Source organism: Sphingomonas sp. SRS2 (assembly GCF_000971055.1).
Taxonomy (GTDB): Bacteria; Pseudomonadota; Alphaproteobacteria; order Sphingomonadales; family Sphingomonadaceae; genus Rhizorhabdus.
Genome location: NZ_LARW01000040.1, coordinates 113143 through 165686, shown reverse-complemented (window position 1 = coordinate 165686; position 52544 = coordinate 113143). Strand labels below are relative to the sequence as shown.

Here is a 52544-nt window from a genome sequence, read left to right as displayed (position 1 = left end):
ACATGCCGGGCATTGAGCGTCTGTAAATAGGTCAGGCCGTCGGTGCCGGGCATATCGATATCCAGGGTGACGACATCGACCTGCCGTTCCCTCAGGATAGCGGTGGCCTCTTCGGCGGACGCCGCGACGCCGACGACATTGAGCCTGCGGTCCTTTTCAAACAGGCCGGCGAGCATCGCCCTTATGACAAGGGAGTCGTCGATCACGAGCACGTTTATCTCTGGTTCGATCATCGCAACATCCTCGGCTCACTACGCTATGCAACCAATACTCAGCACCGTTTCCGGGCTGTCTTTCCTATAGCGCGGCGGAGAGTACGCGCCGGTTAAGGCGAGCGGCCGAAAAGGTCCGAATATATTATACTTTAGCTGCAAGATGCCGCTTGCGGGCTGTTTCGGCGCGGGCTGCTTGTTACTCGATTCGTGTCATGATCGACATTTCCGCAGGATTGTGATGATTTGCGAATCGTTCGCATTCTGGTCAACCGGGAAAAGGTCGGAAAACCGCATATCGTCGGCGATGGCGATCGTTACGATACTGTGCTATAGTCGGCAGATCGGCTGCTGTCGGGGAGCGCCGGTCTGTGGGGGTGTATTATGCGTAAAATGAAAGCTTTGGCATTGTCCGCGATGATGGCTGCCGCGCTGGCGGCTCCAGCGTTCGGCGCCGTGATCGTCAATTCCAGCAATAGCGGCTACAGCTTCCAGGTCGATTATGTCGGCCAGGTCAACAGCGTCACGACGCCGAGCGTATCCGCGCTGGGCACCTTCACCTTCAACGGCGTCACCAACAACGGGAAGACCTATAATTTCGGTTATTCGCTGGCGAATGACTCCACAACGACGGCCCGGCTCAGCGGCTTCGCCTTCAACACCAACCCCAATCCCATGGGTGCGGTGGTGACGGGGGCGTTCGACAACGCCAACCTCAGCGGCAACTATCCGGAGGGCTACAGCACGGTTGACGTCTGCTTCAATTCGGGCGGCGGATCGTGCGCGGGCGGCGGCGGCGGCGGCTTTTATCAGGGCAACACCGGGACCGGCACCTTCGCGCTGACCTTCGCGCAGGCGATGGCCTCGGTATCCTTCGACAGCTTCGTGACCCGCTTCCAGTCGATCAACGGCGTCAGCGGCGGCACATCGGGCATCGGTATCGGCTCGGTCGTTCAGCCCGGTGGTCCGATCACCGCGCCCGAACCCGGCACCTGGCTGATGATGCTGGGTGGTTTCGGGCTGGTCGGCATGACGCTGCGCGGCAAGCGCCGCCAAATCCCGACGCTTCAGGCGGCCTGACCTCTTCCATATTGCACGACCGGCGTTATGCCTTGGGCATGACGCTGACCCCGCTCGTCCTGCTGATCTGCTCGAACATCTTCATGACGGTCGCCTGGTACGGCCATCTCAAATTCACCGACACGCGGCTGTGGATCGTGATCCTTGCGTCCTGGGGTATCGCGCTGGTCGAATATTGCTTCGCGGTGCCGGCCAATCGGATCGGCTATCTTCAGGGCTGGAGCGCGGGGCAGCTCAAGATCACGCAGGAGATCGTGACCTTGCTGGTCTTCGCCGTCTTCGCGGTGGTGGTGCTGGGCGAGCCGATTGGATGGCGGCACGCCGGCGCTTTCGCCTGCATGATCGGCGCGGCGTGCTTCATGTTTGCGGGGCGGGGCTGACCGAGTTGCACTGACGAAACCGACTCCCCATATCCGGCCTCGGCAGAGCATTTTAGGACGGATATGAGCGAACTTCCCAAATGGCATGGCACCACGATCCTGTCGGTGCGCAAAGGCGGCAAGGTCGTCGTGATTGGCGACGGCCAGGTATCGATGGGCAATACGGTCATGAAGCCGAACGCCCGTAAGGTCCGGACGCTGGGCGACGGATTGGTGATCGGCGGTTTCGCAGGCGCGACGGCCGACGCTTTCACCCTGTTCGACCGCCTTGAGCGTAAGCTGGAGCAGCATGGCGGGCAGCTGCTGCGCGCCGCTGTCGAGCTCGCCAAGGACTGGCGGACCGACAAATATCTGCGCAACCTGGAGGCGATGATGATCGTCGTCGACAAGGAGGTGACGCTGATCCTGACCGGCAATGGCGATGTGCTCGAACCGATCGGCGGGGTTGCCGCGATCGGCTCGGGTGGGAATTTCGCATTGTCAGCAGCGCGCGCGCTGGTCGATTACGAGGCGGATGCCGAAACGATCTGTCGTAAGGCGATGGCGATCGCCGCCGAGCTGTGCGTCTACACCAATGACAGCCTGACCGTCGAAACGCTCGATAGCGCGTCCTGATCCAGCGCCGTGCAGCGGCCATCATCCATCGAAAGCATATTAGAATGAACGACAATCTGACTCCCAAGGCGATCGTCGCCGCGCTCGACGCACATATCGTCGGCCAGGCCGACGCCAAGCGCGCGGTCGCCGTAGCGCTGCGCAACCGCTGGCGGCGGCAACGCCTGCCCGAGAATCTGCGCGACGAGGTGACGCCGAAGAATATATTGATGATCGGCCCGACCGGCTGCGGCAAGACCGAGATTAGCCGGCGGCTGGCCAAGCTGGCCGATGCGCCCTTCGTCAAGGTCGAGGCGACCAAGTTCACCGAGGTCGGCTATGTCGGCCGCGATGTCGAGCAGATTGCCCGCGATCTGGTCGAGGAGGCGGTGCGGCTGGAAAAGGACCGCCGCCGCGCCGCGGTGAAGGACAAGGCCGAGGAAGCGGCGATGGCGCGTTTGCTCGACGCGCTGGTCGGCAAGGATGCGAGCGAAGCGACCCGACTGAGTTTCCGCCAGCGCTTCGAGGAGCATCAGCTCGACGACAAGGAGATCGAGATCGAGGTCGAGGATTCGGGCGGCATGCCGTTCGAGATGCCGGGCATGGGCGGTCAGGTCGGCATGATCAATCTCACCGAGATGATGAGCAAGATGGGCGGCAACCGCACCAAGCGCCGCAAGATGACGGTCCGCGCTGCGTGGGGCAAGCTGGTCGACGAGGAGGCCGATAAGCGGCTCGACCAGGATGAGGTCAGCCGGGTGGCATTGCAGGATGCCGAACAGAACGGAATCGTGTTCCTCGACGAGATCGACAAGATTGCGGTCAGCGATGTTCGCGGTGGTTCGGTGAGCCGTGAAGGCGTGCAGCGCGATCTGTTGCCGCTGATCGAGGGGACGACGGTCGCGACCAAATATGGGCCGCTCAAGACCGACCACATCCTGTTCATCGCGTCGGGCGCTTTCCATGTCGCCAAGCCATCGGATCTTTTGCCCGAGTTGCAGGGACGGCTGCCGATCCGGGTCGAGCTAAAGGCGCTGACCGAGGCCGATTTCGTCCGCATCCTGTCGGACACCCGGGCGAGCCTGACCGAGCAATATCGCGCGCTGATCGGCACAGAAGGCGTCGGGATCTCCTTCACCGATGACGGTATCGCCGCGATTGCGAAGATCGCCGCCGAGGTGAACGGGCAGATCGAGAATATCGGTGCGCGGCGGCTGTCGACAGTGATGGAGAAGCTACTCGAGGAGGTCAGCTTCGAAGCTGAGGACCGCAAGGGCAGCAACGTCACGGTCGACGCGGCCTATGTGAACGGCCAGCTCAGCGAAATTGCGCGGAACACCGACCTGTCGAAATATGTGCTGTAGTTCCTCAGTTCGTCATGCCAGCGCAGGCGGGCATCTCAAGAGGCAGGGTGCGCTATAGCCTCCTGAGATCCCCAGCCTGCGCTGGATGACGTGAGGGGAGAGGGGACAAAGATGACGATCACGATGTACGGCATCAAGAATTGCGACACGATCAAGAAGGCGCGGACCTGGCTGGAGGATCGCAGTCTCGGCTACGATTTCCACGATTATAAGGCTGTGGGGATCGATCGCGCGCGGTTGCAGGGCTGGGTCGATCGGCTGGGCTGGGAAGTGCTGCTCAATCGGGCCGGAACTACCTTCCGCAAGCTGCCCGATGCCGACCGCGCCGATATCGATGCGGCCAAGGCGATCGCTCTGATGGAGGCCCAGCCGTCGATGATCAAGCGACCGGTGCTCGATGTGAATGGCGAACTGCTGGTCGGGTTCAAGCCGGATGCCTACCAACAGAAACTTGGCTGAACCGAAGGATCAGAGCGCGGGTTCGAATTGCGGATCAACCGTCGTGCGGTTTCGGCCGGCCTCCTTCGAGGCATAGAGCGCCTGGTCCGCGCGCTTGAGAAGGTCGGCGAGGATCTGGTCACCCGCCGTCATGCTCGCGATCCCGAAGCTAGCTGTCAGGGCGTCCGGCCGGTCCCCGATCGGCATCGCCATGATCCGCTTGCGGAGCTGCTCGACCTCACGCTGGGCGGCTTCGCTGTCCTGTCCGGGGAAGAACAGCACGAACTCTTCCCCGCCAAAGCGGCCGAAATGGTCGTTGGCCGCCAACCGTTCCTGGAATAGCGCGCTCAGCCGGCACAGCACCTCGTCGCCGCAGTCGTGGCCATATTCGTCGTTGATGTGCTTGAAATGATCGACGTCGCATATCGCGATCGTCAGTGATCGGCGAAGGGTACGGGCCTCGGCCATCATGCGCGTACCGGCGGCTTCGAGCGCGCGACGGTTGGGAGCGCCGGTGAGGGAGTCGGTGTCGGCGGCAATCCGAAGCCGTTCGGCGAGGTCCCCGGCGAGCAGATAGAGCGAGAAAACGCCACCGGCGACCGTCATCGCCGGCAGGCCGAGGAAGACGATGATCGTATAGGCCTGATCGAGCACCGCCGACTTGCCATTGCCCATAGCCGCCAGCACCAGCCCGCCGGCAATCTCGATCGACGCCATCGCGAACCCGGTGACGATTATCGGCCGCTCGCCCAGCCGGAGCTTGCGCCCTGGCCGCCACAGCGCGGTTACGCCGAAAAGCAGGACCGCCGCGGCATAAAGCGGCACCACCGCGCCGGACAGGCCGCGATTGGGAATAGCGAAAGTGAACAGAGCGATGGTGAGCAGCGCCGCCGCCTGGCTGACGAACAGCGGCCGCGTGCGCAGCGGCAGGCCGGATCGCAGGCGATAGGCGAGTGTGGCGAGGATCGGCGGGGTCAGGGCAAGCGCGCTGACGAACAGATCGAGCCAGACATTTTCCGGGAAGAGGAAGGTGTAGATCGCATTGGAGAGGTACATCAGCACGTTGAGGCCGAAGGCGCCGGCGAGGAAATGCGCCATGCGCCGCTGGCCCAAAGTGCGAGCGGCGAGCAGCAGGGCCAGCGCCATCAAGGCATTGACCAGCAGCAGCACCATGAAAATGAACAGATCTACCGGCACCCGGCCGTATGCTCCCCGAAACCCCGCACCTTCATAGGCTTAGTCGCGGTGGACGTAAAATGAACTTGTGGACCTTGACCGAAATCGCCGCGTCCGCCGCTTCACCTCGGCGGCATTCCTGTCTATCCGCTCTGACCAAGGAGATGCCCTATGACCCCCACCGCGAAGATATTGCTGCTTGGCTCGGGCGAATTGGGGCGCGAGTTCGTGATCGCAGCCAAGCGCCTCGGGGCGCATGTCATCGCATGTGATTCCTATGCGGGCGCCCCGGCGATGCAGGTCGCGGACGAGGCCGAGATATTCTCGATGCTCGACGGCGATGCGCTCGCCGCGGTGATCGAAAAGCACAAGCCCGATCATGTCGTTCCCGAGGTCGAGGCGATCCGCACCGAGGTGCTCAAGGATTATGAGGATCGCGGCTTCTCGATCGTGCCATCGGCGCGCGCGACGATGCTGACGATGAACCGCGATCGGATCCGGGATGTCGCGGCGAGTGAGTTGGGGCTCACCACATCCAAATTCCTCTACGCCGAGAGCCTCGACGACATGCGCGCGGCGGTCGACAAGGTCGGCATTCCCTGTGTGGTGAAGCCGGTGATGTCGTCGTCGGGCAAGGGCCAGAGCATCGTCACCGCCGAGGGTGCGGTCGATGCCGCGTGGGACTATGCGGTGTCGGGAATGCGCGGCGACCGGCAGCGGGTGATCGTCGAGGCGTTCGTCGCCTTCGACTATGAGATCACGCTGCTGACGATCCGGACGCGCGAGGGAGTGCTGTTCTGCGAACCGATCGGCCACCGTCAGGAGCGGGGCGATTATATGGAAAGCTGGCAACCGACGCCGATGTCGAAGAAGGCGCTGACCGCCGCGCAGGACATGGCGCGCAAGGTGGTCGATAATCTCGGCGGGTACGGGCTGTTCGGGGTCGAGTTCTTCGTCGCAGGCGAGAAGGTGATCTTCTCGGAACTGTCGCCCCGGCCGCACGATACCGGCATGGTTACGCTGCTGTCGCAGAACCTGACCGAGTTCGACCTGCACGCCCGCGCGATCCTCGGCTTGCCGATACCGCATATTCAGTTGCTCGGAGCGACCGCGTCCGCGGTGATCCTGGCGGATCGCAACGCCGAGGATTTCCGCTTCGAGGGTTTAGCCGAGGCGTTGATGCCGGTTCGCGGTGTCGAAACCGACATACGCCTGTTCAGCAAGCCGGTGACGCGTCCCAACCGGCGGATGGGTGTCGCGCTGGCGCTGGCCCGAAACGGCACTGCCGAACAGGCGCGCGAGGCGGCGCGGCAGGCCGCATCGAAGATTTCGATACGCTATGAAGAGGACGACTGATGGCCCGCACGCTGATCTCTTCAGGCTCACCCTTCGAAAAGCAGGTTGGGTACAGCCGGGCCCTGGTCGACGGCGACTGGGCCTTTGTCGCGGGCACCACCGGCTATGATCCCGAGACACGGGTCATGCCCGAGAGCGCGGCGGAGCAGGCGCGCAATGCGCTGGCCTTGATCGGCCGCACATTGGAGGGCGCTGGCTTTGCAATGACCGATGTCGTGCGCGCCACCTATTATTTCACCGATGCCGCTTATTGGGATGAGGTCGGCCCCGTGCTAGACGAAGCCTTTGGCGAGATACGGCCCGCGGCGACCGCGCTGGTGGTGGGATTGATCAAAGCGGAGATGAAGATCGAGATCGAAGTTACCGCACTAAAGCGGCGGTGATTGGAAAATCCGCCATCATTGAGTATATTTTACGGATAAGTGGTGTTTCTTGTTCGGCGAATTGAACGAAAGTCACATATTTTTAGGGCTTACGGCATTTGGCACGGTTCCTGCTGAGGTGTGTGTATCGACAACGCACACGTGAAAGGGAACTTAAAATGCAGAGCTTCAAGAACATGATCGCCGGTAGCGCCGCCCTGGCCGCCACCTTCGTCACCGTCGCAGCCGCGACCCCCCTGCGCGCAGAACCGGTCCGGGTTGCGGTCGCTTATGGCGACCTCGACATCGCCAGCGACGCCGGCGCTTCCGAACTGCTGGTCCGCATCGCCCGCGCCGCCCGCGTTGCCTGTGGTCATGATGATGCCGGCAGCCGCATTCAGGTCGCGAACTGCCGTCTCCAGGCGGTGAAATCGGCCAAAGGCCAGGTCGCAATGGCGCAGAGCAACGAGATCAAGCTCGCTTCGCGCTGAAGCCTGAACATGAAGGCCAAGACGGGCCGCCGGTAGGAGGGACTCCAGCCCTTCTCCGGCGGCTCAGTCTTTTTGTAAATCCCGGGTCAGAATGAGAAGCTGTAAGGCTGTCCCGCACGCCTGCCGGAGCCGACCCCATGCTTCATTCTTTTCAGTGTGAGGCCGAGCGGCCCCATGCGGTGACCGTCGCATACTGATGCGCCACAGCCGGCGGTGGGCAGGCTGCCATTCCGCTTACAAGCAAAATCCTGTGCAATGGGCTACCGGATATTGGCGGGGCCGGGCGACCGGCAGGCGGGCCGCACATTTGCTTATCGCTTTCCAACATTTAATTTGGGGCGTGCGGCCCAGGGCTTGGCTACTGCCGCATGATGGCAAATCACCTGACCCACCTACAGCGGCTGGAAGCCGAGAGCATTCACATCCTTCGCGAGGTGGTGGCGGAGTGCGAGCGTCCGGTGATGCTGTATTCGGTCGGCAAGGATTCGGCGGTGATGCTGCATCTGGCGCGCAAGGCCTTTTATCCGTCGCCGCCGCCGTTCCCGTTGCTGCATGTCGACACGACCTGGAAGTTCCAGGCGATGTACGATCTGCGCGACCGGATGGCGCGCGAGAGCGGCATGGAGTTGCTGGTCTATCACAATCCTGAGGCGCAGGCGCGCGGGATCAACCCGTTTGACCATGGCGCGCTGCATACCGATCTGTGGAAGACGGAAGGGTTGAAGCAGGCGCTCGACAAGTACGGCTTCGACGCGGCGTTTGGCGGCGCGCGGCGCGACGAGGAGAAGAGCCGCGCCAAGGAGCGGATATTCTCCTTCCGCACCGCCAGCCATGGCTGGGACCCGAAGAACCAGCGGCCCGAGCTCTGGAACCTCTACAATGCGAAGAAGGCGAAGGGCGAGAGCATCCGCATCTTCCCGATCTCGAACTGGACCGAGCTCGACATCTGGCAATATATCCAGCTGAACGACGTGCCGATCGTGCCGCTCTACTTTGCGGCCAAGCGACCGACAGTCGAGCGCGACGGCATGCTGCTGATGGTCGATGACGATCGCTTCCCGCTGAAGCCGGGCGAAGTGCCGGTCGACCGCTCGATCCGGTTCAGGACGCTGGGCTGCTACCCGCTGACCGGTGCGGTCGAGAGCGAGGCCGCGACCTTGAGCGAGGTCATTCAGGAGATGCTGCTCACCACCACCTCGGAACGGCAGGGCAGGGCGATTGACAAGGATGCCGGCGGCGCCGGCATGGAGAAGAAGAAGCAGGAGGGCTATTTCTGATGACCGACACCCTCCAGCACAACGAGAGCGCCTATCAGGTCGATAAGCTGATCGCCCAGGATATCGACGCCTATCTCAACCAGCATCAGCACAAGACGCTGCTGCGTTTCATCACCTGTGGATCGGTCGATGACGGCAAGTCGACCTTGATCGGCCGTCTGCTTTATGATTCGAAGATGATCTTCGAGGATCAGCTGGCGGCGCTGGAGGCGGACAGCAAGCGCGTCGGCACGCAGGGGCAGGAGATCGACTTCGCGCTGCTGGTCGACGGTCTCGCCGCCGAGCGCGAGCAGGGCATCACGATCGACGTCGCCTATCGCTTCTTTTCGACCGAGAAACGCAAGTTCATCGTCGCCGATACGCCGGGGCATGAGCAATATCCCCGCAACATGGTGACGGGGGCGTCCACCGCCGATCTCGCCGTGATCCTGATCGATGCGCGCAAGGGCGTACTGACCCAGACGCGGCGGCACAGCTATCTGGCGCACTTGATCGGGATCAGGAATCTGGTGCTCGCGGTCAACAAGATGGACCTGATCGGTTATGATCAGGCCAGCTATGACGAGATCGTCGCGGATTATACGGCCTTTGCGAACTCGATCGGCATCACCGCCTTCACTCCGATGCCGATCTCCGGCTTCAAGGGCGACAACATCACCGCGCTCAGCGAGAATACGCCCTGGTATACGGGGCCCACGCTGATGGAGCATCTGGAGACGGTCGAAGTCGACCAGATTTCGGATCAGGCGAAGCCTTTCCTTATGCCGGTGCAGTGGGTCAACCGCCCCAATCTCGACTTCCGGGGCTTTTCCGGCCTGATCGCGGCGGGCACCGTGCGTCCGGGCGACAGCATTCGCGTCCTGCCGTCGGGCAAGACCAGCACGGTCAGCCAGATCGTCACCCTCGGCGGCGATCTGAATCAAGCGGTTGCCGGCCAGTCGGTGACGTTGACCTTCGCCGACGAGATCGACTGCTCGCGCGGCGATGTGATCGCGCTGGCCGACAGTCCGCCGCAGGTCGCCGACCAGTTCGAGACGACGATCGTGTGGATGTCCGACGAAGCGATGCTGCCGGGGCGGCCCTATTGGCTGAAGCTCGGTGCGCAGACCGTCACCGCCTCGGTCCAGGCGCCCAAATATCAGGTTAATGTCAACACGATGGAGCATCTGGCGGCGAAGACGCTGGAGTTGAACGCCATCGGGGTCGCTAATCTGTCGACCGACCGGCCGCTGGTGTTCGAAAGCTATGCAGACAATCGCACGCTGGGTGGCTTCATCCTGATCGACAAGATCACCAACGCCACCGTGGCGGCGGGGATGATCCACTTCAGCCTGCGCCGTTCGCAGAATGTCCATTGGCAGGCGATGGACACGACCCGTGAGAAGCGCGCCGACCTCAAGAACCAGAAAGCCGCCGTGCTGTGGCTGACCGGACTGTCGGGCGCGGGCAAGTCGACCATTGCCAACATCGTCGAGAAGAAGCTGACGCGGATGAACCGCCACGCCTTCCTGCTCGACGGCGACAATGTCCGCCACGGGCTCAACAAGGATCTTGGCTTTACCGATGCCGACCGGGTGGAGAATATCCGCCGGGTGGGTGAGGTGGCCAAGCTGATGACCGACGCCGGCCTGATCGTGATCACCGCCTTCATTTCGCCGTTCCGCGCCGAGCGCGACATGGTCCGCGCGATGATGGCGCCGGGTGAGTTCATCGAGGTCCATATCGACACCAGCCTAGCCGAGGCCGAGAAGCGCGACGTTAAGGGTCTCTACAAGAAGGCTCGCGCTGGCGAGCTCAAGAACTTTACCGGGATCGACAGCCCTTATGAGGCTCCCGAACATCCCGAGATCTGCATCGACACCACCAAGATGACGCCCGAACAAGCCGCCGACATCATCATCGAACAGTTGCTGGGCGAAGGTTGATGAACGACGCCGAACTGGCGATCCACATCGCCGATGCCGCCGGGCGGATGTTGCTCGATCTGCGGGAGCGCGGAGAGTTCGATGGCAAGGCGCTGGGCGGCGAGGGCGATCGGATCGCCAACGCCTTCATCATGGAGACGCTGCGCCGCGAGCGGCCCGCCGACGCGATCCTCTCTGAAGAGGAGATCAACGACGTGGCCCGCTGTCAGGTCGAGCGCGTCTGGATCGTCGATCCGCTCGACGGGACCCGTGAATATGGCGAAGGCCGCAGCGACTGGGCGGTGCATGTCGCGCTGGCGGTGGGTGGCAAGGCCAGCATCGGCGCGGTGGCGCTGCCGGGGCTCGGACTGACGCTCAACTCCGCCAATCCGATCAGCCTGTCGCCGCCGCCCGCGACGTTGCGGATGCTGGTCAGCCGCACACGGCCAGCCGCCGAGGCCGTCGCGGTCGCGGCGAAATTGAGCGCCGAACTGGTGCCGATGGGATCGGCGGGCGCCAAGGCGATGGCGGTGGTGCGCGGTGAGGCCGACATCTATCTGCATTCGGGTGGGCAATATGAATGGGACAATTGCGCGCCGGTCGCGGTCGCGCAGGCGGCAGGGCTGCACTGCTCCCGCATCGACGGCTCACCGCTTCGCTATAATTGCCCTAATCCATGGCTGCCCGATGTGCTGATCTGTCCGGTTGCGCTGGCCGATGAGGTGCTGCGGCTCGTCCGGGATGTGACGCCGGCCTGAGCGAACGGATCACCGCCTTATAGCGCGGCGCGCTCGATCATGGACCAGCAGACGCCCGGAAAAGCGCTTTCGATCAGGACAAGGGCGGCGCGGCGTCCGGCTTCGGCCAGTTCATCGGCATGCTGGGCTGCTTCGGCATGGTGTTCCCGATCGGCGCGGGCCCGGTCGTGGTTCTGCGCCAGCGCGTCGGCCCGCGCTATTCCGTCCAATAGCTCCCTGAGCAGGATTGCGGCGTCCGCGTGCTCGCTCATGCCGAACGTCCGTTCATTTCGATCCAGGCGTGGTGGATCGCGTCAATCTCAAACAGGCGATAGGCGGCGTCGAGGCTGTCGGCCCATGCCTCCTCGCGCAGTTGTGCGGCGGTCGCGTAGAGCCGGCAGCCCTGATCCCCGGAATAGGCACAGCGGGTCGCGGTGGTGTCGCCCCAGTGTCGCAGATTGCCGAGCGCGCGCATCAACGCGTCGATCTCCCTAACCTGGCGGCATCGGCCGACGGATGGCTGATAAGCGGTCATCGCTACTCCCTGAATGACCGGAGCATATACAAGAAAGTTGTATAAATGTCAATCAGAATCTTGGTTAAGCAGAGGTTGCCATTTGCGCTTGTGACAAAATGTAACAAGAAAATTCGGGAGTTATGCCGCTGCGTGTCAACAATTGTAACTTCCGAGTGAGTCCTATTTTCTTGGTCGTCATATCGGCGCAGAGAGGCGGGGCAGGCGGGATGGTCCGCTGATTCGGTGGACGGGCATCATGGCGAACGCAATGTTGAACATGGCGGACTATCCTGAGGTCGAGGCGCAGCAGCGCCCGGTTCTCCGGCTCGTCGATGCCGCCCCAAAGCCGAAGATGGCGCCGCCGTCATGGATGCTTGCGCCGCCGATCCCGGCCGAAATCAGAACGGTCAGCGTTAATGAGCCGCAGCAGCCCTATTTGCCGCTGCACGCACCACAGACCACCGCCGCCATTCCGGCAGCCCCAGCCCTTTCCGACGCCCCCTATCGCAACATTCGCGAAGTCCCGCGTCTGGGCTGACCCAAGCGCACGGCAAATGCGCCGCGCAAATCGCCGATAGGAAAAATCCTAGACTTGTAGGATATGCTCGTTAGAACATAACGAGAACATCTAGCCGAGTCGGATCATGGGAAAACCAGCCTACCGAACCTCTCCGGGGTGCGACATCGCATGCCCGGCCTGTGACATCAGATGCGCGATTCTGGCGGGCGAGGCGGACGACGCCTGGCGCGCGGTCGAGCATCTGCGCCGGGAAGTGGCGCTGTATCCCGCACTGGAACGGGCGGCGAGACTGATGCACGCTGAAGCGCGGCTGGCAGGCGCAGAGCAAGATTTCGCGCAAGCGCGTCTCGCTGACCAGCCGGCACATCCTTCTCCAACATGGTTTCGAACATGCGCGTCAACGCGTCTGCATTAGGGAGGGCGACATCCAGACGGACATATTGGAACGCGGGGATGATCGCCGACAGCTCGCTGTCCCGCTCCTCGGCGGTCAAGCCCGCAAGGGCGAGTACTTCCGCCGGCTCGACGCCGAAGGGCTGGAGCGCGGTTGCGATCTGACGTGCGGCGTCGATGGGGAGCGGCCCGGTGAAGCGCTTCTCCTCATAATAGGCATAGCGGGTGTCGAGAGGACTGCCGAGCCCGCTGGCGAAGCTGCGCATCGACAGCCCCGAACGGGCGCGCAGCATGCGCATGCGTTCATACGGAAGGGTCATGCCGTATCCGTAAATCTTGTCTATAATTGTGCAACTAAATTGTGAAAGCGAGGTGGCGACATGGCGAGGGCGGGCAGGAAGCGCAAGGCGGGAGCGCGGGACAAATCGGGACGGCTGATCGCAACCCCGCGGCAGCGCGTCGACAGGGGCACTGCCGAGTTGAGGCTGCACCGGGCGCGGCGGGCGGGTGCGCTGGACCCTCAGGCGGCGCGGCTCTGGCAACAGGGCAAGGCCGAGGAGGCGATCGAGGCGATCGGAAGTGGCGATCACGGCCAGGCGGTCGATGCGATCGGCCGCGCCTGGCTAGCCGGCCTGCTCGCCCATCCGGCGCGCAGCGCGGAGGCTATGCGCGATGCCGGCCGCGTCCTCTTCAAGCTCTACTGGTCGCATTACGCCGAGCTTGCGCCGAGCGGCGGGCTTTATCGTGAGATGCTGGGGCGGGGCATCGTCCGGTCGACAACGGAGCATGATATCGAGCGCGCCGCGCAACTCGAGGGTGCGCTTAACCGGCGGTTCGCGATTCTCGACGATTGCGGACGCGATGTCCGCAAGGCGGTCGAGAGCCTGTGCATCGATCATCATTTCGAGTTCGGACCGTTATGGCTCGACCGGCTGATCGCCGCGCGGCGGCAGAAAATAGCTGCCGATACAGAGGCTTCGCTGCGGATCGAGGCAGCGGTTTTGGGCCTCGCCGCGCTGACCTGACCGACCGATGAAATCCTCACATTCTCAGGCGGCCTTTACCATAACGTAATGAACGCCGTGTTAGCCATTAGTCTGAATTGAGGGACCGCCGATGATTTCGTCCGAAGTTTCCGTAGTAACGCGCTCGCGCCGCAGTGAAGAGCGGCTCCCGGCAGACATCCGCAGCCGTTACGGCACGGGTGGCATGCCGGAGCGGGCGCTGTGCCGCATTCTCGACATGACCACGCGCGGCGCGCGGCTGGAAGTCTATTGCGATCTTCCGCCATCGACCGTGATCACGCTGAAGCTACCCAATACCGGGACGGTCCGGGCGAAGATCATGTGGTCGAAGGATTTCGAGGCGGGCTGCCAATTTCTCGAACCGATAAAGGAGAGCGATCTCTCCACCATCTTCGAGAGGGGACACGCCTGAGTTGATCGTCCTGACACGTTGGGACGATCAGGCCGCCGGCTCCACAACCAGTGTATTTCCCTCCACCGCGATCACGGTGCTGATTGCGCCTGCCGCCATGTCGGGACCCTTGGCGGACCAGAAGCTGTCGCCATCGGTAGCGCGGCCCTGGCCCGCGACAATCGCTTGGCAGATCGTGACGCGCATGCCGATCATCCGCGCTGCGCGATTGTTGAGCAGAGGTTCGGGCGTCGCGGCGTTGCGGCGATAGATATTGCCACCGACATAGATCGAAGCCACCGCGACGACCGCGAAGATGGCAAGGTCAACCGCGAGCGGCGGATCGAACAACAAGGCGACGCCGCCGGTGACGAGCGCCGCCAGCGCTAGCCAGATCAGGAAGACGCCGGGGACGAATATCTCGGCGGCCGCCAGTATCACGGCGGCGATCCACCAGCCCCAGCGCAAATCGATCAGGTCGGCGATCTCGCTCATGCCGGATCGTCCGGGCGCTGGGTTGGCACGCTAACGCTGGCGCGCGGCGCCGCCTTCGTACGGGCTGGCGGTTGCGCTACAGGGAAGCCGTCATCGCCCAATGCAGCCTTCGCCAGCGCGCCGATGCCGCCGAGCGTGCCGATCAGCTGGGTCGCCTCGACCGGGAAGAGGATCGTCTTGGCATTTGGCGAGGTGGCGAACTTGCCGACCGCCTCGACATATTTCTGCGCTACGAAATAGTTGATCGCCAGCGCCTCGCCGCCCGTGATCGCATCGGACACGACACGGGTGGCGGTCGCCTCGGCCTCGGCGGCGCGCTCGCGCGCCTCGGCGTCGCGGAAGGCGCTTTCGCGGCGGCCTTCGGCCTGCAGGATCTGGCTTTGCTTCTGGCCCTCGGCCTTGAGGATCTCGGAGGCGCGCTGGCCCTCAGATTCGAGGATCAGCGCCCGCTTCTCGCGCTCGGCCTTCATCTGACGGCCCATCGCGTTGACGATGTCGGCGGGCGGACGAATGTCCTTCAGCTCCACACGGGTAAGCTTGACGCCCCAGGCGACGGTCGCGTGATCGACCACGCTGAGCAGCCGGGCGTTGATCTCGTCACGCTTCGACAAGGTCTCGTCGAGATCCATCGAGCCCATCACGGTACGCAGGTTGGTGGTGGTGAGCTGAAGCAGCGCGCGGTAGAGATCGGACACCTCATAGGCGGCCTTCGCCGGGTCGAGCACCTGGAAGAAGACGACGCCGTCCACCGCGACCATCGCGTTGTCCTTGGTGATGATCTCCTGCCCGGGGATATCGAGCACCTGTTCCATCATGTTGATCCGCCGGCCGACGCGATCGATGAAGGGCAGGATCAGTGTGAAGCCGGGCTGCGCGGTCTTGATGAAGCGACCAAAGCGCTCAATGGTATATTCGAAGCCCTGCCGGACGACGAGAACCGCCGAGAAGACGAACATGATCGCCAGTATCGCGATCGCTGCGAACAAGATGGCTGCAATGGTCATGCTTCGCTCTCCCGGTTTCCGCGGGATGATAGCGTGTCGTGCGCATCATGACAGCAAAACCCGCTATACGGGTCTTTCTTTGTGCGCAGGGATTCGGTCATGGACACCAAATGCCCGCGGACCGTTACCGATAGCCACGCCAGCGGGGATGAAGACGATATGCGCCTGAAGATCGACACGAGCCTGCGATACCGGATGGCGGAACCTGTCGACGTATTGTTGACGATCGAGGTCGCGCAATTGCCGGACCAGGCGCTGGTCAGCGATCTGCTGACCGTTGACGGCGTCGGGCCGATGCGCGCGATCGACGGCGAGGACGGCATCGGGCGGCGCACATGGATGCACGCCAGCGGCGAATTCGTCGCGCGGTACGAGGCGGTGGTCGACGTTGATCGCCGGACAACGTCGATCGACGAATTGACCATCACTCCCCGTCGCGAATTGCCACCTGAGGTGATCCCATATCTCTGGCCGAGCCGCTATTGCGAGGCGGACCGCTTCGAAGCTTTTGTCGAGCGCGAGTTTCCCGGCGACAATCATGGCGCGAAGATCATGGCGATGTCGCGCTGGATCCATGAGCATCTCGACTATTGCTCGGGATCGAGCGACGCGTCGACGACCGCGGTCGACGTGTTCGTATCGCGGCAGGGCGTGTGCCGCGATTTCGCCCACCTGCTCGCGAGTTTCGCGCGCGCGGCGGGCGTGCCGGCGCGGCTGGTGTCGGCCTATGCCTGGCAGCTCGACCCGCCGGATTTTCATGCGGTAGTGGAAGTGTGGCTGGCGGGCGATTGGTATCTTGTCGATCCGACCGAGCTCGCACCGCTCGATGGGCTGGTGCGGATCGCCGTGGGGCGCGACGCGACCGACATAGCCTTCATGACGGTGTTCGGCACCGCGGAGATGGTCGAGCAGGCTATATCGGTCAGCCGTATCGCCTAGTCGCCCGATCGATGCGCGGGCTCTGGCGGAAGCGATCATGAAGCGCTTACAGTCATGTCATCAGACACGCTCGACCCGAAAGGGAACATCATGGATCGCCGTACCTTCATCGCTTCCGCCGGCACCGCCGCGCTGATGGCTGGCCTGCAGGCCGCGCCGGGCAGCGCCGAGCCAGCGGCTCCGCTCTCCAGAGACGACGCTGCGCTCAACCTCTTGTTCGATCGCATCTTCGCCGACACGCTGGACAACAGTCCGCAATTCTGCACGCAGCTCGGCTATGACAAGGGCGATCGCGCCGCGGCCAAGAGCAAGCTCGATAGCCGGGGGCTTGCCGACACGGCCAAGGATCTCGCCCGCACGAAGGCATGGCTCGCGCAGCTCGAAGCCTTCCCGGCGGCCAAGCTCTCCCCGTCCGCAGCGCTGAATCGGGAGATCGTCCTTTATTCGCTGCGCAACCAGGCGGTCGCGCCCGAGAGTTTCGACATCGACAGCGTGATCCGGCCCTATCGCATCTTTCAGCAGGGCGGGTCCTATTTCAGCACTCCCGATTTTCTGAACGATGCGCATGTCATCGCCACTCTCGAGGATTGCGACGCCTATCTCGCGCGTCTCGACGCCTTCGCGACGCAGCTCGATCAGGATAGCGAGGTGCAACGGGCGCGATCCGCCCGGGGGTTCACCGCGCCCGATTTCTCGATCGACCTGACGATCGGACAACTCGAAAAACTTCGCAACGCGCCGGCCGGTAATAGCGGGCTGGTCGGATCGCTGGTGCGCCGCGCGCGCGACAAGGGGATCGAGGGCGATTTCGCCTCGCCCGCCGCCGAGACGGTCGCGACCAAGGTCTATCCAGCGCTCGACCGGCAGATCGCGCTGATGAAGGAGTTGCGCGGCAAGACGCAGGCCGGCGCGGGCGTGTGGCGCTTGCCGCAGGGCGATGCGATCTATGCGGCGGCGCTCGCCCAGGCGACGACGACGAGCTTCACCCCCGACGAGGTCCACAAGATGGGTCTCGACCAGGTCGCCGAGATTTCAGCCGAGCTCGATATGATCCTGAAGGGGCAGGGCTTCACCAAGGGCGGCATCGGCGAGCGGCTGACCGCGCTGAACGCCGATGCGCGGCAACTCTATCCGAACAGTGCGGAGGGGCGGGCACAGCTTATCGCCTCGCTCAACGAGGGCGTGAAGGCGATGTATGCCAGACTGCCCGCCGCCTTTTCGCACATTCCTACAGCGCCGCTCGAAATCCGCGCGGTGCCGGTGGACATCCAGGACGGCGCGTCGAACGGCTATTATAAGCGCGCGACGCTCGATGGCTCACGGCCAGCTATCTATTATATCAACCTGAAGGATGTTGCCGACTGGCCGAAATATACGCTGCCATCGCTGACCTATCATGAGGGCGTGCCGGGCCATCATCTCCAGATCAGTCTTGCGCAGGAATCGAAGGATATTCCGACGTTGCGGAAGATCAGCTTCTTCGGCGCATACAGCGAAGGCTGGGCGCTCTATGCCGAGCAACTGTCCGACGAACTGAAGGGCTATGCCGATCCGCTGGAGCGGGCCGGCTTCCTCCAGTCCTTCCTGTTCCGCGCTGCGCGGCTCGTCGTCGACACGGGCATCCACACCCGCAAATGGGACCGGGAAAAGGCCACCAGCTATCTGGTCGATACAACAGGTTTCGCCCGGCCGCGCTCGCAACGCGAGGTTGAGCGCTATTGCACGCAGCCGGGGCAGGCCTGCTCATATAAAGTTGGGCATATGGCGTGGGTCCGCGCGCGCGCCAACGCCCGGAAGGAGTTGGGCACGCGGTTCGACCTGCGCTATTTCCATGACGTGCTAAAAAGCGGCGCGATGCCGCTGACCGTTATGGAGCGGCTGGTCGAGGCGCGGACGAAAGCGGTGTCAGGCTAGAGCGAAGGCGGGGCGTCCGGCGATCTGCCCGGCGCTCCGCTTGCGCAGGCTCCATCCGATTGCGCCGAAACCGAGCATCATCATCGCCCAGGTCGCCGGCTCCGGCGCGGCGCTGACCACCGAAGTGCCGATCGTCAGATTGTCGAACTCGAAACCGCCGCCGCCATTCTGGACGAGCTGGACGCGGTTGAAGGCGCTGTCGCTGCGGAAGTTGAAGAAGGCGTACATCTCGCCGCTATTCCCGCTGGCGAACGGATTGCCGTAATAGCCGCTGTTGAAGCCCGAGGAGGACTGCAGCACCGACTGAAGTGCGAAGGTCCCGAGCAGGGTGTTGTCGTTATACAGCGCGACCGCATTGTTGCCGTCGAGCGCGGAGCCCCACAGGCCGAAATAGTTGACGCTCTGCGAGAGCTGGATCGTTGCCGGGTCACCGTTGACGGAACCGTAATTGCCGGTGCCGCCGACGCCGCCATAGATGTTGGCGCCCGCGATGTTGACGAAGCCGCTGGTGGTCGTGCCAGTGATGGGCGATCCGGCGAAGCTGACGGTCGGCAGGCCATTGGTAGCGCCGTTGAGGTTGGCGATTGAAAAATTATAGCCCGACACCGTCGGCGCGGTGGCGCCAGCGGATTCGACGGAGACAAGCACGGCCGCGGCGGCAGGCATGGCGACAACGCCGCATAGCGCGGATAGCGCGAAGATGAGTGATCTGAACATACGCTACAACCCCGTTACACGACCAGGCGCGCGCGCCCAGATGGCGAAGCTAGCAAATTTCACGCCGAAGGGAAGGGCGCGCCGATGCCGAGGCCGGTGGAGTTAGACGAAACTACTGCTATATCGCCATCGATGAGCATGACCAATATCGACGTCTGGGTGGGAAAGACGCTGTTTATCCCGCCGATCGTCAAACTTTGCCAGATCACCAAGCAGAGCCAATATGCCGTTTCGCGGCTGTTCTGGTTCATTACTGCGCTCGACCAGCTGCGCATCGCGACGTCGCTGACGTCGCAGATCATCGCCGGCCTGTTCAGCATCTTCATGATGTTCACGGCGTCGATGCGCGCCGACATGCCCGCCTTCAGCATGATGTGGTTCCGCATGGTGGCGCTGGCGTTCCTGGTGCTCGATGTCTTTTCGGGCGTCGTCAGCGGGACGTGGCGCGGCGTGGAGATCTGGGTGCTGGTGCTCTTCGCGGAATATGCCGCGACGATCACCACGATACCACCGAAAGAGGACAAGAAGGCCGCCAGAAACCTGCGCGCGAGCGAGGCCGGTCGCTGACCGGCGATCGACCGCCTTCGCTTGTGAATATCGTACCAATAATACAGATGGGCTGCGATCTACGTGCGGGCTTCACGGACAGGCAGATCGCGCTCTCGCCAGATCGTGAATGGCGATCATCGTTCTGCCCGGCGAAAAACCAGCGACTACGAGGCTGAGCGGGCTCAAGCCGCTCTGAGAAGCCGCCCGGCTGCGGCGCGCGGAAACCTTTTGGGTCATGCTCGGTTAGCCAAAGAATCAGGAGACGATTGCCATGCACCGCATCAATGCTCTTTGTGCGTTCCTTGCCCTGTCCGGCGCGGCGGTAGCACCGGCGGCGCAGGCCCCGATCACCGGCTCGCGCCCTGCTGCGCCGCAACCCTTCGAGATCAGCGCGCTCGCCGCCTTCGACAGCCCATGGGCGCTGGCCTTTCTGCCCGATGGCCGGATGCTTGTGACCGAGAAAGCAGGGCGGATGCTGTTGCTGTCGGCTGATGGCAAGCAGCGCGTGGCCATCGGGGGTATCCCCGAAGTCGATTCGAGCGGGCAGGGTGCGCTGGGCGAAGTCGTCGCGCATCCCGATTTCGCGGCGAACCGGCTGGTCTATTTCAGCTATTCGGCGCCGGGCTCGCCCAATGGCGTCGTGCTGGCGCGCGGCAAGCTGATCGGCAACCTGAAGGGCGCGCGCCTCGACGAGGTGACGACGATCTACAAGGCGCATCCGTTGGTCAGCGGCGGACATTATGCCGGCCGGATCGCCTTCGCGCCGGATGGGCATCTTTTCTTTTCGCTGGGCGAGCGGCAGAAATTCACGCCGGCGCAGGAACTTGACGGCGTGCTCGGAAAGGTCGTCAGGCTTACCGCCGATGGCAAGCCCGCGCCGGGCAATCCGCTGGCCGCCAAGGGCGGAGACCCGGCGATCTGGAGCTATGGCCATCGTAATCCGCTCGGCCTCGCCTTCGATCTGAAAGGTCGGCTGTGGGATGCCGAGATGGGGCCGAAGGGCGGCGACGAGGTCAACCTGATCCTGCCCGCGCGCAACTATGGCTGGCCGATCGTGTCGAACGGCAGTCATTATGACGGCCGGGATATCCCGGATCATCCGACAAAAGCCGAATATGAAGCGCCGAAGGTGAGCTGGAATCCAGCGATCTCGCCGTCGAGCCTGCTAATCTATTCAGGCAAGCTGTTCCCCAACTGGCATGGCAAGGCGCTGATTGGTGCGCTGTCGGGCGAGGCGCTGATCCTCGTCGATCTTGGTGGCGGCGGTGCTCAGGAAGAGGCGCGATATGCCATGGGCAAGCGCATCCGCGCGGTCGACCAGGGGCCGGACGGGGCGGTTTATCTGCTCGAGGACAAGGAAGGCGGACGGCTGCTCAAGCTCACGCCCAAGTGATTAAGCACCCCGCAGGACGAGCACCGTGACATCGCAGCGGATGGCGAAGCCGAGCGATTCGTAAAGTCGGATCGCGCCGGTATTATCGGCATAGGCGTGGAGAAAGGGCGTCTCGCCACGCGCCTCGATCCGGGTAGCGACAATGCGCGACAGCAGCCCCGCATAGCCTTTGCCGCGAAAATCGGGATGGGTGCACACCCCGCTTACCTCGGTGAAGCCATCGGGCTTGATCCGTTCGCCCGCCATCGCGGCTAGCCGGCCATTTTCACGGATGCCGATGAAGCCGCCGAAGCGATGCGTACTGGCAAGAAAGGGGCCGGGTTCGGTCAGCGTGGCGAGCGCCAGCATATCCGGCGCGTCGGCGTCGCCGAGTGGCCGGACGCGCTCGTCGATCTCCGCCGGCTGGAGATTTCGGGCAACCATCTGAACACCCGTCGCACGCTTCTCCAGCACGGTTCCCTCAGGTATCGCGATTTCGCCCGCCTCAAGCAGCGCCACGATGCAATCTGGGGAGATGAGTTGGGCTAGGGCGGCCTGGCTCTCCGGGCTGGCATCGCAGGCGGCCGCGAAGGGGCTGATGTCGGGCAGGTAACGGCACGCCAACGGCCCGCCGTGCGCAAGATCGCGATGGCGGCCGTTGAGCGCATTCCAGATCGGGCGATCGAGCGGGTGAGAAGCCATGGCCGCGGCATAGCATGATTGCCGCCACCGCACATGGCGCTCACGGATCAGGCGATGAAATTGACCAGGCCGCCCTCGGCCCGCAGCGCAGCGCCATTCGTCGCCGAAGACCGGGGGCTGGCGACATAGGTGACGAGATTGGCCACCTCTTCGGCCTCAAGCATGCGCTGGACCAGGGACGAGGCGCGGGCTGTGGCGAAGAATTCGGCTTCAATCTGCTCGATCGGCGCTTCGGGGTCGCTCGCCTGGCCGCGCAGGAAATCGACGATTCCAGCGGCGCGGGTCGGGCCGGGTAGCACCGAGTTGACGGTGACGTTGGTTCCACGCGTCAATTGGGCCAGTCCACGCGCGACCGACAGCTGCGCGCTCTTGGTCATGCCATAATGGATCATGTCGGATGGGATCATCAGGCCGGATTCGCTGGAGATGAAGATGATCCGGCCCCAGTTGCGATCGAGCATCCCCGGCAGATAGGCTCGCGACAGGCGAACGCCGCTCATGACGTTGACGTCGAACAGACGAGCCCAGTCGGCATCGGCGATGTCGCCGAACGCCTTGCTTTCATAGACGCCGAGATTGTTGACTAGGATGTCGATCACAGGCGCGGCGGCGGCGATGGCGGCGGCGCCTTCGGCGGCCGCCGCATCGGCGAGCAACCCACTTGCCGCGCCGCCGACCTCGGAAACGGCGGCATCGAGTTTCGCCTTGTCGCGGCCGGTGATGATGACGGTCGCACCCTCGGCGGCAAGGCCGCGGGCGATTTCGAGACCGATGCCGGCGGTGCCACCGGTGACGAGTGCAGTCTTATCGTTCAGGTGCAGGTTCATGATGTCCTCCTTGGCTGGGGGCTGATTTAGCGCTTGCGCGGCGACGAAACTATTTCCACAAAATCACAAAAAGCTGTGAATGGAGTTCATCAATGGCCCGCATCCTGATGGAACGTTCAGGCGAAATGGCCGTGTTCGCGCGCGTGGTTCAGGAGGGTGGTTTCTCCGTCATCGCTTTGAGGCGAGCGAGCTTCTCCTCGTCGCCGGTCACGAGTCGGGCGGTGCCGAACAGCATTGCCGATCGATAATTGGCCGAATGGTGGAAAGCCGAACGCGCGAGGACGAGGCCGTCGAGATGGGTGACGGTTAGGCACACGTCGAGTCCTGGCTGGCGCGCAACGCGCGGCTCGCGCTTGAGCCGTGCCAGTAGACCGCATCGCCTTCACGCCAGTAGGGGGTCGGTGTCACCACCGGATAGCCATTGAACATATAGCCTACGTGGCACAGCATCCCAGCATCCCAGCATCCCAGCATCCCAGCATCCCGGCATCCCGGCATCCAGCACGGCATCGAGCGTCGCGCGGTCGTAGGCGGCGCGTTCGTTGACGCGCTTGACCCGTGTCCGCGCGCTGGGCGGTGATCCTGTCACTATGACCCCCCTGGTCGATGCTGGCTTCTGGAAGGGAGCGTGACGCCCCGCCCTGGAGGACGGCGGGGCGGGGCACGCTCAAGCACAGACCGCCCCCGATATGCGCGGCGGTGTGCCCTTTTAGCTATCTAGCGGATTTGGATGGGAATTGCCAGTTGGCGCGAAGACCCGCCGGCCACGGTCCGGCGGGTCCGCACACTCTCCTGAGCCGAGGGTAGAGGGGGGCTCGTTCGGCTCGGATCAGAAAACCATCGAGGTGAAGCTAAGTTCCTGAATCGGACGACGAGCCGCGCCGCTCAGGGCATTGCCAGGCTGCTCAATTCGCGGATGCTGATGCCGTAGACGTCGCAGATGTGATCGCGCAGCGCGCGCTTCGCCAGCGCCATCTCAACATAGGCTTCCTCCTCGGCCGCCTCGGCATCGAGGTTCACCTCGAACGACGATGGCACGAGCGCTTCCCAACTGCTGCTGTGCCGCGCCGCGGCTTCGCGGACCTGCGCCACCAGATGCCGGCCGTCCGTCATTGCGGTTGCCTGGTAAAGTGGCGAAAGGCGGTGGCGATCGCGACGTGATCCAGCGGCTTGGACAGTATGATGTCTTCAGGATCGCAGGGATCGCATTCCTCGGGCGTGCCGGTGATGAAGATGACCGGGATCGGGCCCAGCTTGTCATGAATTGTCCGCACTGCGATCGGACCGCGCCCGTCGGCCAGGCAAACGTCCGAGGTTATCAGGTCGGGACGATGGGCAAGCGCGGCATCGACCGCTTCAGACTGCGAAGCGGCGATGTCCACGGTGCATGCGCCTTGGGCGCGCAGCACATCCTCAATGAGCATGGCGACAAACGGTTCGTCTTCGATAATCAATACATGCGACACGACACACCACTCGAACAATGATGTGGCCTAACGTCCGGAATGGCGATGCGGGTCCGTGCTTTCGAGCTTTGCGATCAAGCGCTCAGCCGGTCGATCTCAGCGATGAGAGTGCCGGCGCGATACGGCTTCTGGAGAAAAGGTATCGTGGCAGGCATGCTCGCGTCGCCCTGATATAGATGGCCTGAGGTCAGCAGGATTGGCAGTGCGGGCCAGCGCTCCCGGACGCGTTCCGCAAGTTCGAGGCCATCGACCTTGCCCGGCATCTTGATGTCGGTGAACAACAGCCTGATGTCGTCGCGGCTGTCGAGCAGGGTGAGCGCCTCATCGCCGGTCTCGACGCCCACCACGTCATAGCCCGCATCCTCGATCGCATCGATCGCCATCAGCCGGACGAATAGCTCATCTTCTACAACGAGGACGACCGCCTTGGGATCGTGATCTTCGAATTCATGGCGAATTTCCGACAAAAAATCCCCCCTTTCAAGGAGCAAGGCCAAGTAGCAGTGCCCGATTCACTCGATAGAATCCAGTCAGGAAGCGCATCGTGTGAACTGCCGAAGGAACAGGGCGCCTGTCAGACCGTTACGCCCTCAGTACAACAAGGAGGCCAGGATGCTTGGGACTATTCTTCTTATCTTGCTCATATTGCTGCTGGTCGGCGCGCTGCCGACCTGGGGGCACAGCGCCAATTGGGGCTATGGCCCGTCGGGTCTGCTCGGCGTTGTCGTCGTCATCCTGCTGATCCTCGTCCTGACCGGACGCCTCTGATCGAAGGCGGCGGCGGACTTTTTCGCCGCCGCCTTTCTCCCGATCTGCCTTATGCTTCACCGCGCGATCGAGTAGGTTCGTCGAGCCTGCGTTGCTACGATGGTGAAATAATTTTCAGGCAGTGTAACCTCGCCGCTCGCCACTCCGTATTTTCGGAAGCCAAGACCGGCGAACATGAGGGAGAGTTTTACATGATCACCGTAAAGACCGGCGTCAGCGCCGCTTCGGCCGCCGCGCTGCTCGCGCTTGCTGCCGTATCAACGCCCGCATTCGCGGATCATCATGGCGAGGCCAAGAAGGTCAATTGCTATGGCGTCAACAGCTGCAAGGGTGCGTCGGACTGCAAGACCGCAGACCATGGCTGCAAGGGTCAGAATACGTGCAAGGGGACCGGCGTCAACGCAATGACCGCCGAAGCCTGCACCGCCGCCGGTGGCACCACCACCGAACCCAAGAAGAAGTAGTCGACAGGCCCGTCCGCGCGCCCGTCTGGCGCGTGGACGGGCATTTTCGCGAGACGTCCATGTCCGTTCACAGCTTCGGCCTCGGCCTGCGCAAGCCGCATTATAAGGACTTCCTCGATGGCGATACGCTGGTCGCGGTCGATTTCGTAGAGGTCATCTCGGAAAATTTCATGGTCGATGGCGGCCGCCCGCGCCACATCCTCCGCCAGGTGCGCGAGCGGCATCCCGTGGCGCTCCATGGCGTATCGATGTCGATCGGATCGGCCGACGGCATCGACCGCGACTATCTCCGCCGCCTGCGCGCGCTGGTCGACGAAGTCGATCCGATCCTCGTTTCCGATCATCTGTGCTGGACGCGGGTCGAAGGATTCAATTCACACGATCTGCTACCGCTTCCCTATACAGAGGAAGCGCTGGACGTGGTCTGCGCCAATATCGCCATCGCGCAGGATATGCTCGGCCGCGAAATGCTGATCGAGAATCCGTCGAGCTATGTCGCCTTTGCCGACGCGCCGATGACCGAATGGCAATTTCTCGATGCGATGTGCGCGCGCACCGGCTGCGCGCTGCTGCTCGATGTCAACAACATCTACGTTAGCGCCACCAACCATGGCTTCGACGCGCAGGACTATCTGGCGGGGATCCCCGCCGACCGGGTGCGTCAGATCCATCTCGCCGGGCATAGCCAGGGCCGGCAGCTGCTGATCGACACGCATGATAAGCCGGTGCCGCCCCGGGTCTGGGCGCTTTACGAAGCCGCACTGGCGCGGGTCGGGCCGGTCGCGACGATGATCGAGCGCGACGACGACATACCGCCGCTCGCCGAACTGCTCGAGGAACTCACCATCGCGCGTGACATGGCGCGGCCTGACGCGCGGAGGGCTGCATGACCCTGCTTGCGCTGCAACGCGATTTCCGCGCCTGGATCGCCGAGGAGTCGCGGGATGCGGCGGCGCGGATCGGGCCGGGCGCCGGGCCGGGGCTCGACGTTTACCAGAATAATTACCGTGCCTCGCTGATCGCCTGCCTGAGCGAGGCGTTCGAGCGGGTGCGGCTGTGGATCGGCGAAGAGCGTTTCGTGGCGACCGCCTCGGCGCATATCGACGTCACCCCGCCTCATGCCTGGACGCTCGACGCCTATGCCGGCGGCTTTCCCGAGACGCTGGAGCTGCTGTTCGGCGACGAACCGGAGATCGCCGAGCTTGGCTGGCTCGATCTCGCGCTGTCGGAAGCCTTTGTCGGGCCTGACGCCGATTCCATCGATCCGGCATCGCTCGGCGCAGTCGACTGGGACAATGCCGTATTGCGGCTCGCGCCGACGCTGACGACCCGCATGTTAAGGACCAACGCAGCCGCGATCTGGTCCGCGCTGTCGGCGGAAGAGAAGCCGCCGGTGGCCGAGCGCCTCCCCGCGCCCGGGCTCATGATCGTGTGGCGCAAGGCGTTGACCCCCTGTTACCGGACCGGCGAACCCGGCGAGGGGCTGGCGCTCGATCTGGTGGCTCAGCGGACGGCCTTCGCCGGGATCTGCGCTGCGCTGATCGATGCACATGGCGAGGAGCAGGGCGTTGCCATGGCGGGCGGGCTGCTCGGCCGGTGGATCGCGGACGGGATGCTTGTCGCGGTCGAGTAATCGTTTCGACGGGGGCTACGATCGATTCGTCATACCCCGCTCGCCTGACAGCGGCGCGGACAGGGAAGGACGATCATGCGGTAGCGGGCATCTCTAATGCTTCTTGCCGACTAAGGACCCCGCGACATGGACCAGCGGCACGATCGCGCCGCCCACGACCAGTCCGACGATCCCCGAGCATAGCGCCGTGACCAGCCACGACACCGCGCCGGAGGCGACTGGCGCGGCATGACCCGCCGCTTCGGCGAGATGGTGGATTGTCTCTGCCGGCGCGTGGATGCCGAAGGCTTCGAGGCCGTGAACGAGGATGCCGCCGCCGACCCAGATCATCGCGGCGGTGCCGATGATCGACAGCCAACGCATCACGATCGGCATGCCCTGCACCAGTGCGCGGCCGACCGCGCGGGTCGCGGCGATGCTGCGTTGGGCGAGGTGGAGGCCGATATCGTCCATTTTCACGATCAGGGCGACGACGCCGTAGACGCCGATCGTGATCGCGATCCCCACCGCCGCAAGCACGCCAGCGCGCAACGCGACAGGCTCGCTCGCGACCTCGGCGAGCGCGATCGCCATGATTTCCGCCGACAGGATCAGGTCGGTGCGGATCGCGCCCGAGATCTGCTGCTTCTCGAGCGTCGCCGCGTCGAGGGTGACGAGGTCCTCCTCGACATGGCTTTCGCCCTTTATCGCCTCGATCACCTTCTCCGCGCCTTCGAAGCAGAGATAGGCGCCGCCGAGCATCAGCAGCGGCGTCACGGCCCATGGCGCGAAACTGCTGAGCAAGAGCGCCGCCGGCAGCAGGATGATCAGCTTGTTGCGCAGCGAGCCCATCGCGATCTTAGCGATGATCGGCAGTTCGCGGTCCGGGGTCAGGCCGGTGACGTAGCGCGGCGTCACCGCCGCATCGTCGACGACCACGCCGGCGGCCTTCGCGCCGGCCTTGCCCGCGGCCGCGCCGACATCGTCGAGCGAGGCGGCGGCGAGCTTTGTCAGCCCCGCGATGTCATCCAGCAGTGCGACCAGTCCAGACGCCATTCGCTATTCCTCTTGAAAGTCTGACCGTTCTCTAGAGAGCTTGGCGAACGGATCAAAGCGCAACTGTTTCCGTTGAGCGCCGAAGGGGATAGACCATCAGCGTGCGCCGCTTCATTCCCACCCCCGAAAGCCTTCTGACCCTGCGCCGCAAAAGCGGGACGCCGGTATGGCTGTCGCTGTTCTGGCGGGTGTTGCTGGCGCTGGCGCTGATCGGCGTCGCGCTGGCGGGGCACTGGTTCGATCGGGACGGGTTGCGCGACAATATCGACGGAGTGATCAGCTTTGCCGATGTCCTTTATTTCACGATGATCACCGTCACCACGGTCGGCTATGGCGATATCGTGCCGGTGACCCAGCAGGCGCGGCTGTTCGATACTTTTGTCGTCACCCCCGTGCGTCTTTTCGTCTGGCTGATCTTCCTGGGGACGGCCTATGATTTCCTGTTAAAACGCGTCTGGGAGAAATGGCGGATGAGCGTGATCCAGGCCAAGCTGCACGGCCATGTCGTCGTCGCGGGCTTCGGCACCAGCGGCAGCGAGGCGGTGAGCGAGCTTATCCGGCGCGGCACCCACCCGGAGTCGATCGTAGTCATCGACCAGCATGACGATAGCCTGAAGGCCGCTGAGGCCTGCGGGGCCAACGTCATCGACGGCGACGCCACGCGCAACGCGACGCTCGAGGCCGTGAAGGTCGATCGCGCGCGGTCGATCGTGGTATCGGCTGGACGCGACGATACCTCCATCCTGATCGTGCTGACCGCGCGGCGGCTCGCACCCGATGTGCCGATCAGCGTTGTGATCCGGTCGGAAGATAATGAGGCGCTCGCGCGACAGGCGGGAGCGAACACGGTGATCAATCCGGCGAGCTTCGCCGGGCTGCTGCTCGCGGGATCGACCCACGGGCCGCACATCGCCGACTATATGGCCGATCTTGCCAATGCAGGCGGGCCCATAACGCTGCACGAACGCGCGGTGACGCCCGACGAGATCGGCAAGCCGCTGTGCGATATCGCGACCGGTGTCGGCCTGCGCATCTATCGCGGCGCGGATCATCTCGAGGAACGGACGACCCGGCTCGAAGCGGGCGACCTGATCGTCGAGGTGGTTTCCAAACCGGATGCGAAGGGTTAGGCGGAGCGATGCTCTTTTCCGGAAAGCTCGCCATCCTGCATTATGACACGCCGCACTTCGATGTGGTCCAGCGGGGCGACTATGTTCTATGCGCGGTGACGGGCGAGCGGATCTCCCTCGATCATCTGCGCTACTGGAGCGTGGAACGTCAGGAAGCTTATCGCGGCAGTATCGAGGCCCATGCCGCGCAAGTCGCCGGCGGCGCGGCCAATCTCAGGCGTTCAGACTGAGCGCGAGTGCTTCGGCGACCTTGATGCCGTCGACCGCCGCCGAGAGGATGCCGCCGGCATAGCCCGCGCCTTCGCCGGCCGGATAGAGGCCCGCGACGTTGAGGCTCTGGAGATCCTTGCCGCGGGTGATGCGGACCGGGGAGGAGGTGCGTGTCTCTACACCGGTCATCATCGCGTCGGGATCGTCATAGCGTGGGATTTGCCGTCCGAAGACGGGTAGCGCCTCGCGCAGCGCCTCGACCGCGAAGTCGGGCAGACATGACGCCAGGTCGGTGAGGTGGACGCCGGGCTTGTAGGACGGGGTCACCTCGCCGAATGCTGTCGACGGCCGGGCGGCGAGGAAGTCGCCAACGCGCTGGCCGGGCGCTTCATAGGTCGATCCGCCCGCAACATAGGCGCGCTCTTCCCAATGGCGCTGTAGCGCGACGCCGGCGAGCGGATGGCCGGGATAGTCGCGCTCGGGATCGATGCCGACAACGAGCCCCGAATTGGCGTTGAACTCCTGCCGCGAATATTGACTCATGCCGTTGGTGACGACGCGGCCCGGCTCGGACGCCGCAGCAACAACGCGCCCGCCGGGGCACATGCAGAAGCTGTAGACGCTGCGGCCATTGGCGCAGTGGTGTGACAGGCTATAGGCCGCCGCGCCGAGATCGGGATGGCCTGCGCAGGGGCCGAAGCGGGCGCGGTCGATCCAGCTTTGCGGATGTTCGATCCGTACGCCGATCGAGAAGGGCTTCGCTTCGATGTGCACGCCGCGATCGTGGAGCATGTGGAAGGTGTCGCGCGCGCTGTGGCCGACCGCGAGAACGACGCGATCGGTTTCGATGAAGTCGCCGGTATGGATGTGCAGGCCGCGCACCCGGCCATCCTCGATCGCGATGTCATCGACGCGATGCTCCCAGCGATATTCGCCGCCGAGCGACTGGATCGTCTCGCGCATGCTTTCGACCATCGTCACCAGACGGAAGGTGCCGATATGCGGATGCGCCTCGGTCAGGATCTCGGGCGGGGCGCCCGCCTTGACGAACTCGGTCAGCACCTTGCGGCCAAGGAAGCGCGGGTCCTTGATCTGGCTGTAGAGTTTGCCGTCCGAGAAGGTGCCCGCGCCGCCCTCGCCGAACTGAACGTTGGATTCGGGATGGAGCACGCCGCGCCGCCACAGGCCCCAGGTGTCCTTGGTCCGCTCGCGCACCACCTTGCCGCGATCGAGGATGATCGGGCGGAAGCCCATCTGGGCGAGGATCAGTCCCGCGAACAGGCCGCAGGGCCCCGCGCCGATCACCACGGGACGCGTCGTGCCGGGCCGCGCCTGCGTCACGAAACGATAGCCGGTGTCGGGGGTCGGCCGTACGTGCGTGTCCCCCTCGAAGCGGGCGAGGGTGGCGGCTTCGTCGGCCAGTTCGACATCTACCGAATAGACCATCAGGATCGCCGACTTGCGGCGCGCGTCATTGGCGCGGCGGGCGATAGTGAAGGACAGTAGCTCGGCGGGCGCGATCGCGAGACGCTCGATGATCGCCGCGGGCAACGCCTCGGCGGGATGGTCGAGCGGCAGTTTCAGGTCGGACAGGCGAAGCATCGCGCGGCTTTACGAGCGGCAGGGGAGCACGGCAATCTCTACAGCACGTCCCAGAACATGAAATAGACCAGCGCGAACCAGGCGAGCAGCGCGGCAACGCCGCTGATCCAGCCGAGATTGCGGCGAAACCATTCAGCCATTCGACCGCCCCACATATAGCATTCGTCCCCGTGCGAGACGGGCGAGCACCAGGCCTATATCCTGTTCGCCGAACGCGAAGCAGCCATCGCTGCGGCCGAGCTTGCCCTGGCGTGCGGCGACATCGGGATTGGCGTACCAGGCCGAGTGAATGACGATCGCGCGCTCCCCGGCATGGGCGTTGCTGGGATCGAGTCCGATCAATCGGCGCGAGGGACCGTGAACGCCTTCATAGGCCTCGCCGGTGAGATAGGCGCCTTCGGAGGTGGCGGCGGAGCCTACCGCGTCGGAGAAGGCCTGCAGCATGCCGCTATGCTCGGGGTCGGAGCCCTTGCCATGCGCGACGAGCAGGGCTGTGGTCGTGCCCTTCAGGATATCGACGAGGAAGAAGCGGGGCGCCGAGGAGGGCAGGCCGAAATCGGCGATGGCGATCACATCGCGCGACCAGATTGCGTCATGATGGACGAACAGGGCTTTCAGCGCGCGATCGGCAAGGCGCGGATCGATCATCGGCGCGGCGGAGGCGAGGCCAGGCGGAGTGGCGCCCAATAGCGGCGTGCCGCAGGCGAAGAGACCGGCAATGGCATGGCGGCGGGAGAAGATCATCGGCGGCAGGTTCAGCCGCGCCAGAAGCGCTTGCTGTCGATCAGCGGTTCGAAACAGTCTTCGGCGCGGTCGAGCAGCCGTGCCCGGGATTTCTTGCGCCGCATCGGAAGATCAGCGTCGAGGCCGAGCCGACGGAGCAGCTCAGGGGCCGCTGCCATGTCGTTGAGTTCGCCGAGCTTGTCCTGCAACGCTTCGAGGCGATCGAGAAAGCGGTCGAGCCGGCGGCGCGGCTTCCGACCGGGATAGAGGGACACAAAGAACTCGGCTGCGTAGCGGAGCTTCTTGGCATCCTTGCGGACGCTGTGGCGACGTTCGTCGTCAAGCGACGAGAGGCCATGCCCCTCACGCTTGATCCGCTTGCGCAGGCTATCGAGCCGATCGTCCGCAAAGCTCCGGATGTCCTTGTCGCGCAGTGCGGCGTCTTCGGGCGCGGTCTGCCAATGGCCGAGCGCGATCCATTCGGCGATCTCGATCGGCAGGAGGCGGACGCGGCTGCTTTCGAGCAGGCTGCGGACATGCGCGAAATTGGTGTCGCGAATCGCGCCGAGCGCCGTCCGCGCCGCGCCTTCCAGCTTCGGGACGAGCACGTCGATGTCACGGATTCCGCCCAGTTCACCGGCCAGCCAGCGGCATTCGGCGTTGAACAGGCCCGCCTGCCTGTCGCCGGCGAAGAGCGGCTTGAAAAGGAACAGCGCGGTCCGCAACCGGCGTAGCGCAACTCGCGCCTGATGCACCGCCTCCACCGCGCCGTTGTCGAGCAGAACCGCCTCGTTGATCCGATATTGCCGGAGGCAGGAGTCGACGATCGCCGCGAAAGCCGTGCCGGCCGTGCCATCGCTATCGAGCCGGACCGGATCGGCCTTTGCGGGCGCCGCAAGCTTGCCTGCCACCAGCGCATAGCCCCGCGCCGACTTGGTCCGCACGCCGAGGCGCACCGGAATTTCCTCGTTGAGCTGCCGGGCGAGATCGAACAACGCCTGGGGGGTGCCTTGCTTCAGCTCGAATTCGATCTCCGATATTGGCGCGCTGTGATCGTCGGCGCGAGCCTGGCCCTGGTCGATCGCATATTCGATCAGGGTCGCGCCGGGTCGCTCGATCATGCCATCGATCCGGTCGATGTCGGTGACGAACAGCGCGGCGATCCGCTTCAGGTCGCGCGCGTCGACGAACTGGCGGAGCGGGCCGGTCGAATCGGTGAGCACGGGCCAGTCGCCGCTCACCGGCTGTTCCCATTCGCCACGCACGAACAGTCCCGCCGCCCTGCTGCCCGCCGCCTTCACCGTCTGGATGCGTTCGTCATCGGTGCGGCGTATGCGGAGCGAATAGCCGGCCTTCGCAAGCTGCTGGTCGGGTGTATCGAAATAGGTGGCTACCAGCCGCCGCTGCCGTCCGCTCTGGCTGCCCAGCAAAGGCGACGCCAGAAGGCGATCCCGGTCGGCGGGATCATATTCGAGTTTGAGTTCGATTTCGACAGGATCGGTCATTGCGGGTCACCCTACTATGCCGCCGTTACGAAGTCATGGCATGCCGACGTCAGCCGGGCGGCATTTCTGGCTCGTCCTCCGGCCGCAGCAGATTTTCGGGTAGCGGCCGGACGCGGATCAGGAGCAATGCGATGATAAGCACCAGAGCGGCGAGCGTGCCCGTGAACGTCACCACCCCTGGCCATCCCAGACGCGCCCAGGCGATTCCGCCGACGGGGCCCATCAGGCTGCCGCCCATATAATAGAAGAACAGATAAATCGCCGCGGCCATGCCACGATCTGCGCCCGCACGATGGCTTATCCATGCTGAAGCTATCGAATGGACCCCGAAGATCCCGATCGTCGCGAGCCCTATGCCGCTTATGATGGCGAGGAGAGGCTGCGCAGCGGTGAGCAGTGCGCCCGCAAGTATCAGCACCGCCGGCATCCAGAAGGTATGTCGTCGGCTCAGCCGGCCGCTAAGCGCACCGAACCCCGCCGAACTGGCCGAACCCAGGATGTAGAGGAGAAAGATCGCGCCGATCGCGGCATGGCCGAGCAGGTAGGGCGGAGCGATCAGGCGGAAGCTGGTGTAATTATAGATCGTCACGAAGATGCCCATGATCAGCCCACCGGCGGCGAACAGCAGCCGGATTGCGGGATCGGCGAACAGGTGGCGGATCGAGGCGATAATGCTGCCGGCATCGTGGCGGCGCGCAACGAAGCCCTGCGGGACAGGCGATAGCCACCAGAAGACGACCGCCGAGAGCAGGGCGGCAATGCCGAGCACGGCAAAGCTCGACCGCCAGCCGAGATAATCGGCGAGCATGCTGACGGCGAGCCGGCCCGCCATCCCACCAAGCGCCGATCCGGCGATGTAGAGCCCCATCGATGCACCTACCGATGCGCGTTCTACCTCATCGGCGATATAGGCCATCGCGACCGCCGGAATGCCGGCCAGGGCGACGCCGGTGAGAAGTCGTAGGCCCAGCAAGGTGCCCCAGCCCGGGAGCAGCGCGACAGCCAGCGTCAGCAGTGCGGCGGTGAACAGCGATGCGATCATCAGCGGCCGCCGCCCGATCCGGTCCGAAACCAGGCCAGCGACCAGGATCATGACAGCCAGCGGTGCGGTTGCGACCGATATGGCGAGGCTCGCTTCGGCTGGGGTCAGGCGATATTCCTGGGCGAATAGCGGCAGCAGCGGCTGGACGCCGTAGAGCAGCGAGAAGGTCGAGAAGCCTGCCGCGAGCATCGCCAAGGACAGGCGGCGGAAGGCGGGTGTTCCCTTGACGATCGGAAAGGCGGAAGTCGGCACGGTCAGGCGAACGGCTCGTCGATCGACGCGGGCGGGCGGGTGAACCAGCGCGGGCCCTGCGCGGTCATGTGGAAGCAATCCTCGACCCGCACCCCGAATGCGCCGGGGATGTAGATGCCGGGCTCATTGGAGAAGCACATGCCGGGCGCGAGCGGCGTCGTCTCACCATGAACGAGGTTGACCGATTCGTGCCCGTCCATGCCGACGCCGAAGCCCGCGCGCTGGCCGAGCGCGGTATAGCGGACGTCTAGCACAGTGCTGCGGCCGGCGTGGCCGAACAGCGGGTCGACCCGCGCGCCGCCTTCGATGAGCGCCTTGTCGAGGTCGAGCGCGCGCAACGCTGCGAGGCCGGTGGGCTGGATCATCAGCCCCTACCTGATCGGCCTTGCGCATCACATCGCTCGAAGAGAGTGACGCGGTGGCCGCCGCGGTGGAGCATCAGCGCGGCGGCAAGTCCGCCGGGGCCGCATCCCCCGACCGCAATATGGAGTTGCTGCATCAACACGTGGCCCCCAAGCAGAGCCGCCTCGATAGCGAGCGCCGTGCGGTCAGGCCAGCGCGATAGAGAAATCGCGCGCGATAGCGCCGATTCGAACAGCTTCGTCGTCACGATTCCAGATGTGGAACGACATGCGGACCCTATTCCCACGTCGATCGAACCGCGCGTTGGCGTGCGCTAACGCCGCGGCGAAGGCGTCGGGGCGATCGCTTTGCAGGCAGAGCGTTCCGCCGCGCATGGACATGTCCAGATCAACGTCTGCGGCGTTGGCGAAAACGTCCATGAGCCGCCGGTTGTGGGCCAAGATGTCGGCGACCCCGATGGCGGCGATCGTTTCGATACCAGCGGTCGCGACGACATAGGGTGCGATCGATGGTGTGCCGCCCCAGAAGCGGCGCGCATCGGGCGCGTAGCGGAAATCGTCGATGTCGAAAGCGAAAGGATCGGCGTGTGAAAACCAGCCGACGTTGAGCGGCGTGGCGCGTTCGATCAGACCAGGCGAGGCCCAGAGGAATCCCGCACCGGGACCGCCGCACAGCCATTTCACACAGGAGCCGATGATCGCGTCGATGCCCCAGCTCTCGGCATCGATCGGCAATATACCCGCCGATTGCGCGACATCGACGATCGAAACCGCACCCATCGATCGGGCACGCGCGGTGACCTCGGCTATCGGCGAGAGGTGGCCGCTGTTCGAATGGACATGCATGGCAACGACGGCGGCGACGCGGTCGTCGATAGCGTCGCGCCAGGTCGACGGTGCGGCGGGGTCGCCGTCGATCAGCGTCAGCCGATAGCCCAGCCGTTCGCATGTCCGCATCGCGAAACCGATCGAGGGAAAGGCTTGCCGCGAGCCGACGAGGATATCCTTGCCCGCAACGCGGGGCAGGCCCGACAGCAGGCTGAACAACGCCGCCGAGACGCTGGGCTGGGGGCAGACGAGCTCGGTTCGGCTGCCGAGCAGGCCGGCTATGGCCGCGCGAAAGCCATCGATCGCGTCGAGCCAGGCGGGCCAGCCATCCGATGCTTCGCCAGCCCATGGCGCGAATAATGCGGCATCGATCGCGCTGCGCGCCGCTACGGGAAGGCAGCCGACAGAATGGGCGAGCAGATAGGCTCCGGGCCCCGGGACCTCGAATAGCCGCCGAGCGTCGTTCATGCCGCCTCGTTGTGCGAGATGCTGTCGCGCACCTTGCCGTAATGCACGCCCCAATCGTCGGTCATCGCGACGCGAACATCCCACAGTTCGGGGAAGAAGCGATGCTTTGCGCCTGCCTGGAGAAGATCCACCGAGCGGCCCTTCAGCGACGCCGAGCCCATGCCGATTGAGCGATGGATCAGGAAGATATGGTTCGAACGGAATTTACCGAACAGCTCATCGAGTTCGATCAGCGCCTCCGCAATCGCATAGGCGGCGTCATGGGCATAATCCTGGTCGTAGATCGAGCGGATCGTGCGCCCAGCGCCGCGGACATAGCGCGCGTCGAAACTGCGCCATAGCTCGGGGACGATCTTGAGCAGGATACGGAAGCCCGGTGACTCCTGGCCGCTGCCATTGCCGAGCTGGAGACGGATCTGCTGATAATCCTTCGGCGACATCGTCTCGAGTATATCGAGCTGGGCGGTCATCAGGCGTAGAAGCCGATGGCAACGCTCAAGCAGCGTGATGACGCGATGGGTTTCGCCCGTCTGGAGATGGTCGTCGGCCTCGATCAGGCTGTAGGCGATCAGCTTCATCCACAGCTCCTCGACCTGATGGACAATCTGGAACTGAAGTTCGTCGCGGTTGACGAGATCGCCGAAATCCTTCTGGCAAGCGAGCAGCGAGCCGGTACGGAGATAGAGCTCATAATCGAGCGCTCCGGGTGCCTGCATCTCGGCATAGATCTTCGCGCGGTCCATCGGCTCTCTCCTGTTTCCCGATAGGAAGATAGCATCGGGATGCCGGGACATTGTTCGCAAAATACCGTATAAGTTGGGATCGCGTAGAACGATTGCAGTTCGCATGGGCAATTTGGTGGTCGATCGTACCAAGGGCCTCTTTTCAAACGGAGCGGCCCGAGCTAGCCTGTGACAATGCCCATCGATCAGATCGACCGCCAGTTGCTCGCGCTCCTCGAGGGCGACGCGCGCATGTCCTTCGCCAGCCTGGGGGAATCGGTGGGGCTATCGAAGACGCCTTGCTGGAAGCGGGTACAGGCGCTTGAGGCGGTGGGAGCTATCCGGGGCTATCATGCGACGGTCGATCCAGAGGCGCTCGACCTGGGGACCACCGCCTTCGTGCGGATCAGCGTGCGGTTCGACAAGCATGAGGCATTTGAGAACGCGGTGCGGGTGCATCCGATGATCGTAAATTGCCATGCGACGGTAGGCGATACCGACTATCTGGCGCATATCCTCGCGCGTGACATGACCGATCTCGATGGCTTCCTGCGCACTGATCTGTGGCGGCTGCCCGGGGTCGAACGCTTCACCACGACGATCGCTATGCGCGAAATCAAGACCGGCGGATCGATCACCGCCAATGCGGGACGCAAGATATGACTGAACTCCGTACCCTCTATCCGCCGATCGAACCCTATGAAACGGGCATGCTGGATGTCGGTGATGGTCACAGCATCTATTATGAGCGGGTCGGCACGCGCGGCGCGAAGCCTGCGGTGTTCCTGCATGGCGGACCGGGCGGCGGAATATCCGCCGACCACCGCCGGCTGTTCGATCCGGCGCGCTATGATCTGCTGTTGTTCGACCAGCGGGGTTGCGGTCGATCGACGCCGCACGCCGAACTGGAGGCCAACACGACCTGGCATCTGGTCGCGGATATCGAGCGGTTGCGCGTTCTGGCGGGGGCGGAGCGCTGGCTGGTGTTCGGCGGCAGCTGGGGGTCGACGCTGGCGCTGGCCTATGCCGAGAAGTTTCCCGAGCGGGTCAGCGAGCTCATCTTGCGCGGCATCTTCATGGCGACGCCGGACGAAGCACGCTGGTATTATCAGCGTGGCGCATCGCAGATGTTCCCCGACAAATGGGAACGCTTCCTGGCGCCAATCCCTGAGGCGGAGCGCGGGGATCTGATCGCCGCGTATAACCGGCGGCTGACCGGCGACGACGTACAAGCGCAGCTGGAGGCGGCGAAGGCGTGGAGCCTGTGGGAGGGCGAGACGATCACGCTGCTCCCAAGCGCCGACCTCAGCAGCGCGCACGCCGATGATCATTTCGCGATCGCCTTCGCGCGGATCGAGAACCATTATTTCAGTCATGACTGCTGGCTGGAGCCGCAGCAGTTGTTGCGCGATGCTGGCCGGCTGCATGGCATGAAGGGGGTGATCGTCCATGGCCGCTATGACATGCCGTGCCCCGCGCGCTATGCCTGGGACCTGCACAAGGCATGGCCGGATGCCGAATTGCACCTGATCGAGGGGGCGGGGCATGCCTATACCGAGCCGGGCATATTGGATCAGCTGATAAAGGCGACCGACCGGTTCGCATAAAGGGGGGAGAGAGAGATGGCGGGTTTCCTGCGGCGCAAGCCGATCGGCGGGACGGAACGGCGCGAAGGCGGGCTGACCCCGACATTGTCGTGGCCGCATCTGGTGGCGCTGGGCGTCGGGGCGATCGTCGGCACCGGCATATTGACGCTGATCGGCGTCGGGGCCGACCGGGCCGGGCCTTCGGTGCTGTTGTCCTTCGCGATCGCGGGCGCGATCTGCGCCTGCGCCGCACTTTGCTATGCCGAGCTGGCGGCGATGATGCCGGCGGCGGGCAGCGCTTATACCTATAGCTATGCCGCGCTGGGCGAGATCTTCGCCTGGGTGGTCGGCTGGAGCCTCATCCTCGAATATTCGCTGGTGGTATCGACGGTCGCGGTCGGCTGGTCGGGCTATGCGACGCCGCTGCTGACCGGAATAGGCTTTCCCGCCGCGTTGACCCAGGGCCCCGAGCTTGGCGGGCTGATCAACCTGCCCGCGATCTTCATCATCGCCGTCGTCACCGGCCTGCTGCTGCTCGGCACGCGGGAGAGCGCGCGAGTCAACACGGTGCTCGTCGTAGTCAAGATCGCGACGCTGTCGCTGTTCGTCGCGGTGACTCTGCCCTATTTCGACGCGAACCATCTCCATCCCTTCATGCCCTATGGCTTCGCCTCGACCGTGGGGCCCGATGGCGTTCCGCGCGGCGTGATGGCGGCGGCGGCGATCATTTTCTTCGCCTTTTATGGCTTCGACGCCATCTCGACCGCAGCAGAGGAAACCAAGCGACCTGAGCGCGACCTGGCGATCGGCATCGTCGGGTCGATGATCGCCTGCACGATCATCTATGTTCTCGTCGCGGCGGCGGCGGTGGGCGCGGTTCCGTTCATCGACTTCGCCGACAGCCCCGAACCGCTCGCGCTAATCCTGCGCGACCTGGGCCGGCCGGGCGTCGCGCAGGTCATCGCGACGGCAGCGGTGATCGCGCTGCCGACGGTGCTGCTCGCTTTTCTGTACGGACAAAGCCGCATCTTCCTGGCGATGGCGCGCGACGGCTTCCTGCCGCAGTCGCTTGCCGTCATCTCCAAGCGCGGCACGCCGGCGCGGATCACCACCGCCACCGCGATCCTCGTCGCGATCCTGGCGGGCATATTGCCGATTGGCGAGATCGCGGCGCTGGCCAATGCCGGAACGCTGATCGCCTTCATGGCGGTGGGCGCGTGCCTGATCATCCTGCGGCGGCGCAGCCCCGAGTTGAAGCGCCCGTTCCGCACTCCATTGGGGATAGTGGTCGGGCTGGGCGCGGTGTTCGGCTGCGCCTATCTGTTCGTCAGCCTGCCAGCCCAGACGCTGCTCTGGTGCCTGGCCTGGAATGCGATCGGCATCGCAATCTATCTCGGCTACGCGCACCGGCACAGCACGCTGAGGGATTGATCGCAAGGAACGGGAAGTGCTGTGGGCGGCGGCCTGCGAAGGTGACGGCATGACGATGATCGACAGCCATGACTGGACCACCGCCGCCGCCGACCTTGATGCGCGAGGCTGGACGATCCTGCCGCGCCTGTTCGATCCCGGTCAATGCGAGGCGATGGCCGCGCTTTATGACGGCGGCGCCGGGTTCCGCAGCCATGTCGTGATGCAGCGGCACGGTTATGGACGCGGTGAGTATCGCTACTTCGCCTATCCGCTGCCGCCGCTGGTCGAGGCGCTAAGATCGGCGCTCTATCCGCGGCTCATGCCGATCGCCAATCGCTGGCATGAGCGGATGGGGATCGACGTGCGCTTTCCGGCCGAGCATCGCGCCTTCCTCGACCGTTGCCATGAGGCCGGGCAGAAGCGGCCGACGCCACTGCTGCTGCGCTATGAAGCGGGGGATTATAATTGCCTGCACCAGGACCTGTATGGCGAGCATGTCTTTCCGCTCCAAGCGGCAGTGCTGCTCTCCTCACCGGGAAAGGACTTCAGTGGCGGCGAGTTCATCCTGACCGAGCAGCGACCGCGTATGCAGTCGCGTGCCGAGGTGGTGCCGCTGTCAGAAGGCGATGCGGTTATCTTCGCGGTGACGCATCGGCCTCAGCGTGGCACGCGAGGCGATTACCGTGTGACGATGCGGCACGGCGTCAGCAGCCTACGCTCGGGCAGCCGGCATACGCTCGGGGTCATCTTCCACGATGCAACCTGACCACCCGAACCCGTTCGGCGTTGCGAATTTTCGAGGCGGCGAGCGATCCCGTTAGCCTCGAAGCCGCGTGGCTTCAGGCGAAAGCGGGCGTCTGGCCACCGGCTTCGAGCGCACGGCGGCCTTCGGAAAGAAGCGGGCCTAGCTTTGCCGAGGGCAGGGCGGTGTCGAAAGCCAGGCCGAAACGGTTGCCGCGCACCCAGGCGGTGCGGGCCAGTATCTCGGAACCCTTGCAGACGAGCCAGACGATTTCTCCGGGCTGGGGCGGATCATCGCCATGGCCGAGGGCCCCGCTTCCCGACAGATCGAGCAGATGGACACGCATGGGCCGCCCGTTCGCGAGCAAGGAAGCCTGAAGAAGGACGCGAGTACGCGATCCCCCCTGACGGGCATCTGGCCGGCTCCGGAAACCCAGAGCTGAAGCAATTGACATGGTACGCTACCTTTACAACCGCCGCCGGTACGGTCCGGTGGCAGATGATGCTGAGGTAACGGCCGAGCCGATATCATCCGGTTATAGGAAGTGGTGAATGCGGCGCTAAGCTTGATTCATCGACCGGGTCCCCGGCCGACGCCGCAAAATCCAGCGATCAGCCGAGGAACCAGGTAGCGCTGACGAAGCTCGCAACGCCGAGAGAGGCGAGGACAAGAAGGGGCCACTGCCATCCGGGCGGGGAATCTGCCGACTTGGCGGGTGCTGCGTCATCGGCTGCTTCCGCGCCAGCGACCTCGGCGATTTGTGACGCGAAGCCGGGGCATTCCTTTGCCAGCCGATCGCTGCTGGCGGCGGCGAGCCGGAGCTCTTCGATGTTGAGAGGGGCCATGAAGCGGCATCCCGCGCGGTTGCCGGCGATCCAGAGGACCTCGGTCTCGCGCCAGCCGACCAGCGGAACCTCAAGCATGATCCGCGCGCCGGGGATGAGCTGGCCGGCATCGGCCGCCATCAGCCCTTCATGCGAAATATCGGTGAGCGTCACTCCGCCGATCGTTTCAGCGTCCGCTTCCGCGCCATCGAGGGTGAGACGTAGGCGGCTGTGATGATGGATGGCGAGACGGTGGTTCTGCCGCCGGTCGGAAGAATTATGGAAGACGTCGTTCATCAAGGGCCTGTCAATATGATGGCGGCTGATTTTCCCCCGAGAATCCGCCGATTTCCCACAACATACGCGTCGGATGATCGAAGGGTAGCCCGATTATCCCCGGTAGGTACATTCCCGTAACGGCAATGACGTGCGAGCGGCGCATGGAGGGCTTTGCGCTGGCCGGCAATCCATCCAATTTCTTCGAGATCCGGCGGATGCCAGCGACGAATATCTGATCGGCGGAACGATCGCGAAGATCGATATGGACATATGTATCCTCAGGCACGTGAAAGGGCATGTCGTTGGGACGACCCAGAGCGGACGCCAGGATGCGAAGATGGTGAACTTCTCGTTCCGATCGGCGCGGTGCGAGACCTTCTGGGCCTGCAGCCGGTGAAAACAAAATAGCGGCATTCTCCGTCCCGCGGCGAATGAGTTATTGGCACAAAGCCGCCCCTCCTGCATTGCGGAGGACATGACGTCTGACGCCAAAGAGACTCGGCCCCCGGATCAGGCTGGTTCGCCTTTCGGTATCCCGATCTTTCGGGCGGTATGGATGGCGTCGATCCTGTCCAACTTCGGCGGGATGATCCAGTCGGTCGGCGCATCCTGGATGATGACGTCGCTGGCATCCTCTCCGCAGATGGTGGCGCTGGTTCAGGCATCGACGGCGCTGCCGTTCATGTTGCTGGCACTGTTCGCAGGCGCGGTCGCCGACAATCTCGACCGGCGCAAGGTGATGCTGGCCTCGCAATTCTTCATGCTGGCGATTTCGACGATGCTGACCCTGTTCGCATGGCAGGGCTGGCTATCGCCCTGGCTGCTGTTGATTTTCACCTTCCTGATCGGCTGCGGCATGGCGATGAACGGCCCGGCCTGGCAGGCGTCGGTGGGCGACGTAGTGCCACGCGCGCAGCTTGCGAGGGCGGTTGCGCTCAATTCGATGGGCTTCAACATCGCGCGGAGCCTTGGTCCCGCGATCGGCGGCGCGATCGTGGCGGCTGCGGGCGCAGCGGCGGCGTTTTTGATGAACACGCTGTCCTATTTCGGGCTGATCACGGTGCTGCTTCGCTGGAAGCCGCCAGCCACGGAGAAGCGCCTGCCGCGCGAGGGGCTGCTCGTCGCGATCGAGGCGGGCCTGCGCTATGTGGCGATGTCGCCCCATTTGCGGATGGTGATGGGCCGGGCGATGAGCTTTGGCCTCGCCGCCAACGCGGCCCCCGCGCTGATGCCGCTGGTGGCGCGCGACCTCGTGGGCGGCGGCCCGGTAACCTACGGCATATTGTTCGGCGCCTTCGGCGTCGGCGCGGTGATCGGCGGGCTGAGCAGCGGCCGGCTGCGCAACCGGCTTGCCACCGAGGGAATCATCCGGCTGGCGTCGCTCAGCCTTGCGATCGGAACCGCGGTTACGGCGTTGAGTCCAAATATCGCAGTCACCGCAGGTGCGCTGATGATTGCCGGCGCCAGCTGGGTGCTGGCGCTGTCGACGTTCAACATCACGATACAGCTTGCCTCACCGCGCTGGGTCGTCGCCCGCGCTCTGTCGGTATACCAGATGACGGCCTTCGGCGGCATGGCCTTTGGGGCCTGGCTGCTTGGCGTTATCGCCGATGATCATGGCGTGTCGGCCGCCCTGCTTGCAGGCGCGCTCGTCCAGGCGGCGGTGATGCTGATCGGATTTCTGTCGCCGCTGCCCCAGGCCGAGGACCTCAATCTGGATCCGATCAGTCAGTGGACCGAACCCGAGACGGCCGTGCCGCTTGAGCCGCGGAGCGGGCCTGTGGTGATCACCCTCGAATATCGGATCGAGCCAGGCAATATCGTCCCGTTCCTTGCGGCGATGACTGAAAGGCGGCGGATACGGCGGCGCGATGGCGCGCATGGCTGGACACTGTTGCGCGATCTGCACGATCCCGAGCTATGGATCGAGCGCTATCATGTCGCGACTTGGCTCGATTATGTGCGCCACAATCAGCGGCGGACTCACGCAGATGCGGAGAATATCGCTGCGCTACATGCGTTACAGAAGCCGGGGGAGCCGATGCGTGTGCATCGTATGATCGAGCGCCAGACCGATTCGCTGCCGAGCAGCCGCCGTGACGATCCGATAACCCCCGGCGGCCTGATTTCGGATCCGGCGCAGTCCACCTAAGCCCCGTGGGAAGAGCTTAGGACAGCGACCGGATGGCGGTGAGCTCGCGCTCGTAAATCTCGGCAATGCGGAGATGCAATTCGCGTATGGCCTGGGTGCTGGCTGCCTCGGCGGCCTCGCGCTCGCGCTTTATCCTCTTGGTATAGTGGCTGAGCTTCGCGTCGTTGATTTCGATCATGGCAATCCCCCGGAGATCGCCTCCCCCAAATACAGCGCTTAGCAGCTTCACGATGCAAGGCGCTGTTAACAATTGTAAAGATCGCAGTCCGTAATGATCTGTTCATGCAACATCATGTCTAAGGCGATTATGTCTGGAGATGACGACCATCGAATGAAGAGATCATCGATATCCGGGCCGGCGAGCGTCGCTCAGTTGCGGCGTGAGGCTGGCAAGGCGCGGGCGTTGGGCGATGCTGCCTTCGGCGAAGTGGATCGGAGGCAACTGCATGAGATCGCCACGGCGCTCGACCATGAGGCCGCGGTGATGGAAGCGGCGCTGCTCGCGAAGGACCGGCAGAGGCCGCCATCCTCCCAATTGTTAGGGAACAGAGCGCCAAGCCTATAGCGGATGTTTTTCCCGTGAGAAAAAATCATTCATCGGTCGAGGGCGTCGCCTCAGATCGCGGCGGTGGTCGGCTATGTGCGGACCCATTTCGGCAATGATTATGCCGATACGATCAACGAGGCGGATGTCGCGAAGCTCGCCGGACGCCACCGGTCGGGGTGCATTAACCGACGAGACAGCCGCCGCTGATCCGAAGCGTCCGCGCGGTGAGGCGGCTGGCCTCACCATGATCGTGGGTCACGTAGAAGACCGGGATGCCGATATCCGCGAGCAGGGTTTCGAGCCAGCCGAGCATTTCGGCGCGGGCGTCGCCGTCCAGCGCGGACAGGGGTTCGTCCATTAGCAGCAGACGCGGCTGGCTGAGCAACGCGCGGGCGATGCTGGCGCGCTGGGCCTCGCCGCCCGACAGACGGGCCGGCATGCGATCGAGCAGATGAGCGATGCCGGCGCGACCGATGATGTCGTCGCGCATGGCCGGGCCGGGCCCGGCCCGGCGGGCGGCATAATCGAGATTGGCGGCCACGGTTCGGTGAGGGAGTAGTCCGGCGCCCTGAAAGACATAGCCGGTGCGGCGCAGCTCCGGGGCCAGGAAGGTCTCGCTGTCCTGCCAAACCTCGCCGTCGACGACGATCGTGCCCGCGATCCGGTCCAGCCCCGCGAGCGCACGCAGGATCGACGTCTTGCCCGAGCCTGAGGGGCCGAGCATCGCGGTGACGCCACGCGATGGCGCTTCGAACGCCGCTCGCAGTGCGAATGCGCCGCCGACCATTCCATCCAGCGCGACGGCGATCGTCATGGCCGGATATTGCCGATGCGCCGCTCGATGAGCAGCAGGGCGAGCAGCGCGGCGAAGGAGAAGATGACGAGCAGCGCGGCGATGCGATGCGCCTCAGCGAACTGAAGGCTTTCGACGAGTTGGAAAATGCGGGTCGACAGCACTTCGGTCTTGCCGGGGATATTGCCGCCGATCATGAGCACCACGCCGAACTCGCCGACGGTATGTGCGAAGACGAGGATCGCCGCCGACAGGAAACCGCGGCGCGAGAGGGGGAGCGCGACCGTCAGGAACCGATCGAGCGGCTTCGCGCCCATCGTCGCGGCGATTTCGAGCGGGCGATCGCCGATCGCTTCGAAGGCCGTGCGCAGCGGCTGGACCGCGAAGGGCAGCGAATAGAAGAGCGAGCCGATCACCAGCCCAGTGAAGGTGAAGGCGAGCGTCCGGATGCCGAAGGGCTGGAGCAAGACCATCAACGGGCTATTGGGCCCGAGCGCGATCAGGACGTAGAAGCCGATCACGGTGGGCGGCAGGACAAGCGGCAGCGCCGCCACCGCGCCGACGATCTCCTTCCACCAACTGCGCGAGCGTGCCAGCCACCAGGCGAGCGGAGTCGCGAGCAGGAGCAGCAGGATAGTGGTGACGAGCGCGAGCTCGACGGTCGTCAGGAGAACGAGGCCCATCAGCTATCTGATCGTGTAGCCATAGCGCCGGATGATGGCGAGGGCGGCGCGGCTTTTCAGATATTTGACGAAGGCGGTGGCGGCGGGATTCTGCGCACCGGTCTTGAGCAGGACAGCCTGCTGATCGATCGGCGTGTGAAGCCTGGCCGGCACGATCCAGCGCGAGCCTCCGGAGACAGTGATCACCTGGCTGAGCGCGACAAAGCCGAGCTGCGCCGCGCCGGTGGAGGTGAACTGATAGGTCTGGGCGATCGAGCTGCCGGTGACGAGCTTCGACTTGAGCGCGCCATGGAGCCCAAGTCTTTGCATCGTCTTGATCGCGGCGACGCCATAGGGCGCGGTGGCGGGATCGGCGATCGCGATCTTGTCGAACCTACCGGACGCCAGGATCGCGCCCTTGCTGTCAACGAGGCCGGGGACCGCCGAATAGAGGACGAGCTTGCCGACGGCATAGGTGAAGCGGGTGCCCGGGACGGCGAGGCCTTCCTTCTCCGCCTTGGCCGGGCGCTCGGCATCAGCCGACAGAAAGACCTCGAACGGCGCGCCGTGGCTGATCTGGGTATAGAACGCACCCGATGCGCCGAAGGCGAGCACTGCCCTATGGCCCGTGGCCCTCTCGAAGCTCGTAGCGATCTGTTTGGCCGGTTCGCTGAAATTGGCGGCGACTGCGACGTGAGTTTCGGCGGCGAAGGTGGGGAGGGCGATCAGTGCCGCCACCACCGTCAGGCAGCGGCTGGCAATGGAGGCGATGTGCATGGGGTTTCCTTCGGCAACAGTCTGCCGCGCGGCAATGCTATATTCCATTGTATATGGCAAGGCGGCTTAGCTGGGAGGAAGGGGTTCCTTGCGCAACAATGCGGCGAACCCGTCGAGCTGCCCGGCATCGGCGGTGTCGAGAAGGCTCTGTTCGAGCGCGCGATAAGCCGTGAGGACCTGCTTGCCGCACGCTGTGATCCGCGCGCCCTTTTCGCGGCCGCCGCCGGGAGTCGTGTCGACCAGCTTGTCGACCCAGCAGCGGTTCATGCTGTCGACTAGCAGCCAAGTCCGTCGATAGCTCATGCCGAGCGCACGTCCCGCCGCTGAGATCGATCCCTCGCGATCGATCGCTTCGAGCAGGTCGGCCTTGCCCGGGCCCATGGCGGGTTCATCGCCGCAGAATATCTGCGCCTTCAATTTGAGGGGACCGAGCCGTGGAACCATGTCGTTCGCATAGCAGCGGAAAGTACCGTTGTCCGGCCAAAAGCTGTTCCAATATATTTACTACCAAAAGGGAGAGTATTCCCTACTATCGGTAGTAAAAACAACCGGATATCACCGCACGCCGAGATTAGCTTTATGCGAAGGTTGTCGACTCTGCAGGAAGCAGACCGCATGCTGACCTGATGGAAAGCTTCAACCGCATCGTCGATGCGCTGACGGGCGCGGTGTTCTTCAAACTGCCGCTGTTCGGGGTGCAGATCGAGCTCATCGTGCTCTATCTCGCGGTGCCGATGCTGTTCTTCACGCTGTGGCTCGGCTTCCCCAATATCCGCTGCGTTGGTCATGCCTTTGCCGTGCTGCGGCGCCAGCCGGACGAGGGCGAGGCGAAGGGCGACGTCAGCCAGTTCGCGGCGCTGACCACCGCACTGGCGGGGACGATCGGTCTCGGCAATATCGCGGGCGTCGCGGTCGCGCTGACGATGGGCGGGCCGGGTGCGATATTGTGGATGTTCGTCATCGGCTGGTTCGCGATGACGGTGAAGATGGCCGAGGTTACGCTGGGCCTGAAATATCGCGTCACCGACGAGCGCGGCCATGTCCATGGCGGGCCTATGTATGTGCTGAAGGCCGTGCTGACCCGCAAGGGATGGCCGAAGCTGGGGCTGGCGCTTGGCGGCTTCTATGCGTTCTTCGCGCTGTTCGGGGCGATCCCGATGGTCCAGGTCAACCAGAGCTTCGCGCAGGTCAGCACCGTCACCGGGATCGACAATGGATGGGCGTATGGCATCTTCCTCGCGTTCAGCGTGGCGCTGGTGACGCTGGGTGGCGCGCATTGGCTGAGTGAGGTTTCGAAGCGGCTGACCCCGCTCAAGGTCGCGGTCTATCTCGCCGGCGTCGCGGCGATCCTGATCCTCAACGCGGGCGAGGTGCCCGAGGCGCTGGTGCGCATCTGGCAGGGCGCGTGGAGCGGCGAGGCTGCGACCGGCGGCGCGGTCGGCGCTTTCGTCGCGGGGATGCGCCGCGCGGTGTTCGCCAGCGAGGCGGGGGTCGGATCGGCGGTGATGGCGCACAGCCTTGCGCGAACCGACGAGCCAGTGTCCGAGGGGATGGTCGCGCTGCTCGAGCCGCTACTCGGCACGATGATCGTCTGCGCCTTCGGCGGGCTAGCGCTGGTCGTCGCGGGGACGTGGGACGATGCCGGGCTGAAGGGCATCCAGATTACCAGCGCGGCCTTTGGACAGGTATCGAGCTGGTTCCCCTACCTGCTCGCGGTGGTGGTGTTCCTGTTCGCCTATTCGACGCTGGTCGCGTGGGGCTTTTATGGATTGCAGGCCTGGGGCTATCTCTTCGGCCATGGCGACCGGGCGCAATGGTCGTACAAGATTCTCTATGTCCTGTTGCTCCCGCCTGCCGCGGTGATCGACCTCGGCCGGGTGATCGATATCATCGACAGCAGCTTCTTCCTGATGGCGATCCCCAATGTGATCGCGCTGTTCCTGTGCGCGGGGGAATTGCGGCGGGATGTGGGGGATTATTGGCGGCGGCGGGGGCGGCCCGAAAAAGCGCTTGCAATGTAGGATTATATTTGTTCACACTATGTTCTATTTGAGATTGGGAGGGTGACGTGGCTTTTGATCGATATGCGCATATTCGTTCGCTGCCGGGACCGGACGGCAAAGCGCGCCGGCCCTTCAGGGTCGATGAGGATTGGAACGTTATCTATCTGGATGAGGACAATGATGCGGCTCAACCCGAAGGTCCGAAAAATATCGGCCAGGGCGCGGGGGCAGGGATCCTTAGTTGGGATGATCTGGATCGCACGCATGCGGACGAACTCAAGGTCATCGGGCGCCTTGGGCAAGAGGCGCCCATTCAAGTGGCCGAACTCGGCAATTCAAGTTGGAATGGTTATGACGTAATGCGGTCCCAAGGGCAGCGTGATGGGCAGGCGTTAAAAACCGTGCCGAACCCAGATGCAGCGACTCCTGCAAACGGTCGATATGAAATCCCTGAGGGCGTGAAGGTTTGGGCTGGCGACAAATCCGGGCGGCTTGTTTTGAATACTCAAGGAGAAATTATCAAAAACCCCAACTATCAAAAGGTTATTGACGCCACCAAAATTAACAAGGTCGGCGTTGTCAAGGATCTGGCGCTGGCGGGCGGCGGTGTGGGCTTTGCTCTTCGGAACGGAGCAATGGCTCTTGGAGCTGCGCAGCTTATGCCGGTCACAACCGGGGCAAAGCAGGCGTATGAATTAGAAAAGATGCGACGGTCGCAGAAGAGGGCAAAATGATAAAGTGGCGCGCGTTTGATCATGTATCGTTCAGTCTTGTCTGCTTGCTTTCAGTATTCAGCCTTTTTGCGCGAATGTCCTGGGGCGATGTGGCGGTGGGAGCCGCGATAGGCATGGTTTGGGTGATTCATCACAGTTACACATCGTCGCAAGAACCGGATTATAGGATGAGCCCCACGGCAAGAGGGTTGGCGATCAGTTTTTATGGATTGTCGCTGGTCGGAGCATTGCTGCTTCTCGGTATTCGTTATGGCGGATAAGCAATTGCGATACTAAGATGTCCTAATAAGCCAAAGCGCATCCATCGGCGCGCATCTCGCTAGCGGCGGCGTAGACACGGTAGTTGCTGTCCATGCGTCGCTCGATGCACTGGTAACGGCCGAAGCCGCCGTCGGAGGCTCCGATCGTCCAGCCCATGTTCGCGAGCGCGAGGTGGGTCGTTTCCGGCACCCCGTTCTCGAGGCGGAGCAGGCCGGTGGCGGGGAGGTCGGGGCTATCCTCGCTCATCGATTGCGACGAGCCTTCATGGTGCCAGCGCGGGGCGTCACCCGCCGACTGGATTTCCAGCCCATAGTCGCGGCGGTTGATGATGATCTGGGCTTGGCCCTGCGGCTGCATGTCGCCGCCCATCACGCCGAAGCTCATCCACGGGTCGTCGCCCAGCGTCGCGAAGCCGGGGATGATCGTCTGGAAGGGGCGCTTGCCGGGCGCGTAGATGTTTGGATGGCCATCTTGCAGGGAGAAGAGCTGGCCGCGATCCTGGAACATGAAACCGAGGCCGTCGGCGACGAGACCCGATCCCATGCCGCGGAAATTCGACTGGATCATCGACACCATCATCCCGTCCTTGTCGGCGCAGGTGAAATAGGTGGTGTCGCCCTTTGAAGGGGCCTGCCCCGGCCGGACCGTCTTCATGATGCTGTCGGGCCGGATCAGTTTCGCGCGTTCGGCGGCATAGTCTTTCGAGACCAGCCATTCGGTGGGGACCTGTGCGAAGCGCGGATCGGCATAGTAGCGGGCGCGGTCCTCATAGGCGAGGCGCTTGGCTTCGGCCTGTAGATGGATCGAGCGGGCCGACTGGAACCCGGCGCCCTCCAGATCGAAATGTTCGAGGATGTTGAGCATCTGGAGCGTGGCGATGCCTTGGGTGTTTGCGCCAAGCGCATGGACACCGACGCCGCGATAATCGGTCTTGTGAGGTTCGATCCATTCGCCCTTGTGCGCGGCGAGGTCTTCCCGACGAAGCCAGCCGCCGATCCGCCGGAAGTAGGCGTCGATCGTCTTCGCTATATCGCCCTTGTAGAAGGCGTCGCGGCCGCCCTTCGCGATGGCGCGGTAGGTGCGGGCGAGATCGGGGTTGCGGAATACGCTGCCAGCCTTGGGGCCATCCCCGTCCATCGCGTAGGTGCGGATCGCGTTGTCTATCTCCTCGATCCCCGCACCGGCCTTGCGGAAGTTGATCAGGCTGCGACGGATATAATAGGCGATCATGTCGGGCACAGGAGCGCCATGTTCGGCAAGCTCGATCGCGGGATCGAACAGATCGGCCCATTTGAGCCTGCCGTAGCGGGCGTGTAGCATGAACCAGGCATCGACGGTGCCCGGCACCGATACCGAGATCGCGCCATAGGCAGGCAGCGCCCCGTTTTTCGCGCGCGAGCGGACGGTATCAAGGCTTAGCCCGCCCGGAGAGCTACCCGAGCCGGCGAGGCCGACAACCTTCTTCACCTTCGGGTCCCATAGCATCACGTAGCAATCGCCACCGATGCCGCAGGCTGTGGGCTCGAGCAGGCCTAGGCAGGCGTTGATCGTGATCGCGGCATCGACCGCCGAACCCCCGCGCCTTAGGATTTCGATACCGGCCTGGGTGGCGAGCGGATGCGAGGTACCGGCTGCGCCCGATATGCCGTAGACAGCGGTCCGGGAGGCGAAGCTGGCGCCGACCGGGCGGTCGCCGCCGCGAATATCGGTGCGGGTGAAGCGGTCTTCGCCCGATGCCCAACGGGTGGGGCCGACAGGCGCGGTGCGCTGGGCGAAGGCCGGCAGCGCGACCGCGGCGGCGGGGAGAGTGGAGAGGAAGGTTCTGCGGCGCATCGGCATGTCCCGGATGAGGATATGTCGGGATTGTCCGATCAATGGTCGCGGCGGGCAAGGGGTTTCGCGACTTGATAGCGCGATGGCGTTACTTATACTTCAGGTGGAGGAGAGATCGTCATGCAGAATATGGGCGATGGCAGCTGCCCGTTCGAATTCAATTTCGATCCGGCGACGTTCAAAGTCGGCGACATCGTGAGTTATCGCGTGACGGGCAGTCTGGAGGGCTTCCCCTTCATGGGAACCCTGGCCGAGGTCCATGACGACCACGTCTTCCTGATATCCGAACCCGACAAGCCGGAAAGCAAGGCGCGCGCGACGCGCGAGAGCCGCCCGGTCGTCAACGAAGCCGATATTCTCTAGTCGCCATTGGCGGGCATCAAATCCCGGTCAATGCGCGGCGTGGCTCGCGAGCCATGTGCGGGCACGACGCTGGGCTTCGGCGATCTCGCGGTTGCTCATCTGATCGGCGATGTCGGCGCGGCAATATTGCGCTTCTTCCGAGCCGGCGAGTGCGGCGAGGTTGAACCACTGATGCGCACTGACCAGATCGATCGACATGCCCCGGGTCCCGGTCGAACAGGCGAAGCCGAGATCGAGCAGGGCATCGCTGTCCCTGGCGTTGAAGATTGCGGCGGCGGCGAGGGTGCTTCCCATGATATTAACTCCTTTCGGAGACCTGTTTGGCGGGAATCCAGCAAACAAATGGTTAACGCCGCATTAGACCTTGGTCGAAGTCGGTGATGCGGCAGAAGAAGTTGCCGTCTACACTGTGCCCGTACACTGAGGGCGAATAACGCGCTGAGCTTTTTCAGGTTAACAATCAGATAGTTGAACCAGGCTCTCTGTCGTCGCTGCCGACAATTTTGGCGACGGCGAGATCATTGGTGACATTGCCCAAGGTCCGGAAGAAATCGGGAATAGTTTCCACCGCCATCAATAATGGCAGGACATGGATAGGCACATCCAAAGCGGCGCAAATCGGTGCGATC

62 protein-coding genes and 2 pseudogenes (2 of these 64 only partly in view) are annotated in these 52544 nt (G+C 63.8%); 32 read left to right on the top strand and 32 right to left on the bottom strand.

Annotation, left to right across the window (positions count from 1 at the left end; genetic code table 11):
* Positions 1-233 carry the 5' portion of a response regulator gene (locus WP12_RS01545; protein WP_052730148.1) on the bottom strand. 232 nt of this gene lie to the left of the window's left edge, so 233 of the gene's 465 nt are visible here — the first part of the coding sequence; the start codon lies at positions 231-233; its stop codon lies beyond the left edge, outside the window.
* A 363-nt stretch (positions 234-596) separates the two neighbouring features.
* Here WP12_RS01545 and WP12_RS01540 point away from each other — a divergent pair, with 363 nt between their 5' ends.
* The 5 genes from WP12_RS01540 to WP12_RS01520 all read left to right on the top strand — a co-directional run bounded on the left by WP12_RS01540 (position 597) and on the right by WP12_RS01520 (position 4089).
* A complete protein-coding gene (locus tag WP12_RS01540) occupies positions 597-1292 on the top strand; it encodes a cistern family PEP-CTERM protein (protein WP_235398868.1) in 696 nt (231 codons plus the stop codon).
* A 44-nt stretch (positions 1293-1336) separates the two neighbouring features.
* A complete protein-coding gene (locus WP12_RS01535; protein ID WP_200894438.1) occupies positions 1337-1672 on the top strand; it encodes a DMT family protein in 336 nt (111 codons plus the stop codon).
* Between the two features lie 63 nt (positions 1673-1735).
* On the top strand, positions 1736-2287 hold the full coding sequence (gene hslV / locus WP12_RS01530; RefSeq protein WP_046191977.1) for an ATP-dependent protease subunit HslV: 552 nt from the start codon (positions 1736-1738) through the stop codon (positions 2285-2287).
* A 44-nt stretch (positions 2288-2331) separates the two neighbouring features.
* On the top strand, positions 2332-3630 hold the full coding sequence (gene hslU, locus WP12_RS01525; protein WP_046191976.1) for an ATP-dependent protease ATPase subunit HslU: 1299 nt from the start codon (positions 2332-2334) through the stop codon (positions 3628-3630).
* A 111-nt stretch (positions 3631-3741) separates the two neighbouring features.
* Entirely contained in the window at positions 3742-4089 is a 348-nt protein-coding gene (locus WP12_RS01520) for an ArsC family reductase (RefSeq protein ID WP_046191975.1), read from the top strand.
* A 9-nt stretch (positions 4090-4098) separates the two neighbouring features.
* On the opposite strand, the gene WP12_RS01515 is transcribed toward WP12_RS01520, so the two are convergent.
* A complete protein-coding gene (locus tag WP12_RS01515) occupies positions 4099-5265 on the bottom strand; it encodes a GGDEF domain-containing protein (RefSeq protein WP_046191974.1) in 1167 nt (388 codons plus the stop codon).
* 150 nt (positions 5266-5415) lie between these two features.
* Here WP12_RS01515 and purT point away from each other — a divergent pair, with 150 nt between their 5' ends.
* The 6 genes from purT to WP12_RS01485 all read left to right on the top strand — a co-directional run bounded on the left by purT (position 5416) and on the right by WP12_RS01485 (position 11392).
* On the top strand, positions 5416-6600 hold the full coding sequence (gene purT, locus WP12_RS01510) for a formate-dependent phosphoribosylglycinamide formyltransferase (protein ID WP_046191973.1): 1185 nt from the start codon (positions 5416-5418) through the stop codon (positions 6598-6600).
* Positions 6600-6983 (top strand): RidA family protein, encoded by a 384-nt coding sequence (locus tag WP12_RS01505; protein WP_046191972.1) that lies wholly within the window; start codon positions 6600-6602, stop codon positions 6981-6983. Before purT ends, WP12_RS01505 begins: the two co-directional genes overlap by 1 nt.
* A gap of 158 nt (positions 6984-7141) precedes the next feature.
* The gene (locus tag WP12_RS01500; RefSeq protein ID WP_046191971.1) at positions 7142-7453 is read left to right on the top strand and encodes a UrcA family protein; all 312 of its coding nucleotides are present in this window, start codon (positions 7142-7144) and stop codon (positions 7451-7453) included.
* 371 nt (positions 7454-7824) lie between these two features.
* Entirely contained in the window at positions 7825-8730 is a 906-nt protein-coding gene (gene cysD / locus WP12_RS01495; protein WP_046192017.1) for a sulfate adenylyltransferase subunit CysD, read from the top strand.
* A complete protein-coding gene (cysN, locus tag WP12_RS01490; protein WP_046191970.1) occupies positions 8730-10655 on the top strand; it encodes a sulfate adenylyltransferase subunit CysN in 1926 nt (641 codons plus the stop codon). The genes cysD and cysN overlap by 1 nt, the downstream gene beginning before the upstream one ends.
* Entirely contained in the window at positions 10655-11392 is a 738-nt protein-coding gene (locus tag WP12_RS01485) for a 3'(2'),5'-bisphosphate nucleotidase CysQ (protein WP_046191969.1), read from the top strand. The genes cysN and WP12_RS01485 overlap by 1 nt, the downstream gene beginning before the upstream one ends.
* A 17-nt stretch (positions 11393-11409) precedes the next feature.
* Here the strand turns inward: WP12_RS01485 and WP12_RS01480 are convergent, their stop codons facing one another.
* A complete protein-coding gene (locus WP12_RS01480; RefSeq protein WP_046191968.1) occupies positions 11410-11643 on the bottom strand; it encodes a hypothetical protein in 234 nt (77 codons plus the stop codon).
* A complete protein-coding gene (locus WP12_RS01475) occupies positions 11640-11906 on the bottom strand; it encodes a hypothetical protein (RefSeq protein ID WP_046191967.1) in 267 nt (88 codons plus the stop codon). Before WP12_RS01475 ends, WP12_RS01480 begins: the two co-directional genes overlap by 4 nt.
* 238 nt (positions 11907-12144) lie before the next feature.
* Between WP12_RS01475 and WP12_RS01470 the strand changes: the two genes are divergently transcribed.
* Positions 12145-12426, top strand: coding sequence for a hypothetical protein (locus WP12_RS01470; protein WP_046191966.1), 282 nt, complete (start codon positions 12145-12147; stop codon positions 12424-12426).
* Positions 12427-12593: 167 nt separating this feature from the next.
* Here WP12_RS01470 and WP12_RS01465 read toward each other — a convergent pair whose 3' ends face one another.
* Positions 12594-13121 carry a hypothetical protein gene (locus tag WP12_RS01465; protein WP_046191965.1) on the bottom strand — a complete coding sequence of 176 codons (528 nt, stop codon included), beginning with the start codon at positions 13119-13121 and terminating at the stop codon, positions 12594-12596.
* Between the two features lie 60 nt (positions 13122-13181).
* Here WP12_RS01465 and WP12_RS01460 point away from each other — a divergent pair, with 60 nt between their 5' ends.
* Together WP12_RS01460 and WP12_RS01455 are read left to right on the top strand one after the other, a co-directional pair.
* Complete coding sequence (locus WP12_RS01460; protein ID WP_046191964.1) at positions 13182-13826, top strand: hypothetical protein; 645 nt, start codon at positions 13182-13184, stop codon at positions 13824-13826.
* 91 nt (positions 13827-13917) lie between these two features.
* Positions 13918-14238, top strand: a complete 321-nt coding sequence (locus tag WP12_RS01455; protein ID WP_084690907.1) for a PilZ domain-containing protein — start codon at positions 13918-13920, stop codon at positions 14236-14238.
* A 27-nt stretch (positions 14239-14265) separates the two neighbouring features.
* Here the strand turns inward: WP12_RS01455 and WP12_RS01450 are convergent, their stop codons facing one another.
* Positions 14266-14712, bottom strand: coding sequence for an NfeD family protein (locus tag WP12_RS01450; protein WP_046191963.1), 447 nt, complete (start codon positions 14710-14712; stop codon positions 14266-14268).
* Positions 14709-15668 carry an SPFH domain-containing protein gene (locus WP12_RS01445; RefSeq protein WP_443027842.1) on the bottom strand — a complete coding sequence of 320 codons (960 nt, stop codon included), beginning with the start codon at positions 15666-15668 and terminating at the stop codon, positions 14709-14711. The genes WP12_RS01450 and WP12_RS01445 overlap by 4 nt, the downstream gene beginning before the upstream one ends.
* Before the next feature lie 207 nt (positions 15669-15875).
* Here WP12_RS01445 and WP12_RS01440 point away from each other — a divergent pair, with 207 nt between their 5' ends.
* Together WP12_RS01440 and WP12_RS01435 are read left to right on the top strand one after the other, a co-directional pair.
* A complete protein-coding gene (locus tag WP12_RS01440; RefSeq protein ID WP_046192015.1) occupies positions 15876-16655 on the top strand; it encodes a transglutaminase-like domain-containing protein in 780 nt (259 codons plus the stop codon).
* A gap of 90 nt (positions 16656-16745) precedes the next feature.
* The gene (locus WP12_RS01435; RefSeq protein WP_046192014.1) at positions 16746-18569 is read left to right on the top strand and encodes a DUF885 domain-containing protein; all 1824 of its coding nucleotides are present in this window, start codon (positions 16746-16748) and stop codon (positions 18567-18569) included.
* On the opposite strand, the gene WP12_RS01430 is transcribed toward WP12_RS01435, so the two are convergent.
* Positions 18561-19286, bottom strand: a complete 726-nt coding sequence (locus WP12_RS01430; protein ID WP_084690906.1) for an Npun_F0296 family exosortase-dependent surface protein — start codon at positions 19284-19286, stop codon at positions 18561-18563. The two genes, WP12_RS01435 and WP12_RS01430, sit on opposite strands and share 9 nt — an antisense overlap.
* A 138-nt stretch (positions 19287-19424) precedes the next feature.
* On the opposite strand from WP12_RS01430, the gene WP12_RS01425 reads away from it, so the two are divergent.
* Together WP12_RS01425 and WP12_RS01420 are read left to right on the top strand one after the other, a co-directional pair.
* A complete protein-coding gene (locus tag WP12_RS01425; protein ID WP_235398862.1) occupies positions 19425-19853 on the top strand; it encodes a hypothetical protein in 429 nt (142 codons plus the stop codon).
* 253 nt (positions 19854-20106) lie between these two features.
* Positions 20107-21228: a PQQ-dependent sugar dehydrogenase gene (locus WP12_RS01420; protein ID WP_046191959.1), complete on the top strand. Its 1122-nt coding sequence runs from the start codon at positions 20107-20109 to the stop codon at positions 21226-21228.
* Here WP12_RS01420 and WP12_RS01415 read toward each other — a convergent pair whose 3' ends face one another.
* From WP12_RS01415 to WP12_RS01390, 6 genes and pseudogenes are all read right to left on the bottom strand, one after another.
* Positions 21229-21909 (bottom strand): GNAT family N-acetyltransferase, encoded by a 681-nt coding sequence (locus tag WP12_RS01415; protein WP_084690905.1) that lies wholly within the window; start codon positions 21907-21909, stop codon positions 21229-21231.
* A gap of 47 nt (positions 21910-21956) precedes the next feature.
* Entirely contained in the window at positions 21957-22736 is a 780-nt protein-coding gene (locus tag WP12_RS01410; RefSeq protein ID WP_046191957.1) for an SDR family NAD(P)-dependent oxidoreductase, read from the bottom strand.
* A 148-nt stretch (positions 22737-22884) separates the two neighbouring features.
* A pseudogene (locus tag WP12_RS25655) lies at positions 22885-23165 on the bottom strand (pyridoxamine 5'-phosphate oxidase family protein).
* Between the two features lie 456 nt (positions 23166-23621).
* Entirely contained in the window at positions 23622-23849 is a 228-nt protein-coding gene (locus WP12_RS01400) for a hypothetical protein (protein WP_046191956.1), read from the bottom strand.
* Positions 23846-24202 carry a response regulator gene (locus WP12_RS01395; RefSeq protein WP_052730146.1) on the bottom strand — a complete coding sequence of 119 codons (357 nt, stop codon included), beginning with the start codon at positions 24200-24202 and terminating at the stop codon, positions 23846-23848. The genes WP12_RS01400 and WP12_RS01395 overlap by 4 nt, the downstream gene beginning before the upstream one ends.
* A gap of 74 nt (positions 24203-24276) precedes the next feature.
* Complete coding sequence (locus WP12_RS01390; protein ID WP_235398860.1) at positions 24277-24669, bottom strand: response regulator; 393 nt, start codon at positions 24667-24669, stop codon at positions 24277-24279.
* 145 nt (positions 24670-24814) lie between these two features.
* Between WP12_RS01390 and WP12_RS23835 the strand changes: the two genes are divergently transcribed.
* From WP12_RS23835 to WP12_RS01375, 4 genes are all read left to right on the top strand, one after another.
* Entirely contained in the window at positions 24815-24970 is a 156-nt protein-coding gene (locus WP12_RS23835) for a DUF3309 family protein (RefSeq protein WP_084690904.1), read from the top strand.
* Between the two features lie 191 nt (positions 24971-25161).
* Positions 25162-25434: a BufA2 family periplasmic bufferin-type metallophore gene (bufA2, locus tag WP12_RS01385; RefSeq protein ID WP_046191955.1), complete on the top strand. Its 273-nt coding sequence runs from the start codon at positions 25162-25164 to the stop codon at positions 25432-25434.
* Between the two features lie 59 nt (positions 25435-25493).
* The gene (gene bufB / locus WP12_RS01380; RefSeq protein ID WP_046191954.1) at positions 25494-26324 is read left to right on the top strand and encodes an MNIO family bufferin maturase; all 831 of its coding nucleotides are present in this window, start codon (positions 25494-25496) and stop codon (positions 26322-26324) included.
* Entirely contained in the window at positions 26321-27067 is a 747-nt protein-coding gene (locus WP12_RS01375; RefSeq protein ID WP_046191953.1) for an HvfC/BufC N-terminal domain-containing protein, read from the top strand. The genes bufB and WP12_RS01375 overlap by 4 nt, the downstream gene beginning before the upstream one ends.
* A 93-nt stretch (positions 27068-27160) precedes the next feature.
* On the opposite strand, the gene WP12_RS01370 is transcribed toward WP12_RS01375, so the two are convergent.
* A complete protein-coding gene (locus WP12_RS01370) occupies positions 27161-28102 on the bottom strand; it encodes a DUF808 domain-containing protein (RefSeq protein ID WP_046191952.1) in 942 nt (313 codons plus the stop codon).
* A gap of 95 nt (positions 28103-28197) precedes the next feature.
* Here WP12_RS01370 and WP12_RS01365 point away from each other — a divergent pair, with 95 nt between their 5' ends.
* Positions 28198-29232, top strand: a complete 1035-nt coding sequence (locus WP12_RS01365) for a potassium channel family protein (protein WP_443027841.1) — start codon at positions 28198-28200, stop codon at positions 29230-29232.
* Between the two features lie 8 nt (positions 29233-29240).
* Entirely contained in the window at positions 29241-29462 is a 222-nt protein-coding gene (locus WP12_RS01360; RefSeq protein WP_046191951.1) for a DUF2093 domain-containing protein, read from the top strand.
* Here the strand turns inward: WP12_RS01360 and WP12_RS01355 are convergent.
* The 7 genes and pseudogenes from WP12_RS01355 to WP12_RS01320 all read right to left on the bottom strand — a co-directional run bounded on the left by WP12_RS01355 (position 29446) and on the right by WP12_RS01320 (position 36967).
* Complete coding sequence (locus WP12_RS01355; protein WP_046191950.1) at positions 29446-31044, bottom strand: NAD(P)/FAD-dependent oxidoreductase; 1599 nt, start codon at positions 31042-31044, stop codon at positions 29446-29448. The two genes, WP12_RS01360 and WP12_RS01355, sit on opposite strands and share 17 nt — an antisense overlap.
* A 132-nt stretch (positions 31045-31176) precedes the next feature.
* Entirely contained in the window at positions 31177-31788 is a 612-nt protein-coding gene (locus WP12_RS01350; protein ID WP_046191949.1) for a murein L,D-transpeptidase catalytic domain family protein, read from the bottom strand.
* Positions 31789-31799: 11 nt separating this feature from the next.
* Positions 31800-33272, bottom strand: coding sequence for a CYTH and CHAD domain-containing protein (locus WP12_RS01345; protein WP_046191948.1), 1473 nt, complete (start codon positions 33270-33272; stop codon positions 31800-31802).
* 49 nt (positions 33273-33321) lie between these two features.
* Positions 33322-34566 carry an MFS transporter gene (locus WP12_RS01340; protein WP_046191947.1) on the bottom strand — a complete coding sequence of 415 codons (1245 nt, stop codon included), beginning with the start codon at positions 34564-34566 and terminating at the stop codon, positions 33322-33324.
* 2 nt (positions 34567-34568) lie between these two features.
* Positions 34569-34790: pseudogene (locus WP12_RS23830) on the bottom strand (M24 family metallopeptidase); the annotation flags it as partial.
* 324 nt (positions 34791-35114) lie between these two features.
* The gene (locus WP12_RS01325; RefSeq protein ID WP_046191944.1) at positions 35115-36224 is read right to left on the bottom strand and encodes an aminotransferase class V-fold PLP-dependent enzyme; all 1110 of its coding nucleotides are present in this window, start codon (positions 36222-36224) and stop codon (positions 35115-35117) included.
* The gene (locus WP12_RS01320; protein WP_046191943.1) at positions 36221-36967 is read right to left on the bottom strand and encodes a tryptophan 2,3-dioxygenase family protein; all 747 of its coding nucleotides are present in this window, start codon (positions 36965-36967) and stop codon (positions 36221-36223) included. The genes WP12_RS01325 and WP12_RS01320 overlap by 4 nt, the downstream gene beginning before the upstream one ends.
* A 174-nt stretch (positions 36968-37141) precedes the next feature.
* On the opposite strand from WP12_RS01320, the gene WP12_RS01315 reads away from it, so the two are divergent.
* Genes WP12_RS01315 through WP12_RS01300 form a run of 4 tightly spaced genes read left to right on the top strand, consistent with a single transcriptional unit; the run spans position 37142 to position 40711 of the window.
* A complete protein-coding gene (locus WP12_RS01315) occupies positions 37142-37609 on the top strand; it encodes an Lrp/AsnC family transcriptional regulator (protein ID WP_046191942.1) in 468 nt (155 codons plus the stop codon).
* Positions 37606-38553, top strand: a complete 948-nt coding sequence (gene pip, locus WP12_RS01310; protein ID WP_046191941.1) for a prolyl aminopeptidase — start codon at positions 37606-37608, stop codon at positions 38551-38553. The genes WP12_RS01315 and pip overlap by 4 nt, the downstream gene beginning before the upstream one ends.
* A gap of 15 nt (positions 38554-38568) precedes the next feature.
* The gene (locus tag WP12_RS01305; protein ID WP_046191940.1) at positions 38569-39963 is read left to right on the top strand and encodes an amino acid permease; all 1395 of its coding nucleotides are present in this window, start codon (positions 38569-38571) and stop codon (positions 39961-39963) included.
* A gap of 49 nt (positions 39964-40012) precedes the next feature.
* Entirely contained in the window at positions 40013-40711 is a 699-nt protein-coding gene (locus tag WP12_RS01300; RefSeq protein ID WP_046192010.1) for a 2OG-Fe(II) oxygenase, read from the top strand.
* Positions 40712-40784: 73 nt separating this feature from the next.
* Here the strand turns inward: WP12_RS01300 and WP12_RS01295 are convergent, their stop codons facing one another.
* Both WP12_RS01295 and WP12_RS01290 read right to left on the bottom strand, forming a co-directional pair.
* On the bottom strand, positions 40785-41141 hold the full coding sequence (locus tag WP12_RS01295; protein WP_046191939.1) for a PilZ domain-containing protein: 357 nt from the start codon (positions 41139-41141) through the stop codon (positions 40785-40787).
* 157 nt (positions 41142-41298) lie between these two features.
* The gene (locus tag WP12_RS01290) at positions 41299-41808 is read right to left on the bottom strand and encodes a PilZ domain-containing protein (RefSeq protein ID WP_052730145.1); all 510 of its coding nucleotides are present in this window, start codon (positions 41806-41808) and stop codon (positions 41299-41301) included.
* 457 nt (positions 41809-42265) lie between these two features.
* On the opposite strand from WP12_RS01290, the gene WP12_RS01285 reads away from it, so the two are divergent.
* The gene (locus tag WP12_RS01285; RefSeq protein WP_046191938.1) at positions 42266-43942 is read left to right on the top strand and encodes an MFS transporter; all 1677 of its coding nucleotides are present in this window, start codon (positions 42266-42268) and stop codon (positions 43940-43942) included.
* 16 nt (positions 43943-43958) lie between these two features.
* On the opposite strand, the gene WP12_RS25160 is transcribed toward WP12_RS01285, so the two are convergent.
* The 5 genes from WP12_RS25160 to WP12_RS01260 form a co-directional block, all read right to left on the bottom strand.
* The gene (locus tag WP12_RS25160) at positions 43959-44120 is read right to left on the bottom strand and encodes a hypothetical protein (protein ID WP_160299117.1); all 162 of its coding nucleotides are present in this window, start codon (positions 44118-44120) and stop codon (positions 43959-43961) included.
* 550 nt (positions 44121-44670) lie between these two features.
* A complete protein-coding gene (locus WP12_RS01275) occupies positions 44671-45303 on the bottom strand; it encodes an ATP-binding cassette domain-containing protein (protein ID WP_046191936.1) in 633 nt (210 codons plus the stop codon).
* Entirely contained in the window at positions 45300-45965 is a 666-nt protein-coding gene (modB, locus tag WP12_RS01270; protein WP_046191935.1) for a molybdate ABC transporter permease subunit, read from the bottom strand. The genes WP12_RS01275 and modB overlap by 4 nt, the downstream gene beginning before the upstream one ends.
* A 3-nt stretch (positions 45966-45968) precedes the next feature.
* Positions 45969-46721 (bottom strand): molybdate ABC transporter substrate-binding protein, encoded by a 753-nt coding sequence (gene modA / locus WP12_RS01265; RefSeq protein ID WP_046191934.1) that lies wholly within the window; start codon positions 46719-46721, stop codon positions 45969-45971.
* Between the two features lie 66 nt (positions 46722-46787).
* The gene (locus WP12_RS01260; RefSeq protein ID WP_046191933.1) at positions 46788-47165 is read right to left on the bottom strand and encodes a winged helix-turn-helix domain-containing protein; all 378 of its coding nucleotides are present in this window, start codon (positions 47163-47165) and stop codon (positions 46788-46790) included.
* Positions 47166-47347: 182 nt separating this feature from the next.
* Here WP12_RS01260 and WP12_RS01255 point away from each other — a divergent pair, with 182 nt between their 5' ends.
* Together WP12_RS01255 and WP12_RS24640 are read left to right on the top strand one after the other, a co-directional pair.
* Complete coding sequence (locus WP12_RS01255; protein WP_046191932.1) at positions 47348-48742, top strand: alanine/glycine:cation symporter family protein; 1395 nt, start codon at positions 47348-47350, stop codon at positions 48740-48742.
* A 47-nt stretch (positions 48743-48789) separates the two neighbouring features.
* The gene (locus tag WP12_RS24640) at positions 48790-49458 is read left to right on the top strand and encodes a hypothetical protein (RefSeq protein WP_152663846.1); all 669 of its coding nucleotides are present in this window, start codon (positions 48790-48792) and stop codon (positions 49456-49458) included.
* Between the two features lie 282 nt (positions 49459-49740).
* On the opposite strand, the gene WP12_RS01240 is transcribed toward WP12_RS24640, so the two are convergent.
* Entirely contained in the window at positions 49741-51552 is a 1812-nt protein-coding gene (locus WP12_RS01240; protein WP_046192008.1) for a gamma-glutamyltransferase family protein, read from the bottom strand.
* A gap of 120 nt (positions 51553-51672) precedes the next feature.
* Between WP12_RS01240 and WP12_RS01235 the strand changes: the two genes are divergently transcribed.
* Positions 51673-51915: a hypothetical protein gene (locus tag WP12_RS01235; protein WP_046191929.1), complete on the top strand. Its 243-nt coding sequence runs from the start codon at positions 51673-51675 to the stop codon at positions 51913-51915.
* Positions 51916-51942: 27 nt separating this feature from the next.
* Here WP12_RS01235 and WP12_RS01230 read toward each other — a convergent pair whose 3' ends face one another.
* Positions 51943-52209 (bottom strand): hypothetical protein, encoded by a 267-nt coding sequence (locus WP12_RS01230; RefSeq protein WP_046191928.1) that lies wholly within the window; start codon positions 52207-52209, stop codon positions 51943-51945.
* 166 nt (positions 52210-52375) lie between these two features.
* Positions 52376-52544: the 3' end of a dicarboxylate/amino acid:cation symporter gene (locus WP12_RS01225; protein ID WP_046191927.1), read on the bottom strand. 1067 nt of this gene lie beyond the right edge of the window; 169 of the gene's 1236 nt are visible here — the last part of the coding sequence; its start codon lies off the right edge, out of view; its stop codon occupies positions 52376-52378.

Excerpts from the sequence above, each read along its gene's own strand:
- WP12_RS01540 (WP_235398868.1), top strand. The coding sequence starts at position 597 with ATGCGTAAAATGAAAGCTTTGGCATTGTCCGCGATGATGGCTGCCGCG.
- hslV (WP_046191977.1), top strand. The coding sequence starts at position 1,736 with ATGAGCGAACTTCCCAAATGGCATGGCACCACGATCCTGTCGGTGCGC.
- hslU (WP_046191976.1), top strand. The coding sequence starts at position 2,332 with ATGAACGACAATCTGACTCCCAAGGCGATCGTCGCCGCGCTCGACGCA.
- WP12_RS01520 (WP_046191975.1), top strand. The coding sequence starts at position 3,742 with ATGACGATCACGATGTACGGCATCAAGAATTGCGACACGATCAAGAAG.
- purT (WP_046191973.1), top strand. The coding sequence starts at position 5,416 with ATGACCCCCACCGCGAAGATATTGCTGCTTGGCTCGGGCGAATTGGGG.
- WP12_RS01505 (WP_046191972.1), top strand. The coding sequence starts at position 6,600 with ATGGCCCGCACGCTGATCTCTTCAGGCTCACCCTTCGAAAAGCAGGTT.
- WP12_RS01500 (WP_046191971.1), top strand. The coding sequence starts at position 7,142 with ATGCAGAGCTTCAAGAACATGATCGCCGGTAGCGCCGCCCTGGCCGCC.
- cysD (WP_046192017.1), top strand. The coding sequence starts at position 7,825 with ATGGCAAATCACCTGACCCACCTACAGCGGCTGGAAGCCGAGAGCATT.
- cysN (WP_046191970.1), top strand. The coding sequence starts at position 8,730 with ATGACCGACACCCTCCAGCACAACGAGAGCGCCTATCAGGTCGATAAG.
- WP12_RS01485 (WP_046191969.1), top strand. The coding sequence starts at position 10,655 with ATGAACGACGCCGAACTGGCGATCCACATCGCCGATGCCGCCGGGCGG.
- WP12_RS01480 (WP_046191968.1), bottom strand. The coding sequence starts at position 11,643 with ATGAGCGAGCACGCGGACGCCGCAATCCTGCTCAGGGAGCTATTGGAC.
- WP12_RS01475 (WP_046191967.1), bottom strand. The coding sequence starts at position 11,906 with ATGACCGCTTATCAGCCATCCGTCGGCCGATGCCGCCAGGTTAGGGAG.
- WP12_RS01470 (WP_046191966.1), top strand. The coding sequence starts at position 12,145 with ATGGCGAACGCAATGTTGAACATGGCGGACTATCCTGAGGTCGAGGCG.
- WP12_RS01465 (WP_046191965.1), bottom strand. The coding sequence starts at position 13,121 with ATGACCCTTCCGTATGAACGCATGCGCATGCTGCGCGCCCGTTCGGGG.
- WP12_RS01460 (WP_046191964.1), top strand. The coding sequence starts at position 13,182 with ATGGCGAGGGCGGGCAGGAAGCGCAAGGCGGGAGCGCGGGACAAATCG.
- WP12_RS01455 (WP_084690907.1), top strand. The coding sequence starts at position 13,918 with ATGATTTCGTCCGAAGTTTCCGTAGTAACGCGCTCGCGCCGCAGTGAA.
- WP12_RS01450 (WP_046191963.1), bottom strand. The coding sequence starts at position 14,712 with ATGAGCGAGATCGCCGACCTGATCGATTTGCGCTGGGGCTGGTGGATC.
- WP12_RS01445 (WP_443027842.1), bottom strand. The coding sequence starts at position 15,668 with ATGTTCGTCTTCTCGGCGGTTCTCGTCGTCCGGCAGGGCTTCGAATAT.
- WP12_RS01440 (WP_046192015.1), top strand. The coding sequence starts at position 15,876 with ATGCGCCTGAAGATCGACACGAGCCTGCGATACCGGATGGCGGAACCT.
- WP12_RS01435 (WP_046192014.1), top strand. The coding sequence starts at position 16,746 with ATGGATCGCCGTACCTTCATCGCTTCCGCCGGCACCGCCGCGCTGATG.
- WP12_RS01430 (WP_084690906.1), bottom strand. The coding sequence starts at position 19,286 with ATGTTCAGATCACTCATCTTCGCGCTATCCGCGCTATGCGGCGTTGTC.
- WP12_RS01425 (WP_235398862.1), top strand. The coding sequence starts at position 19,425 with ATGACCAATATCGACGTCTGGGTGGGAAAGACGCTGTTTATCCCGCCG.
- WP12_RS01420 (WP_046191959.1), top strand. The coding sequence starts at position 20,107 with ATGCACCGCATCAATGCTCTTTGTGCGTTCCTTGCCCTGTCCGGCGCG.
- WP12_RS01415 (WP_084690905.1), bottom strand. The coding sequence starts at position 21,909 with ATGGCTTCTCACCCGCTCGATCGCCCGATCTGGAATGCGCTCAACGGC.
- WP12_RS01410 (WP_046191957.1), bottom strand. The coding sequence starts at position 22,736 with ATGAACCTGCACCTGAACGATAAGACTGCACTCGTCACCGGTGGCACC.
- WP12_RS01400 (WP_046191956.1), bottom strand. The coding sequence starts at position 23,849 with ATGACGGACGGCCGGCATCTGGTGGCGCAGGTCCGCGAAGCCGCGGCG.
- WP12_RS23835 (WP_084690904.1), top strand. The coding sequence starts at position 24,815 with ATGCTTGGGACTATTCTTCTTATCTTGCTCATATTGCTGCTGGTCGGC.
- bufA2 (WP_046191955.1), top strand. The coding sequence starts at position 25,162 with ATGATCACCGTAAAGACCGGCGTCAGCGCCGCTTCGGCCGCCGCGCTG.
- bufB (WP_046191954.1), top strand. The coding sequence starts at position 25,494 with ATGTCCGTTCACAGCTTCGGCCTCGGCCTGCGCAAGCCGCATTATAAG.
- WP12_RS01375 (WP_046191953.1), top strand. The coding sequence starts at position 26,321 with ATGACCCTGCTTGCGCTGCAACGCGATTTCCGCGCCTGGATCGCCGAG.
- WP12_RS01370 (WP_046191952.1), bottom strand. The coding sequence starts at position 28,102 with ATGGCGTCTGGACTGGTCGCACTGCTGGATGACATCGCGGGGCTGACA.
- WP12_RS01360 (WP_046191951.1), top strand. The coding sequence starts at position 29,241 with ATGCTCTTTTCCGGAAAGCTCGCCATCCTGCATTATGACACGCCGCAC.
- WP12_RS01355 (WP_046191950.1), bottom strand. The coding sequence starts at position 31,044 with ATGCTTCGCCTGTCCGACCTGAAACTGCCGCTCGACCATCCCGCCGAG.
- WP12_RS01350 (WP_046191949.1), bottom strand. The coding sequence starts at position 31,788 with ATGATCTTCTCCCGCCGCCATGCCATTGCCGGTCTCTTCGCCTGCGGC.
- WP12_RS01345 (WP_046191948.1), bottom strand. The coding sequence starts at position 33,272 with ATGACCGATCCTGTCGAAATCGAACTCAAACTCGAATATGATCCCGCC.
- WP12_RS01325 (WP_046191944.1), bottom strand. The coding sequence starts at position 36,224 with ATGAACGACGCTCGGCGGCTATTCGAGGTCCCGGGGCCCGGAGCCTAT.
- WP12_RS01320 (WP_046191943.1), bottom strand. The coding sequence starts at position 36,967 with ATGGACCGCGCGAAGATCTATGCCGAGATGCAGGCACCCGGAGCGCTC.
- WP12_RS01315 (WP_046191942.1), top strand. The coding sequence starts at position 37,142 with ATGCCCATCGATCAGATCGACCGCCAGTTGCTCGCGCTCCTCGAGGGC.
- pip (WP_046191941.1), top strand. The coding sequence starts at position 37,606 with ATGACTGAACTCCGTACCCTCTATCCGCCGATCGAACCCTATGAAACG.
- WP12_RS01305 (WP_046191940.1), top strand. The coding sequence starts at position 38,569 with ATGGCGGGTTTCCTGCGGCGCAAGCCGATCGGCGGGACGGAACGGCGC.
- WP12_RS01300 (WP_046192010.1), top strand. The coding sequence starts at position 40,013 with ATGACGATGATCGACAGCCATGACTGGACCACCGCCGCCGCCGACCTT.
- WP12_RS01295 (WP_046191939.1), bottom strand. The coding sequence starts at position 41,141 with ATGTCAATTGCTTCAGCTCTGGGTTTCCGGAGCCGGCCAGATGCCCGT.
- WP12_RS01290 (WP_052730145.1), bottom strand. The coding sequence starts at position 41,808 with ATGAACGACGTCTTCCATAATTCTTCCGACCGGCGGCAGAACCACCGT.
- WP12_RS01285 (WP_046191938.1), top strand. The coding sequence starts at position 42,266 with ATGACGTCTGACGCCAAAGAGACTCGGCCCCCGGATCAGGCTGGTTCG.
- WP12_RS25160 (WP_160299117.1), bottom strand. The coding sequence starts at position 44,120 with ATGATCGAAATCAACGACGCGAAGCTCAGCCACTATACCAAGAGGATA.
- WP12_RS01275 (WP_046191936.1), bottom strand. The coding sequence starts at position 45,303 with ATGACGATCGCCGTCGCGCTGGATGGAATGGTCGGCGGCGCATTCGCA.
- modB (WP_046191935.1), bottom strand. The coding sequence starts at position 45,965 with ATGGGCCTCGTTCTCCTGACGACCGTCGAGCTCGCGCTCGTCACCACT.
- modA (WP_046191934.1), bottom strand. The coding sequence starts at position 46,721 with ATGCACATCGCCTCCATTGCCAGCCGCTGCCTGACGGTGGTGGCGGCA.
- WP12_RS01260 (WP_046191933.1), bottom strand. The coding sequence starts at position 47,165 with ATGGTTCCACGGCTCGGTCCCCTCAAATTGAAGGCGCAGATATTCTGC.
- WP12_RS01255 (WP_046191932.1), top strand. The coding sequence starts at position 47,348 with ATGGAAAGCTTCAACCGCATCGTCGATGCGCTGACGGGCGCGGTGTTC.
- WP12_RS01240 (WP_046192008.1), bottom strand. The coding sequence starts at position 51,552 with ATGCGCCGCAGAACCTTCCTCTCCACTCTCCCCGCCGCCGCGGTCGCG.
- WP12_RS01235 (WP_046191929.1), top strand. The coding sequence starts at position 51,673 with ATGCAGAATATGGGCGATGGCAGCTGCCCGTTCGAATTCAATTTCGAT.
- WP12_RS01230 (WP_046191928.1), bottom strand. The coding sequence starts at position 52,209 with ATGGGAAGCACCCTCGCCGCCGCCGCAATCTTCAACGCCAGGGACAGC.